52 protein-coding genes and 1 tRNA gene (2 of these 53 cut by a window edge) are annotated in these 56,350 nt (G+C 64.5%); 27 read left to right on the top strand and 26 right to left on the bottom strand.

The features are described 5' to 3' along the window. The 3 genes from cobN to cobW all read right to left on the bottom strand — a co-directional run. Positions 1-913 carry the 5' end (the start) of a cobaltochelatase subunit CobN gene (gene cobN / locus E0501_RS17470; RefSeq protein WP_137702681.1) on the bottom strand. 2,795 nt of this gene lie to the left of the window's left edge, so only the first 913 of its 3,708 coding nucleotides appear in the window; the start codon lies at positions 911-913; its stop codon lies beyond the left edge, outside the window. Positions 914-996: 83 nt separating this feature from the next. Further along, positions 997-1,449, bottom strand: coding sequence for a GNAT family N-acetyltransferase (locus tag E0501_RS17465; protein ID WP_137702680.1), 453 nt, complete (start codon positions 1,447-1,449; stop codon positions 997-999). Then, complete coding sequence (gene cobW, locus E0501_RS17460; protein ID WP_137702679.1) at positions 1,446-2,504, bottom strand: cobalamin biosynthesis protein CobW; 1,059 nt, start codon at positions 2,502-2,504, stop codon at positions 1,446-1,448. Before cobW ends, E0501_RS17465 begins: the two co-directional genes overlap by 4 nt. 244 nt (positions 2,505-2,748) lie before the next feature. Here cobW and smc point away from each other — a divergent pair, with 244 nt between their 5' ends. Together smc and E0501_RS17450 are read left to right on the top strand one after the other, a co-directional pair. Next, positions 2,749-6,204: a chromosome segregation protein SMC gene (gene smc / locus E0501_RS17455; RefSeq protein WP_137702678.1), complete on the top strand. Its 3,456-nt coding sequence runs from the start codon at positions 2,749-2,751 to the stop codon at positions 6,202-6,204. A gap of 156 nt (positions 6,205-6,360) precedes the next feature. Then, a complete protein-coding gene (locus tag E0501_RS17450; RefSeq protein ID WP_137702677.1) occupies positions 6,361-7,266 on the top strand; it encodes a LysR family transcriptional regulator in 906 nt (301 codons plus the stop codon). A gap of 97 nt (positions 7,267-7,363) precedes the next feature. Here E0501_RS17450 and E0501_RS17445 read toward each other — a convergent pair whose 3' ends face one another. The 6 genes from E0501_RS17445 to E0501_RS17420 all read right to left on the bottom strand — a co-directional run bounded on the left by E0501_RS17445 (position 7,364) and on the right by E0501_RS17420 (position 13,402). After that, positions 7,364-7,654 (bottom strand): 4a-hydroxytetrahydrobiopterin dehydratase, encoded by a 291-nt coding sequence (locus E0501_RS17445; protein WP_137702676.1) that lies wholly within the window; start codon positions 7,652-7,654, stop codon positions 7,364-7,366. Continuing rightward, a complete protein-coding gene (locus E0501_RS17440) occupies positions 7,651-8,841 on the bottom strand; it encodes a GNAT family N-acetyltransferase (RefSeq protein WP_137702675.1) in 1,191 nt (396 codons plus the stop codon). Before E0501_RS17440 ends, E0501_RS17445 begins: the two co-directional genes overlap by 4 nt. Positions 8,842-8,874: 33 nt before the next feature. Next, positions 8,875-9,645, bottom strand: coding sequence for a glycerophosphodiester phosphodiesterase family protein (locus E0501_RS17435; RefSeq protein WP_137702674.1), 771 nt, complete (start codon positions 9,643-9,645; stop codon positions 8,875-8,877). 5 nt (positions 9,646-9,650) lie between these two features. Further along, complete coding sequence (locus E0501_RS17430; RefSeq protein ID WP_137702673.1) at positions 9,651-10,115, bottom strand: RidA family protein; 465 nt, start codon at positions 10,113-10,115, stop codon at positions 9,651-9,653. A gap of 81 nt (positions 10,116-10,196) precedes the next feature. Continuing rightward, complete coding sequence (locus E0501_RS17425) at positions 10,197-11,663, bottom strand: HlyD family type I secretion periplasmic adaptor subunit (RefSeq protein ID WP_137702672.1); 1,467 nt, start codon at positions 11,661-11,663, stop codon at positions 10,197-10,199. Beyond that, positions 11,663-13,402, bottom strand: a complete 1,740-nt coding sequence (locus tag E0501_RS17420) for a type I secretion system permease/ATPase (protein WP_137702671.1) — start codon at positions 13,400-13,402, stop codon at positions 11,663-11,665. Before E0501_RS17420 ends, E0501_RS17425 begins: the two co-directional genes overlap by 1 nt. Positions 13,403-13,578: 176 nt before the next feature. On the opposite strand from E0501_RS17420, the gene E0501_RS17415 reads away from it, so the two are divergent. Both E0501_RS17415 and E0501_RS17410 read left to right on the top strand, forming a co-directional pair. Beyond that, positions 13,579-14,421, top strand: a complete 843-nt coding sequence (locus E0501_RS17415; RefSeq protein ID WP_235857893.1) for an MlaA family lipoprotein — start codon at positions 13,579-13,581, stop codon at positions 14,419-14,421. Between the two features lie 31 nt (positions 14,422-14,452). Further along, on the top strand, positions 14,453-15,019 hold the full coding sequence (locus E0501_RS17410) for an MlaC/ttg2D family ABC transporter substrate-binding protein (RefSeq protein WP_235857892.1): 567 nt from the start codon (positions 14,453-14,455) through the stop codon (positions 15,017-15,019). Between the two features lie 25 nt (positions 15,020-15,044). Here the strand turns inward: E0501_RS17410 and E0501_RS17405 are convergent, their stop codons facing one another. Beyond that, positions 15,045-17,210, bottom strand: a complete 2,166-nt coding sequence (locus E0501_RS17405) for a transglycosylase domain-containing protein (protein WP_137702668.1) — start codon at positions 17,208-17,210, stop codon at positions 15,045-15,047. 257 nt (positions 17,211-17,467) lie between these two features. On the opposite strand from E0501_RS17405, the gene E0501_RS17400 reads away from it, so the two are divergent. Further along, positions 17,468-17,806, top strand: coding sequence for a P-II family nitrogen regulator (locus E0501_RS17400; protein ID WP_137702667.1), 339 nt, complete (start codon positions 17,468-17,470; stop codon positions 17,804-17,806). A gap of 18 nt (positions 17,807-17,824) precedes the next feature. After that, positions 17,825-19,153, top strand: a complete 1,329-nt coding sequence (locus E0501_RS17395; protein ID WP_137702666.1) for an ammonium transporter — start codon at positions 17,825-17,827, stop codon at positions 19,151-19,153. A gap of 69 nt (positions 19,154-19,222) precedes the next feature. Here E0501_RS17395 and E0501_RS17390 read toward each other — a convergent pair whose 3' ends face one another. Next, complete coding sequence (locus E0501_RS17390; protein ID WP_137702665.1) at positions 19,223-19,609, bottom strand: rhodanese-like domain-containing protein; 387 nt, start codon at positions 19,607-19,609, stop codon at positions 19,223-19,225. On the opposite strand from E0501_RS17390, the gene E0501_RS21185 reads away from it, so the two are divergent. The 5 genes from E0501_RS21185 to E0501_RS17370 all read left to right on the top strand — a co-directional run bounded on the left by E0501_RS21185 (position 19,608) and on the right by E0501_RS17370 (position 24,035). Further along, a complete protein-coding gene (locus tag E0501_RS21185; RefSeq protein WP_161594651.1) occupies positions 19,608-19,763 on the top strand; it encodes a hypothetical protein in 156 nt (51 codons plus the stop codon). The two genes, E0501_RS17390 and E0501_RS21185, sit on opposite strands and share 2 nt — an antisense overlap. Further along, complete coding sequence (mutL, locus tag E0501_RS17385; protein ID WP_137702664.1) at positions 19,751-21,598, top strand: DNA mismatch repair endonuclease MutL; 1,848 nt, start codon at positions 19,751-19,753, stop codon at positions 21,596-21,598. Before E0501_RS21185 ends, mutL begins: the two co-directional genes overlap by 13 nt. Beyond that, positions 21,595-22,761: a DNA recombination protein RmuC gene (locus tag E0501_RS17380; protein ID WP_137702663.1), complete on the top strand. Its 1,167-nt coding sequence runs from the start codon at positions 21,595-21,597 to the stop codon at positions 22,759-22,761. Before mutL ends, E0501_RS17380 begins: the two co-directional genes overlap by 4 nt. A gap of 330 nt (positions 22,762-23,091) precedes the next feature. Beyond that, entirely contained in the window at positions 23,092-23,418 is a 327-nt protein-coding gene (locus tag E0501_RS17375; protein WP_137702870.1) for a DUF3775 domain-containing protein, read from the top strand. A 356-nt stretch (positions 23,419-23,774) separates the two neighbouring features. Further along, entirely contained in the window at positions 23,775-24,035 is a 261-nt protein-coding gene (locus E0501_RS17370; RefSeq protein WP_137702662.1) for a hypothetical protein, read from the top strand. Positions 24,036-24,093: 58 nt separating this feature from the next. On the opposite strand, the gene E0501_RS17365 is transcribed toward E0501_RS17370, so the two are convergent. From E0501_RS17365 to E0501_RS17355, 3 genes are read right to left on the bottom strand one after another with little or no spacing between them, the layout of a single operon-like run. Continuing rightward, the gene (locus E0501_RS17365; protein WP_137702661.1) at positions 24,094-25,221 is read right to left on the bottom strand and encodes a saccharopine dehydrogenase C-terminal domain-containing protein; all 1,128 of its coding nucleotides are present in this window, start codon (positions 25,219-25,221) and stop codon (positions 24,094-24,096) included. A gap of 2 nt (positions 25,222-25,223) precedes the next feature. After that, positions 25,224-26,279, bottom strand: a complete 1,056-nt coding sequence (locus E0501_RS17360; protein ID WP_137702660.1) for a saccharopine dehydrogenase — start codon at positions 26,277-26,279, stop codon at positions 25,224-25,226. A 22-nt stretch (positions 26,280-26,301) separates the two neighbouring features. Then, entirely contained in the window at positions 26,302-26,961 is a 660-nt protein-coding gene (locus E0501_RS17355; protein WP_137702659.1) for a histidine phosphatase family protein, read from the bottom strand. 205 nt (positions 26,962-27,166) lie between these two features. Between E0501_RS17355 and E0501_RS17350 the strand changes: the two genes are divergently transcribed. Both E0501_RS17350 and E0501_RS17345 read left to right on the top strand, forming a co-directional pair. Then, a complete protein-coding gene (locus tag E0501_RS17350; protein ID WP_137702658.1) occupies positions 27,167-28,090 on the top strand; it encodes an HNH endonuclease in 924 nt (307 codons plus the stop codon). 79 nt (positions 28,091-28,169) lie between these two features. After that, positions 28,170-29,372 carry a Zn-dependent hydrolase gene (locus E0501_RS17345; RefSeq protein WP_137702657.1) on the top strand — a complete coding sequence of 401 codons (1,203 nt, stop codon included), beginning with the start codon at positions 28,170-28,172 and terminating at the stop codon, positions 29,370-29,372. A 60-nt stretch (positions 29,373-29,432) separates the two neighbouring features. On the opposite strand, the gene E0501_RS17340 is transcribed toward E0501_RS17345, so the two are convergent. From E0501_RS17340 to E0501_RS17325, 4 genes are all read right to left on the bottom strand, one after another. Further along, positions 29,433-29,831, bottom strand: coding sequence for an MAPEG family protein (locus tag E0501_RS17340; RefSeq protein ID WP_137702656.1), 399 nt, complete (start codon positions 29,829-29,831; stop codon positions 29,433-29,435). Between the two features lie 162 nt (positions 29,832-29,993). Next, the gene (locus E0501_RS17335; RefSeq protein WP_137702655.1) at positions 29,994-30,698 is read right to left on the bottom strand and encodes a response regulator transcription factor; all 705 of its coding nucleotides are present in this window, start codon (positions 30,696-30,698) and stop codon (positions 29,994-29,996) included. Positions 30,699-30,764: 66 nt separating this feature from the next. Next, positions 30,765-32,687, bottom strand: coding sequence for a hybrid sensor histidine kinase/response regulator (locus E0501_RS17330; protein ID WP_137702654.1), 1,923 nt, complete (start codon positions 32,685-32,687; stop codon positions 30,765-30,767). 106 nt (positions 32,688-32,793) lie between these two features. Further along, entirely contained in the window at positions 32,794-33,003 is a 210-nt protein-coding gene (locus E0501_RS17325; RefSeq protein WP_137702653.1) for a hypothetical protein, read from the bottom strand. Positions 33,004-33,362: 359 nt separating this feature from the next. On the opposite strand from E0501_RS17325, the gene E0501_RS17320 reads away from it, so the two are divergent. From E0501_RS17320 to E0501_RS17290, 7 genes are all read left to right on the top strand, one after another. After that, positions 33,363-35,336, top strand: a complete 1,974-nt coding sequence (locus E0501_RS17320) for an AMP-binding protein (RefSeq protein ID WP_137702652.1) — start codon at positions 33,363-33,365, stop codon at positions 35,334-35,336. Then, on the top strand, positions 35,333-36,154 hold the full coding sequence (locus E0501_RS17315; RefSeq protein WP_137702651.1) for an ABC transporter ATP-binding protein: 822 nt from the start codon (positions 35,333-35,335) through the stop codon (positions 36,152-36,154). The genes E0501_RS17320 and E0501_RS17315 overlap by 4 nt, the downstream gene beginning before the upstream one ends. A gap of 13 nt (positions 36,155-36,167) precedes the next feature. Then, entirely contained in the window at positions 36,168-37,169 is a 1,002-nt protein-coding gene (locus E0501_RS17310; RefSeq protein ID WP_137702650.1) for a branched-chain amino acid ABC transporter permease, read from the top strand. Positions 37,170-37,171: 2 nt separating this feature from the next. After that, entirely contained in the window at positions 37,172-37,429 is a 258-nt protein-coding gene (locus E0501_RS17305) for a hypothetical protein (protein WP_137702649.1), read from the top strand. After that, a complete protein-coding gene (locus E0501_RS17300; protein ID WP_137702648.1) occupies positions 37,429-38,538 on the top strand; it encodes a branched-chain amino acid ABC transporter permease in 1,110 nt (369 codons plus the stop codon). The genes E0501_RS17305 and E0501_RS17300 overlap by 1 nt, the downstream gene beginning before the upstream one ends. Positions 38,539-38,616: 78 nt before the next feature. Then, positions 38,617-39,906 carry an ABC transporter substrate-binding protein gene (locus tag E0501_RS17295; protein WP_137702647.1) on the top strand — a complete coding sequence of 430 codons (1,290 nt, stop codon included), beginning with the start codon at positions 38,617-38,619 and terminating at the stop codon, positions 39,904-39,906. A gap of 73 nt (positions 39,907-39,979) precedes the next feature. Next, positions 39,980-40,807 carry an ABC transporter ATP-binding protein gene (locus E0501_RS17290; RefSeq protein WP_137702646.1) on the top strand — a complete coding sequence of 276 codons (828 nt, stop codon included), beginning with the start codon at positions 39,980-39,982 and terminating at the stop codon, positions 40,805-40,807. Between the two features lie 65 nt (positions 40,808-40,872). Here E0501_RS17290 and E0501_RS17285 read toward each other — a convergent pair whose 3' ends face one another. Further along, positions 40,873-41,700: a hypothetical protein gene (locus E0501_RS17285; protein WP_137702645.1), complete on the bottom strand. Its 828-nt coding sequence runs from the start codon at positions 41,698-41,700 to the stop codon at positions 40,873-40,875. Positions 41,701-41,828: 128 nt separating this feature from the next. Here E0501_RS17285 and E0501_RS17280 point away from each other — a divergent pair, with 128 nt between their 5' ends. After that, complete coding sequence (locus E0501_RS17280) at positions 41,829-43,001, top strand: phenylacetate--CoA ligase family protein (protein WP_137702644.1); 1,173 nt, start codon at positions 41,829-41,831, stop codon at positions 42,999-43,001. A 43-nt stretch (positions 43,002-43,044) separates the two neighbouring features. Further along, a complete protein-coding gene (locus E0501_RS17275) occupies positions 43,045-44,667 on the top strand; it encodes a peptidoglycan-binding protein (RefSeq protein WP_161594650.1) in 1,623 nt (540 codons plus the stop codon). Positions 44,668-44,679: 12 nt separating this feature from the next. Here the strand turns inward: E0501_RS17275 and E0501_RS17270 are convergent, their stop codons facing one another. From E0501_RS17270 to E0501_RS17260, 3 genes are all read right to left on the bottom strand, one after another. Continuing rightward, complete coding sequence (locus E0501_RS17270) at positions 44,680-46,476, bottom strand: PHA/PHB synthase family protein (RefSeq protein WP_137702642.1); 1,797 nt, start codon at positions 46,474-46,476, stop codon at positions 44,680-44,682. A 172-nt stretch (positions 46,477-46,648) separates the two neighbouring features. Continuing rightward, positions 46,649-46,774, bottom strand: coding sequence for a type B 50S ribosomal protein L36 (gene ykgO, locus E0501_RS17265; protein ID WP_008562923.1), 126 nt, complete (start codon positions 46,772-46,774; stop codon positions 46,649-46,651). Between the two features lie 83 nt (positions 46,775-46,857). Continuing rightward, a tRNA-Val gene (locus tag E0501_RS17260) sits at positions 46,858-46,932 on the bottom strand. A gap of 145 nt (positions 46,933-47,077) precedes the next feature. On the opposite strand from E0501_RS17260, the gene E0501_RS17255 reads away from it, so the two are divergent. Next, positions 47,078-47,938 carry an N-formylglutamate amidohydrolase gene (locus E0501_RS17255; protein ID WP_137702641.1) on the top strand — a complete coding sequence of 287 codons (861 nt, stop codon included), beginning with the start codon at positions 47,078-47,080 and terminating at the stop codon, positions 47,936-47,938. 427 nt (positions 47,939-48,365) lie between these two features. On the opposite strand, the gene E0501_RS17250 is transcribed toward E0501_RS17255, so the two are convergent. Beyond that, a complete protein-coding gene (locus tag E0501_RS17250; RefSeq protein WP_137702640.1) occupies positions 48,366-49,619 on the bottom strand; it encodes a DNA polymerase IV in 1,254 nt (417 codons plus the stop codon). A gap of 158 nt (positions 49,620-49,777) precedes the next feature. Here E0501_RS17250 and E0501_RS17245 point away from each other — a divergent pair, with 158 nt between their 5' ends. Both E0501_RS17245 and E0501_RS17240 read left to right on the top strand, forming a co-directional pair. Next, complete coding sequence (locus E0501_RS17245; protein ID WP_137702639.1) at positions 49,778-50,671, top strand: SPFH domain-containing protein; 894 nt, start codon at positions 49,778-49,780, stop codon at positions 50,669-50,671. Next, positions 50,671-50,958 (top strand): NfeD family protein, encoded by a 288-nt coding sequence (locus E0501_RS17240; RefSeq protein ID WP_328591481.1) that lies wholly within the window; start codon positions 50,671-50,673, stop codon positions 50,956-50,958. The genes E0501_RS17245 and E0501_RS17240 overlap by 1 nt, the downstream gene beginning before the upstream one ends. Here the strand turns inward: E0501_RS17240 and E0501_RS17235 are convergent. Further along, complete coding sequence (locus E0501_RS17235) at positions 50,945-51,712, bottom strand: acyl-CoA synthetase family protein (RefSeq protein ID WP_137702638.1); 768 nt, start codon at positions 51,710-51,712, stop codon at positions 50,945-50,947. The genes E0501_RS17240 and E0501_RS17235 overlap by 14 nt on opposite strands. A gap of 53 nt (positions 51,713-51,765) precedes the next feature. Then, positions 51,766-52,455 (bottom strand): orotidine-5'-phosphate decarboxylase, encoded by a 690-nt coding sequence (gene pyrF, locus E0501_RS17230; protein ID WP_137702637.1) that lies wholly within the window; start codon positions 52,453-52,455, stop codon positions 51,766-51,768. Positions 52,456-52,641: 186 nt separating this feature from the next. Between pyrF and E0501_RS17225 the strand changes: the two genes are divergently transcribed. Further along, on the top strand, positions 52,642-53,685 hold the full coding sequence (locus E0501_RS17225; protein ID WP_137702636.1) for an AI-2E family transporter: 1,044 nt from the start codon (positions 52,642-52,644) through the stop codon (positions 53,683-53,685). A gap of 10 nt (positions 53,686-53,695) precedes the next feature. Here E0501_RS17225 and E0501_RS17220 read toward each other — a convergent pair whose 3' ends face one another. Further along, the gene (locus tag E0501_RS17220) at positions 53,696-53,971 is read right to left on the bottom strand and encodes a hypothetical protein (protein WP_137702635.1); all 276 of its coding nucleotides are present in this window, start codon (positions 53,969-53,971) and stop codon (positions 53,696-53,698) included. A 241-nt stretch (positions 53,972-54,212) separates the two neighbouring features. On the opposite strand from E0501_RS17220, the gene clpB reads away from it, so the two are divergent. Further along, positions 54,213-56,350, top strand: the 5' portion of a protein-coding gene (gene clpB, locus E0501_RS17215; protein WP_137702634.1) for an ATP-dependent chaperone ClpB. It continues 481 nt past the right edge of the window; the window shows 2,138 of its 2,619 coding nt (coding positions 1-2,138); it begins with the start codon at positions 54,213-54,215; its stop codon lies off the right edge, out of view.

The following is a 56,350-nucleotide window of genomic DNA, read 5'->3' as shown; positions in this document are numbered from 1 at the left end:
CCTCTTCCGACGAGGCGGCGAGGACGGCCTGGAAGACCGGGGCGCCCTGCGCGGCGGGCATGGTGAGCGGGTTTTCGGGGCTGTCATCGCCGGTATGGGGCGAGCCTACGGCGAAAGAGGTGGCGTTGAGGATCACCGAGGGGGGCGCGGCGGTGAAGAGCGTCTCGAGCGTGGCCTGGCTGACCGGGTCCTTGAGCGAGGCGACGAAGACGGGCAGCGGGTTCAGGCCATGGCGCAGGAGCGCGCGGGTGAGCCGGTTGATCGGGTTGAGTCCGGCGCCCTGCACCAGCGCACGGTAGAAGATGACCGGCACCACTGGCGCACCATCGGTCCATGCTTCTTGAGCTGCGGCGAGATCGGCGACGCCGGCGCCGGGCCAGTAGACGCCGGCGCGCAGGAGCGGTGCGGCGGGGGCGGGTTTTTCGCCGCCGTCGAGCATGGCGCAGGCATAGGCGAGGAAATTGGCGCTGTTCTGCGGGCCGCCTTCGACGAGGTAGGCCCAGAGCGCATCGTAGTCCTCGTTGGAGACGGTGGAGAGGCCGCGCAATTCGGCATCGGGCTTGTCATCACCGGGCAGGAGGGCGAGCGGCACGCCGGCCTCATGACAGCGCGCGGCGTATTGTTCGGCGCCGTATTTCCAGTAGCCCACCCCGCCCAGCACACGCGCGATCGCCAGCCGGGACCGGGTGGCGCAATTGTCGAGATGCAGATCGACAGACATCGGGTGCGCCAGATGGGTGAGATTGGCAAGCCGCAGGGTGGGGGGCGCCGTCATCTCGGCGCGGGCTTCGGAGAGCGCGGCAAGCTCGGTATCGGCGGCGGAGATGAAGACCACGTCGGCGGGCGTCTGCCCGAGATCGACGGGGTCCTTGCCATCGTCGATGGCGCCGGGGGTGGCGGCGAGCAGGTGCATTTATCGCCGGCCGTGGTGCGGGCCGAGGCGGCGGGCGCCTCCGGCGGGAGTATTTGGGGCAAGATGAAGCATGGGACCGGCTTCTATCCCAAGGGTTTTTCCATGAACAGGGAATACGGGCTGTCGCCGTAATCGCCGAAGGGATCGCAGGCGGTGAAGCCGTGGCGGGCGTAGAGGCGGTGGGCGGCGTCGAGCCCGGTGCCGGTTTCGAGGCGCAGGATGGGCAAGGCGTTGGCGCGGGCCTCGTCCTCGATCTGGCGCAGGATGGCAGCGGCGGCGCCTTTGCCGCGAGCCTCGGGGTGGGTGAACATCGACTTCACCTCGCCATAGCCGTCCTGGATTGCGAGCGCGCCGGTGGCAAGGGTGGTGGCACCGTCGCGCGCGGTGAAGAAGCGGATGTTGGGCGTGGTAAGCGCGTCCAGCGAGAGGTAATGGTTGGCCTCGGACGGAAAGAGCGACTCCATCAGGGCGTGTGACGCTTCGAGCAGGGCGCGGGCGCCGGGAGCGTGAGGGTTTGAGGCTTCGACGATGATCATGCGCAGAGCGCGGCCTCGATCGCGGCACGGTCGAGACCGGCCTGACCGATCACCACGAGGCGGGTTTCGCGCGGCTGATCGCCGAAGGGCTGATCGAAATAGGTGTCGACGCGGGGGCCGACGGCCTGAAGCGTGAGCCGCATGGGTTTGCCGGAGACGGCGGCAAACCCCTTGAGCCGGAGAATGTCATGCGCGCGGATCGTGTCGGCGACCTGGGTGGCGAATGCCTGTGGATCGGCGATTTCTGGGCGGGTCACCACGAAGCTTTCGAAATCGTCATGGTCGTGATCGTGGTGGTGGTGATCGTCGTCATCGTCATCATGGTGGTGATGGTGGTGCACCTCGTGCCGGGCGTCGAGATCGGATTCGGCGCCGATGCCCTGCCCGAGGAGGACATCGACCGGCAGCGCGCCCATGCTGGCATGCACCACCTGCACACCATCGCGGGCGCCGGACTTGAGATCGCCGACAGTCTGGTCAAGCTCATCGCCGGTAAGCAGGTCGGATTTGTTCACCACGATCATGTCGGCGCAGGCGACCTGGTCCTGGAAAAGTTCCGACAGGGGTGTTTCATGGTCGAGGTTTTCATCCGCCGCGCGCTGGGCTTCGATCGCGGCGAGGTTGGCGGCGAAGCGGCCTTCGCGCACGGCCTTGCCATCGACCACGGTGACCACGCCATCGACGGTGACCCGGGTGGAAATACCTGGCCAGTTGAAGGCGCGCACCAGCGGTTGCGGCAGGGCGAGGCCGGAGGTTTCGATGACGATGTGATCTGGGGCGTTTTCACGGGCGAGCAGGGTTTCCATCGTCGGGATGAAATCATCGGCGACGGTGCAGCAGATGCAGCCGTTCGACAGTTCCATCACGTCCTCTTCGGAGCAGGTTTCATCGCCGCAGCCCTTGAGGATATCGCCATCGACCCCCAGATCGCCGAATTCGTTGATGATAAGCGCGATGCGGCGGCCGCCGGCGTTTTCCAGCATGTGGCGGATCAGGGTGGTTTTGCCGGCGCCGAGAAAGCCGGTGATGATGGTGGCGGGAATCTTACGGGCCATGGTCTGCGCGCTCCTTTGTCAGCCAGCCGGTATTTGGGTGAGGATGCGCCGAAGGGTCAAGGCGATTTGCGGCGGATAGGCGCCGAAATGCGCCTTGACCGAAACTTTCCCCACGGGCAGCCGCAATATTTTGTGGATAACTATGCCGAAATCCCCATATCGTGGGTTCCCGGCGTTGACTCGGGCCATGCTGGCCGCTCACAATCTCTCAAATCACGGGAATCAGACCGCAGGCAGGCCCCTTTTGCGTTTTTCCAAGCTCAGACTGACCGGCTTTAAAAGCTTCGTCGATCCGACCGACCTGATCATCGCTGACGGGTTAACGGGCGTGGTGGGGCCGAATGGTTGCGGCAAGTCGAACCTTTTGGAGGCGCTGCGCTGGGTCATGGGGGAAAACCGCCCGACCGCGATGCGGGGCGGCGGCATGGAAGACGTGATCTTTGCCGGGGCGGCGACGCGGCCGGCGCGGAACTTTGCCGAGGTGTCGCTGCTGATCGACAATTCCGAGCGGCTGGCGCCGGCGGGGTTCAACGACAGTGATGTTCTGGAGATCGTGCGGCGGATCACCCGCGACGTGGGCAGCGCCTACAAGACCAACGGCAAGGATGTGCGCGCGCGTGATGTGCAAATGCTGTTTGCCGATGCTTCGACCGGGGCGCACAGCCCGGCGCTGGTGCGGCAGGGGCAGATCAGCGAGCTGATCAATGCCAAGCCCAAGGCGCGGCGGCGTATCCTGGAAGAGGCAGCGGGGATTTCGGGCCTCTACCAGCGGCGGCATGAGGCCGAACTGAAGCTGAAGGGTGCCGAGAGCAACCTGACCCGCGTCGATGACGTGATCGAGCAGCTGGCCGGGCAGTTGCAGCAACTGGCGCGGCAGGCCCGGCAGGCGGCACGCTATCGCGCGATTGGCACGGAGTTGCGCCAGGCCGAGGGCATGCTGCTCTATCGCCGCTGGAAAGAGGCCGAGGAAGCGCGCGCGAAAGCCGACGAGGAACTGCGAGCCCGTACAAGTGCGGCGGCGCAGGCCGAGGCGGCGGCGCGCAGTGCGGCCAAGGCGCGTGCCGGGAAGGAAGATGCCCTTCCGCCCCTGCGCGAGGAAGAGGCGATTGCCGCGGCGGTGTTGCAGCGGCTGCAGGTGCAGCGCGACACGCTGAACGATCAGGAAGCCCGGGCGCTGGAAACGATCGAGACGCTGAAGGCGCGGATCGAGCAGCTGGGCGCGGATATGGAGCGCGAGGCGGGCCTGAACCGGGATGCCGGCGAAACCATCGAGCGGCTGGAATGGGAGGCGCGTGAGCTGGCTAAGGCGGGCGAAGGCCACGAGGCGCGGCTGGAGGCGGCGGCCGAGGAGGCGCGGGAAGCGGCGCGGGTGCTGCAATCGCGCGAATCTGACCTGTCGCAGCTGACCGAGGACGTGGCGCGGCTGGCGGCGCGGCACCAGTCGGCCAACCGGTTGCTGGAAGACAGCCGCAAGACGCTGGAGCGCAGCGAGGCGGAAGCGGCGAAGGCCAAGGCCAGCGCCGGGGAGGCGGGGGCGGCCCTGAAGAAGGCCGAGAGCGATTATGCCGAGGCGCAGGATGCCGAGGCCAAGGCGCAGGACCAGGCCAAGCGCGCCGACGACGTTCTGACCGAGGCCGAGGCGGCGCGGGCAGAGACGCAATCGCGCGAGGCCGATGCGCGTGCGGAGCGCAGCGAGGCCGAGGGCGAGGTGAACGCGTTGCGCGCCGAAGCGACGGCGCTGGCCAAGCTGGTGGAGCGGGACACCGCCGAGGGCGGGCAGATCCTGGACCGGCTGCAGGTGGAGCAGGGGTATGAGAAGGCGCTGGGCGCCGCGCTGGCCGACGATCTGCGCGCACCCGAGGTGGAAGAGGATGGCCCATCGGGCTGGGCGTTGCTGCCGGGGTATTCGCAGGCGCAGCTGTTGCCCGAGGGTGTCGATGCGCTGACCAATCATGTGAGCGTGCCCGAGGTGCTGGCCCGGCGGATGAGCCAGATCGGTCTTGTCGAGGCCGAAAACGGGCCGCGCCTGCAGCCGCAGTTGAAGCCGGGGCAGCGTCTGGTCACGCTGGAAGGGGACCTGTGGCGCTGGGACGGGTTCCGCGCCTGGGCCGAGGACGCGCCGAGCGCCGCGGCGCTGCGGCTGGAGCAGTTGAACCGGCTGGAGGCGCTGAAGCAGCAGATGGAGGCCGCCACGGCGCGCGCCGATGGCGCACGGGCTGCCCACGAGATGCTGCAGAAGCGCATGGCCGAGCTGAGCGAGGCCGACAGAAGGGCGCGTGAGGCGCGCCGCGCGGCCGACCGCCTGCTGACCGAAGCCGCCCGCGCGCTGAGCCGGGCCGAGGCCGACCGGAACCTGGCGGAGTCGCGGCTGGAATCGGCGGGGCTGGCGGTAAAACGCCACGAAGAAGAGGCGATGGGCGCGCGCAAGCAATTGGCCGAGGCCGAGAAGGGCGCAGCCGACCTGGGCGACCTGGATGCGGCGCGGTCGCAGGTGGAAGACGTCAAGATGACGGTCGAGGCCGCGCGTATCACGATGATGTCGCGCCGCTCGGCCCATGACGAGCTGCGCCGCGAGGGCGAGGCGCGGCTGAAACGCTCGCAGGAAGTGACCAAGGAGATCAGCGGCTGGAAGCATCGGCTGGACACTGCGGGCAAGCGGATCGCCGAGCTGGCCGAGCGCAAGGCGGCCTCGGAAGGGGAATTGAAAGAAGCTACGGCCGCGCCCGCCGAGATCGCCGCCAAGCGCGAGGAACTGTCGACCGAGATCGACAAGGCCGAGAAGCGGCGGGCGACGGCAGCTGACGCGCTGGCCGGCGGTGAGACGGCCCTGCGCGAAGCGGTGGCGGGCGAACGCGAGGCCGAGCGAGCGGCAAGCGAGGCGCGCGAGGCGCGCGCGCGTTCGGAGGCGCGGGCGGATGCGGCGCGTGAAACCGTGGCCTATGCCGCCGAGCGAATTTCCGAGGAGCAGGAAACCACGCCGGAAGAGCTTCTGGAGCGGTTGGAGACCGATCCTGAGAAGATGCCGGCCTCGGACGCGATCGAAGCGGATGTGAACCGGCTGAAGCGGCAGCGTGATGCGCTGGGCGCGGTGAACCTGCGCGCCGAGGAAGACGCACAGGAAGTTCAGACCGAGCATGACGAGCTGGTGAAGGAAAAGACCGACCTAGAAGAGGCGATCCGCACCCTGCGCAACGGTATCGCCAGCCTGAACCGCGAAGGGCGCGAACGCCTGCTGACCGCGTTCGAGCAGGTGAACGAGAACTTCTCGCTTCTGTTCAAGCACCTGTTTGGCGGGGGCGAAGCGAACCTAGTGCTGGTCGAGAGCGACGACCCGCTGGAAGCCGGTCTGGAGATCATGTGCCAGCCGCCGGGCAAGAAGCTGTCGACGCTGTCGCTGTTGTCGGGTGGGGAACAGACCCTGACTGCGCTGGCCCTGATTTTCGCGGTGTTCCTGGCCAACCCCGCGCCGATCTGTGTGCTGGACGAGGTCGACGCGCCGCTGGACGATGCCAACGTGACGCGGTTCTGCGACCTGCTGGACGAGATGACGCGGCGCACCGATACGCGGTTCCTGATCATTACGCACCACGCGGTGACGATGTCGCGGATGGACCGGCTCTTTGGGGTGACCATGCAGGAGCAGGGCGTGAGCCAGCTGGTCAGCGTGGACCTGAAGAAGGCCGAGCAGATGGTGGCCTGAGCCCACCTCCGCAGGGCACGAAACGCGTGTTTCCCTGTTTCGGCGCCATCAACGATCCCTGACAAATCCCCGATATTATCCCACCCGCGCCCGTATTCTGCCCAATTTCCCCGCGATAACCGATCCTGACAAAAAGGACACGCAGAGGGATCGAGTATGGACCGCCTGACGGAAATGGAGGCCTTTGCCACGGTTGTGGATCAAGGAGGCTTTACGGACGCCGCGAAGAAGATGGGGATTTCGAAATCTGCCGTCTCCAAGCACGTCTCCTCGCTTGAAGCACGCCTGGGTGCGCGGCTTCTGAACCGAACGACGCGCCGGGTGAGCCCGACCGAGATCGGACTGGCCTATTACGATCGTGCGCGCCGCGTTCTGAATGACGCGGGCGAGGCCGATGCGTTGGTGTCGTCGATGCAATCGGACCCGTCGGGCCTTTTGCGGATCAGCGTGGCAACCGATTTCGGCGTCAATCATCTGAGCCCGATCCTGGGCGATTTCCTGGCCGACTTCCCGGATATCACCGTGAACATGGTGCTGAACAACCGCTATGTGGAACTGATTTCCGAAGGCTTTGACATGGCGGTCCGTATTGGCGAGCTGGAAGACAGCACGCTGCGGGCGCGCAAGCTGACCGAGACAACCAAGCGGATGATCGCGAGCCCTGCCTATTTCGAGCGTTACGGCCGCCCCGAGAAGATCGACGATCTGAATGAGCACAAGCTGCTGCATTATTCCAACCAGTCGGCCGGGAACGTTTGGAAACTGACCGCGCCGTCGGGCGAGAAGCGCCAGGTGCGCACCGCCGGGTGGCTGAGCGTGAATGACGGCCAGAGCCTGCTGAACGCGGCGATCTCGGGTCTGGGCATCGCCTATCTTCCCAGCTTTCTTTATGCCGATGCGCTGCGGAAGGGGCTGGTCGAGGACGTGATCCCCGATCTGCCGGTCGAAACCCAAGGCATCTACGCGGTTTACCCGCCGGGCCGGTTTACCCAGCCCAAGGTGCGCGCCTTCATTGATTTCCTCGTGCACGCCTTCGGCGATAAGGGGCCGATCAACTGGTAAGGCGCCAGGCCCCCGAACGTCTTTTCCCCTAGGTTTACCCGATGGGTGAGCCCCGCAACCAGACTGGCCCCGGATCCGTTCCGGGGCCTTTTTTTCGTCAAAGGCTGTCCATCTTGCGCGCCAGCTTGGCATCCAATGTCGACAGGCCGCCGACGTCATGGGTTGTCAGCGTGACGGTAACGTGGTTGTAGACGTTCGACCACTCGGGGTGGTGGTTCCATTTCTCGGCCCAGAGCGCGGCGCGGGTCATCCAGGCAAAGGCCTCGGTGAAGTCCTTGAAGGTGAATTCCTTTTCAATGGCGTCACGGCCCTCGACCATGGTCCAGCCCGTTTTGAACAGCGGCTCGAGCAGGTTTTCGCGGGCGGTATCGGAGAGAAGTTCGCTCAATCGTGTTCCTCCTGGTTGGTTTTACGGAAGGGGCCATAGGCGGTCAGGATCTCGACCTCCTCGGCCACGGCTTCGCGTTCGGCTTCAAGATAGCGCGAAATCGCATCGCGGAAACCCGCATCGCGCACCCAACTGAGTGCATGGCAGGTATTGGGCAGGTATCCGCGCGCCAGCTTGTGTTCGCCCTGGGCGCCGGCCTCGACCCGGGAAAGACCATGTTCGATGGCAAAATCGATGGCCTGATAGTAGCACAGTTCGAAATGCAGGCAGGGATGATGTTCGACGCAGCCCCAGTAGCGGCCAAAAAGCACATCACGGCCGATGAAGTTGAGCGCGCCGGCGACATAGTGCCCATCGCGTTCGGCCAGCACCAGGAGCGCGTCATCGCGCAGGCTGTCATGGGCGCGGTCGAAGAAATCGCGGGTCAGGTAGGGCGTGCCCCATTTGCGCGCGCCGGTGTCTTGGTAAAAAGTCCAGAAGGCATCCCAGTGCTGCGGTTCGATGGCATCGCCCGTCAGCGCGATGATCCGCCCGCCAAAGTCCTGCGCGGTCGCGCGTTCCTTGCGGATGTTCTTGCGCTTGCGCGACGACAGGGATGCAAGGAAGGCGTTGAAATCGGCATAGCCGTGGTTTTCCCAGTGAAACTGCTGCGTGGTGCGGTGCAGAAGGCCCATCCGTTTGCCCGCTTCTGCCTCGGCCTCGGTGCAGAAGGTGATGTGCAGCGAGCTGAGATCGTTGTCGTCGACCAACTGCACGGCGCCCTGGACCAGCGCGGCCTGGCCTGTTTCCTCGAATCCCGGGCGGGTGAGAAGGCGGCGGCCGGTGGCCGGTGTGAAAGGCACGGCGATCTGCAGTTTCGGATAGTAGTGCCCGCCGGCGCGTTCATAGGCATGGGCGAAATTGTGGTCGAAGATGTATTCGCCCTGGCTGTGCGACTTGGCGTAGAGCGGCGCGCAAGCGATGGCCTGATCGTCCATATAGGCCACAAGATAGCGCGGCTCCCAACCGGTTCGGGGGCCGACTGAGCTGCTGTCTTCGAGCGCCTTGAGAAAGCGGTAGCTGGTGAAAGGATCGGCCGGGGGGCCGCCATCCGCGGCCTCGGGACAGGCGCAGGCATCCCACTCGGCCGCGTCGATCTGGCCGAGGGTGGTGAGAGCGTGGATCTCGATGCTGGTTTCGCCGTCCATGATGAAGGAATATCGGGGCCTTCCCCGGCCCGTTCAAGCGGGAAGCGGGGCGAGGTACTGTTCGAAGGTGATATTGTCGACGATCCTGCGCGCCTCGGCCTCGATTTCGGGCGAGGTGACGGTCCAGCACAGGATGGCGGCCCCTGCGGCGCGCAGTTCGGACAGGCGCGGATTGTGCAGGTCGGCCACGTCATGAGACACGAACGAGGCGCCGACGCGGTCGTAATCGGGGATGGCCGCCAGGTGATCGCAGGTGGTCTGGGGCAGAAGCGGCCAATCGCCGGGATCATAGGCGCAGGTGGTCAGCCCACGGGGCACATCGGGCGCCAACTGCGCCATTGCGGCCACCGCATGCGGGTTGAAGGACATCACCGCCACAGGCCCGCGATAGCCCGAAAGCGCCTGCGCGGTGGCGTATTCCAGCGGGCCGACATCGCGGCCCATAGCGCCATCCTGATCCTTGAGTTCGATCAGCAGGGGCGCGCGGCCAGCGACGAGATCGAGCATCTCGGGCAGCGTTGGGATGCCTTCGCCATCCCCATGCAACAGGGGGATTTGCGCCAGTTGATCGGCGCTGTGCATGCGCACCGGGCCGGATTGCCCGGTGAGGCGGGCAAGCGCGTAGTCGTGAAAGACCATCGCCTGCCCGTCGCTGGAGAGTTGCAGGTCAAGCTCGATGCCATATCCCGCCTCGATCGCGGCGCGAAACCCCGCGCGCGAGTTCTCCGGGCGCCTGTCGGACGTGTCGTGCAGTCCGCGATGCGCGAAGGGCACGCGGCGGAACACCGGGTCGAGCGGGACCATTGACCTTAGCTGATCTGGAAGATCGCTTCAATCTCGACGGCGACGCCAAAGGGCAGCGCGCCGGCCGAGACGGCCGAGCGGGAATGCCGGCCGGCATCGCCGAGGGCTTCGACCAGGAAGTCCGAACAGCCGTTCACGACCTTGGGCTGATCGCCGAAATCGCCAGTGGAGTTGACGAACCCGGTGAGCTTCACGACGCGTTTGAGGCGGTCGAGATCGCCGCCGCAGGCGGCCTTGGCCTGGGCCAGCAGCATGATGCCGCAGAGCTTGGCCGCGGCGGCGCCGGCTTCGACATCCATGTCATCGCCCAGCTTGCCCTTGACCAGCCCGTTTTCGTCCATCGAGACTTGGCCCGACACGAAGACGAGATCGCCCACCTGGACGAAAGGCACGTAGTTCGCGGCGGGGGCGGCGGCGTCGGGCAGCGTGACGCCCAGTTCGGCGAGGCGGGATTCGATTTTCGAGCTCATCGCGGGTCTCCTTGTGGCTTCGAGTCGCGGTGACGCTAGTGCAAAGCGGCCCGAAATGGAAAGCCCATTCCAGGCGCCGTGTCAGCTTTCGCGGAAGGCCTTGGAAAAATAAACCGTGAAGGGCCGCAGCAGATAGGCAATCGGGGTGCGATCATCGGTGCGGATGAACGCCTCGACCGGCATGCCAGGCACGAGCGAGGTGCCCTCGGGCAGGCGTTCACGCTGGTTCTCATCGAGCACGATTTCTGTTCGATAGTAGGTCAGCCCGGTCCTATCGTCCGAAAACGCGTCGGGCGAAACGAGCGCGACATGGCCCACCAGTTCGGGGGTTTCACGTTGATCGAACGCCGAGAACCGCAGGCTGACTTCCTGGCCGACATAGACCATGTCGATATGGATCGGCTCGACCTGGGCGGTAATCACGAGCGGACGATCCTGCGGGACGATGAAGAGCACCGGATCGGCCGGACGGATCACAGAGCGCGGCGAGAACACGGTCAGCCCGTAGACCACGCCGGAGACCGGTGCGGTGATATCGAGGCGGGTCATGCGTTCGATGATTGCGCGGCGCTCTTCGCGCAGTTCCAGCTCGCGGAAGCGCAGATCGCGCAGCTGCGAGATGGACTCTTCGCGGCGACGGGTATCGAGCTTGAGCACCTCGATCTCGATCTCGGTGATGCGCTCTTCGGCCTGCGCCTTGCGGGATTTCAAATCGCCGACCTGGCCGGCAAGCCGCGCTTGTTCGCGCTGGAGGTTCAGGACGCGCGACGCCTGGGCCAGGCCCTTTTCGAACAGGTCCTGCTGGTTCGCGAGTTCCTGCTCGATCAGGGCAAGCTGGGTTTCCAGCGCGGCGGACTGCGCCACGATGCCCTCGATCTGGTCGTCGAGCTGGGCGCTGCGCCGGCCAAGTTGTTCGATCTCCTTGTCGATCGAGGCCTGCCGGGCGGCATAAAGGCGGGTATGCCCGTCCATCAGTTCGCGCACATCGGCGTTGCTGTTCGACACCTCGATCAATTCGGGATCGAAGGTTATCTTCTCGGCGCCGTCGCGTTCGGCTTCGAGCCGCCCGCGGCGGGCCATGATTTCGAAAAGCTGGCTTTCGAGGATGGTTTTCTGCGATGCGAGTTCGACCGGGTCGAGCCGGATGAGGACCTGTCCGACAGTGACGGTGTCGCCTTCATCGACCAGAACCTCGGCGACAACCCCGCCGTCCGGGTGCTGGACCACCTGGCGATTGCGATCCACTTCGATCCGACCGCTGGCGATGACCGCGCCGGCGATTTCGCTGAACACGGCCCAGGAGCCGAACCCGCCCACGAGGATCAGCAGGCCCAGGAACCCGATAAACAGCGGCAGGCGCGCCGACCAGGGTTTGGATTTTTTCGGCGCGTCGACCTTCTTCAGCAGCGGAGCAGCGGGCGTGCCGGGTTTGGCCTTTTCCGCGGGCACCTTGACCGGTTCGATCTTGGCAAGGGGTTTCTTGCCGTCTCCTTTGGCGGGCGGTTGGCCGGCTTCGGCCTCGGGTGTCTTGTCGTCGTCGGCGGCCATCAGCGGACCCCTCCGGGAGATTGGGATTTCTGGATTTGCTCAGCGTTCTGGACCATTTTCGAGAGCACCTCGTCGCGCGGTCCGAAGGCGGCGCGGGCGCCGCTGTCAAGCATCAGCAGCAGTTCGCATTCCTGGATGGCTGCCGGGCGGTGCGCCATGATGATGACGGATTTGCCCTCGCCTTTCATCGCGCGGATTGCCTTGTTCAGCGCCATCGAACCTTCGTTGTCGAGGTTCGAGTTGGGTTCGTCCAGAACGATGATAACCGGGCTGTCATACATCGCGCGCGCCAGGCCGATCCTCTGGATTTGCCCGCCCGACAGACGTCCGCTGGCTGCGGTCACCGGCGTGTCATACCCGTTGGGCAGTTGCAGGATCATTTCATGCGCGTCGGCCTTCTTGGCCGCGGCCACGACCTTTTCGGCATCGGGTTTGCCGGAAAGCTTGGCAATGTTTTCGGCGATCGTGCCATCGAAAAGCTGCACGCGCTGAGGCAGGTAGCCGATGTGGCGGCCAAGCACCTCGGGCTCGTACTGATCGAGGGAGGCGCCGTCGAGTCGGATCTTGCCGCCTGCGGGACGCCAGACCCCGGTGAGTGCGCGGGCGAGTGTGGACTTGCCGGCACCGGACGGGCCGATCACGCCCAGCGCCTTGCCGGGTTCCAGGCGGAAGCTGACCATGCGCAGCGAGGCCTGCGCCTGCCCCGGGGGCACGACGGTAAGCTGTTGCACGTCCAGCAGCGCACGGGGCTGGGGCAGCGCGGTCTTGGGCTGTTCGGCGGGTACTTCGCCCAGAAGCAGGGCCAGGTTCGCCCAACCGCGGCGCGCGCGGTCGAAAAGCGGCCACTGGCCGATGGCCATCTCAATCGGGGCAAGGGCGCGACCCAGCAGGATGGAGCCCGCGATCATGGCGCCGGGCGTCAGTTCGTTCTGCAGCACGAGATAGGCGCCGACGCCGAGCATGGCCGATTGCAGGAACAGCCGGAATGTCTTGGTCGCCGAAGAGAAGCTGCCGCCGAGATCAGCCGAGGACACCTGGTAGGACAGCGCCTGTTGGCGGCTTTGCTGCCAGCGGTCGAACGCGGCCTGGCGCATGCCCATGGACTGAACCATCTCGGCCTCGGTCCTGAGTTGCTCGGCCATAACCTCGGCCTGCATCGTCGCCTGGGTGGCCTGGCCCAGCGGGCGGCGCGAGACTTTCTGGTTGATGATGGTCACGACGATCAGAATACCACCGCCGCACAACGCCAAGTAGCCGAGCCATGGGTGGAACAGGAAAATCGCCATGATGAAGAAGGGTGTCCACGGGATATCGAAGACCGACATCAACGCGGGAGACGTCATCAGGCGCTGGATCGATTCGAGATCACGCAGGCCCGACGCGGTTTCGTTGGTGCCGCGCAGCGCGGTCTTGCGGATCACCGCATCGAAAACCCGCCGATCCAGCCGCGACTGAAACCGCGCGCCGACGCGGCCCATGATGCGGCCGCGCGCGAAATCGAGAATGCCCATCATGCCGTAAAGAAAGGCGACAAGAAGCGACAGCGCGATCAGCGTTGCCACCGAGCGCGAGCCCAAGACACGGTCATAAACCTGAAGCATGTAGAGCGGGCCGGTGAGCATCAGCAGGTTGACGAAGAAGCTGAAGAGACCGACCGCCCAGTAGAGGCTACGGCTTTCCCGGCGGGCCGCGCGCAGTTCTTCCCTGCCCGCGGCGAGTTGTGCTTGGTTCGTGGGCATCATTTTGCTTGGGTCCAACCGTATCGTTTCGTTTTTCTATTTCGCGTACTAGAATGCTGGCTGCAAGGCCCTGTCTCCATTCTGCCACAAAACCGAACGAAGCCCTGTGGCGGTCTGGGCAATAAAATTCTATCAATTAGATAGCCAATACGCAGATCGTTATGGAAATTCCATTGTTGTTTTCGAACGAAAAATCCGGCTTCGGCTTGAAAGCGCAGGCGCGCAACGCGTTGGCGATTGCGGTCGTAGGGCTGAGTTTCACCCTGTCGGCCTGCAGTGTTCCGGGGCCTGGCGAAGCGCCCGGCGGCATTTACGATCCCTACGAGGAAACGAACCGCAACAATCACGAACTGAACCGCGCGCTGGATCGCAGCCTGGTCCGGCCCGCGGGCAAGGGATACACCCAGTTTGTTCCGGATCCGATCGAAGACAGCGTGTCCAGTTTCGCGTCGAACCTCAGCCTGCCGGGCACGGTGGTGAACAACCTGTTGCAGGGGGACCTGGGCGGGGCATTCCAGAACACGTTCCGCTTCGCCTTTAACACCGTCTTCGGATTCGGCGGATTGGCGGACCCGGCCAGTGAATTCGGGATCGACGAGGTGGAAACCGATTTCGGCGAAACGCTGTATGTCTGGGGGGTGCCCGAGGGCGCCTATGTCGAGTTGCCCGTGCTGGGCCCATCGACCGAGCGTGACGCGGTTGGCAGGGTTGTGGACGTGTTCACCAACCCATTGTCCTATGTTCTGCCGAGTCCCGAAAAATACTATGGAACCGGTGCCGCCCTGGCGTCGAAGCTGGGCGACCGGGGCCGCTATTCCGACACGATTGATACCATTCTCTATGAAAGTGCCGATAGTTACGCACAGGCCCGCATGATTTATTTGCAGAACCGTCGGTTCAAACTGGGCAGTGACGATTCAAGTGCCTATGTCGATCCTTATGATGACCCCTATGGTGACCCTTATGCCGATCCTTACGCAGACCCCTATGCCGACCCCTACGCAGACCAGACGGAGTAACCTGAGCCGACGCGGTCTTGTCGGCGGTTTCATGTCCGGGGTGGCGCTGGCCGCAATGACGCCCGCGCCTGCCTTTGCCCTGACGGCCGACGGGGCCAAACGGCTGGTTGACGCCATCGTTGCCGATATTAACCGCGTGATTGCGGCGCCGACATCGGAGGCCCAGAAAATCCGCGAGTTCGAAAAGATCTTCGTGCGCTATTCGGATGTGCCGACGATTGCACGCTACGCGCTGGGGGTCGATGCCCGCCGCGCGACCAGGGCCCAGATGAACGCCTTTACCAAGGCCTTCCAGGTTTATGTGAGCCGCAAATACGGCAAACGATTCCGCGAGTTCATCGGCGGCAGGATCGAGGTGCAGAAGGCCCGCAAGGTCAAGAATTTCTACGAGGTCAGGACCATCGCGCATCTGCGCGGGGAATCGCCCTTCGAGGTGACGTTCCTGGTCAGCGACCGATCCGGGCGCGACAAGTTCTTCAACATCTTCATCGAAGGTGTGAACATGCTGCTGACCGAGCGCACCGAGATCGGCGCGATGCTGGACAAGCGTCGGGGTAATATCGACGCGCTGATCAGCGACCTCAAGAGCATCAGCTGAGCATTTCGGCGCAGGTAGTGCGCTGTTAGCGGTTGTCTGCGCCGAACAGCCCCCGCAATACGTTTTCGACGGCGCGATTGGTGCGCCGCGATTGGTCGCCGGTCGTGCGGCCGGTGGTGTTCGGGCGGCTGGCCGGTTGTGCCGGGGCCTGCATGGGCAGGGCGCGGGATGGCAGGCCTTCATGCACGCGCACCATTGTTTCGTGCCAGATTTCGGCTGGCAGGCCCGATCCTGTAACGCCGCTGAGCGGTGTGTTGTCATCGTATCCCATCCAGACACCGGCCACGTAATCAGCTGTGAAGCCCAGGAACCACGCATCGCGCGCCGACTGGGAGGTGCCGGTTTTGCCGGCGGTCTGGCGATCTGGCAGGGCAGCGCGACGGCCCGTGCCTTCGGTAACCACCTTGTTCATCATCCAGATCAGTTGTCGTGCGGTTTCTTCGCGGATCACGCGTTCGCGGATGCCGGAGGAGGCCGAGAAGATCGGCTCGCTCTGGCCGAGCAGGTTGAGTTGCGTCATGCCGTAGGGGCCGACGGCGCTGCCGCCGTTGAGAATGCCGGCATAGGCACCTGTCATTTCCAGCAGCGAGGCCTCGGATGCGCCGAGCGCAAGCGCAGGGCCCTGGGCGAGGTCGGACTCGATGCCGAATTGCGAGGCGACGGTGCGCACCACGTCGAGGCCCGCGCTTTGCGCCAGTTTCACGGCCGGGATGTTGAGGGACTGTTTCAGCGCCTCGGTCAGCGTGACCGGGCCGTGGAATTTCTTGTCATAGTTCTGGGGACACCATTCGCCAGACCCGGGGATGTTCACGCAATAGGGCGCGTCCTCGATCACGTCGAGCGGCGAGCGGCCCAGGTCGAGCGCCGCGGCATAGACGAAGGGCTTGAACGACGAACCGGTCTGGCGTTTGGCCATGGTCGCGCGGTTGAATTCGCCTGACACCCGGGTTTTGCGCCCGCCGACCATGGCGCGCACGGCACCGTCGGCGGACATGACCACGATGGCGGCTTGCGCTTCGGAGCCTTCGCGCACCTTGGTTTCGAAGATGGTGCGCATCGCTTCTTCGGCCGCGGCCTGGATGCGCTGATCGAGCGTGGTGCGGATGATCACGTCTTCGGTGGTGTCGCGGGTAAAGAACTCGGGGCCGGTCTGCATCACCCAGTCGGCGAAGTAGCCGCCGGCCTTTTTCTGGGCGGCAGCCGACAGCTGGGCGGGGTTGCTGACGGCAAGGGCGTGCTCGGTATCGCCGAGATAGCCCTGTTCGTGCATCAGCTTGAGCACGGTTTCGGCACGCGCCTGGCTGCGTTCGAGGTTGTTGGTGGGAGCGTAGCGCGTGGGTGCTACCAGAAGCCCGGCCAGCATCGCCGCCTCGGGCGGGGTGACCTGGGCCGCGGATTTGCCGAAATAGCGTTGAGCGGCGGCTTCGAACCCGCGCGCACCGGCGCCCAGGAAGGCGCGGTTGAGATACACGGTGAGAATTTCATCCTTGGTGTATTTCGTCTCCATCGCCAGGGCAAAGATCGCTTCCTTGATCTTGCGCCAGAGTGAGCCCTCGCGGCAGTCGGCCTCATACGCGGCTTCGTTTTTCCATTGCTTTGGATCATAGGGCACGCCAAGGCACAGCAGCTTGGCCGTCTGCTGGGTGATGGTCGAGCCGCCATGCCCGGACAGAGGGCCACGGCCTTCACGCAGGTTGATGCGGATGGCCGAGGCGACGCCGCGGGGGCTAACGCCGAAGTGGCGGTAGAAACGTTTGTCCTCGGTTGCGACGACGGCGTTTTTCAGGTGCGGGCTGACCGTATCGGTGGTCACGACGCCGCCGAATTGATCGCCGCGCCAGGCAAAGACATCGCCGCGTGCATCCAAAAGCGTCACGGAACCGCGCGCGCGGCCATCGAAGAGTTCATCCACCGGCGGGAGGGTGAGCGTGACGTAACCCACTGCCAACGCGATGATGACAGCCGTAATCGCGCCGACACGCCAGCCGAAGCTCCAGAGCAGGCGGAACATCCAGCCGAATACGCCGAGAAACAGAGCCACGATGGGGTTGCGCCGGCGCGCGGCCTTGCGCGGCCGGGACTTGGCCTTGGGTTTCGATTTGGCCTTGGCCTTGGATTTCTTGCTGGCGGTCTTGGACGAATACCGCTTGTCAGCCACCAATGGCGGCTTTCTGCGCCGTGAATCACTCATCTTTTGCCCTGCCCGGTGCCTGTTCGTTGCGGCCACAATACAGCCGCGATTGCCAAAAGTAGAGAGGGACATGCGCGGCCCTCACTTTTTGAAATGCCTAAAAATTAGTCATTTAGAATGGAATGCACATTTATTAGTCGCGTAGGTTGGATTCAGCGCGGAAAACCCGGGCGTTTTCCTTCCGGCCACGGCGTCAGCAGGTTTTTCTGCACGTGCAACATGGCCGGGCAACCGGCGACATCACAAGGGGAATCGAGGTGAAACTCATCATTGCAACGATCAAGCCGTTCAAGCTCGAGGAGGTGCGCGAGGCGCTCACCGAAATCGGCGTGCGCGGCATGATGGTAACCGAGATCAAGGGGTTCGGCTCGCAATCGGGCCATACGGAGATCTATCGCGGCGCCGAGTATGCCGTGAATTTCGTGCCCAAGATCAAGCTGGAAATCGTGGTGAATTCGGCGATGGCCGACCAGGTCATCGAGACCATCACCAAAACCGCCCACACCGGCAAGATCGGTGACGGCAAGATTTTCGCGCTGGATGTGCAGCAGGCTGTCCGCGTGCGCACGGGCGAAACCAACGAAGACGCAATCTGAAGCGTGGGGAAGAAAGACATGAAAACGAATACTCTTACCAAACTTGGCCTTGCGGCGGCGCTGATCGCGCTTCCGGGGCTGGCCGGCGCGCAGGAGGCGGACGTGACGCCCCCGAACGGCGAAATCGGCTATATCTTCACCACGTTCATGTTCCTCGTCACCGGCTTCCTGGTGATGTGGATGGCTGCGGGCTTTACCATGCTCGAAGCGGGGCTGGTGCGGCAGAAGAACGTGACCATGCAGCTCACGAAGAACATTGCGCTCTTCTCGCTTGCGGCGCTCATGTACTACCTGATCGGTTACAACCTGATGTATCCCGGCGATGGCTGGAGCATCGACGGCGTCCTGGGGGCGTTTTCGCCCGCGGCGATGGAGCCCGTGGGCCTGGCCGATACGGAAACTGATCTGACCTATGCAAGCGTGGGTTCGGACTTCTACTTCCAGCTGATGTTCTGCGCCACAACGGCCTCGATCGTGTCGGGCACGCTGGCCGAACGGATCAAGCTTTGGCCGTTCCTGATCTTCGTGATCATCCTGACTGGTCTGATCTATCCGATCCAAGCCTCGTGGAAATGGGGCGGTGGTTTCCTTGATGCAGGTGGTTTCCTTGATTTCGCCGGTTCGACCGTCGTGCACTCGGTGGGTGGCTGGGCGGCCCTGGCTGGTGCGCTGATCCTTGGCCCGCGTCTGGGCAAATACAAGGACGGCCGCGTGCATCCGATGCTGGGTTCGAATCTGCCGCTGGCGACGCTGGGTACGTTCATCCTGTGGCTGGGTTGGTTCGGTTTCAACGGTGGTTCGCAGCTTTACATGGACACCGCCGGTAACGTGGCCGACATCAGCCGCATCTTCGCTAACACCAACACCGCAGCCGCCGGTGGCGCTATTGCCGCGCTGATCCTGACGCAGGTGATCTACAAGAAGGTCGACCTGACGATGGTTCTGAACGGTGCGCTGGCTGGCCTCGTGTCGATCACGGCCGAGCCGCTGACCCCGGGTCTGGGCTTTGCAACGCTGATCGGTGCCGTGGGCGGTGTGATCGTGGTCTTTGCGGTGCCGTTCCTGGACAAGCTGAAGATCGACGACGTCGTCGGCGCTATCCCGGTGCACCTGTTCGCCGGTATCTGGGGCACCATCGCCGTGGTTCTGACCAACCCCGACGCAAGTCTCGTCCAGCAGATCTACTCGATCGTCGTGGTCGGCATCTTCGTCTTCGTGGTCTCGGCCGTGGTGTGGTTCATCCTGAAGGCCATCATGGGTATCCGGGTCTCGGAAGAGGAAGAGATCAACGGTCTCGACCAGGCAGAGCTTGGCATGGAGGCCTATCCCGAATTTGCCAAAGGCTGAGCACCTCCTCCCGCTCAGTTTTGACAAACCGGCCCGGGCGTTCGCGCCCGGGCCTTTTGCTGTTCCGGCTCAGTCGGCCTTGGGCAAAACCTCTTGCGGGGCACCGGTGGCCATGTTGGTGCCGATATAGGGCAGTTTCGCTTTCTTCCAGCCGGCCATGCCGCCTTCGATATGGGCGATCCGGTCGAACCCTGCCTCGATGCAGGCGCGGGCCACTTTTTCCGAGCGCACGCCCGAGCCGCAATGAAACACGATCCGCTTGTCGCTCTGGCCGGGCAGTTTGTCGGCGCGGAAGAAGGACATCGGCAACAGAAGCGCGCCGTCGATATGTTCGAACATGTATTCCTGCGGCGTGCGCACGTCGATCAGGACGATCTCGTTCTTCTTGAGGGCTTCCTGGGCCTCTTCGGGTGTCCAGGTTTCGAACGTGGCGGTGCCGACGGCTTCGGTTTTCATGGCGCGTTTCCTTTCGCTGGGTTGGTCGATCCTGCCGCGCTACCTAGGCCGCGGCGACAAAACTTTCAAGAAACGGAATATTTTTGCCGGCGTGTTGGCGGAACTGGTCGAATCGCGGCGGGGCATGCTAAGTGTTGTGGCATGCCCGAGCTGAGCCCCCAGATAAGCGAAAACCGCCCCGTCATCCGCCAGTTGGATGATTCGGCGATCAACCGGATCGCGGCAGGCGAGGTGGTGGAGCGGCCGGCCAGCGCGGTGAAGGAGCTGGTCGAGAACGCCATTGATGCCGGGGCGACGCGGATCACGGTTGACTATGCCGATGGGGGCAAGACCCTGATCCGGGTCAGCGATGACGGCTGTGGCATGACGGCGGCGGACCTGCCGCTGGCGCTGAGCCGGCATGCGACGTCGAAGATCGACGGGTCGGACCTGCTGGATATTCACACATTCGGGTTTCGTGGCGAGGCGCTGCCGAGCCTGGGCGCGGTCGGGCGGTTGAGCATCACGACGCGGGTGCGCGGCGAGGATGCCGCGCAGGTCGAGGTGTCGGGCGGGTGTATGAGTGCGGTGAAACCGGCGGCCCTGAACGCAGGTACGGTGGTGGAATTGCGCGACATCTTTCACGCGACGCCGGCGCGGCTCAAGTTCATGCGCAGCGACCGGGCCGAGGCGCAGGCTATTGGCGACGTGGTCAAGCGGCTGGCGATGGCCGAGCCCTATGTCGGGTTCACCCTGCGCGACGTGTCCGGCGGGGGCGACGGACGCGTGGTGTTCCGGGCGGACGCGAAAACGGGGGATCTGTTCGATGCGCTGCATGGGCGGCTGGCGCAGGTGCTGGGACGCGACTTCGCCGAGAACGCATTGCGAATCGATGCCGAGCGCGAGGGGCTGCGGCTGTCGGGCTATGCCGCGCTGCCGACCTATTCGCGCGGGTCGAGCGTGGCGCAATACCTGTTCGTCAACACGCGGCCGGTAAAGGACAAGATGCTGTACGGTGCGTTGCGCGCGGCCTATTTCGATTTCCTGAGCCGCGACCGCCACCCGGCCGCGGCGCTGTTCATCGACTGCGACCCGCACCTTGTGGACGTGAATGTGCACCCGGCGAAATCTGAGGTGCGTTTCCGCGAGCCGGGTGTGGCGCGCGGGCTGATCGTCAGCGGGTTGCGCCATGCGCTGGCTGAAGCGGGGCACCGGGCCTCGACCACGGTGGCGGGCGCGACGCTGGGCGCGATGCGGCCCGAGCCGGTGAGCGATCAGGCGCGTATTTACCAGATGGACCGCCCTTCAAGGCCCGCGCTGTCGATGGCCTACCAGGCGCAGGCGCCGCAGATGGAGGCGCCGGGATTTGCCGAGGCGGCCAGTGCACGGGTGGAGCCGGTGATCGACGACGACGCGGCGCCGATGGAGGCTTTGCCGCTGGGCGCGGCGCGGGCGCAGGTACACGAGAACTATGTCATCGCGCAGACCGAAACTGGCATCGTGATCGTCGATCAGCACGCAGCGCATGAGCGGCTGGTTTACGAGAAACTGAAGCGCCAGATGGCGGAAAGCGGTGTCGCGGCGCAGGCGCTGCTGATCCCCGAAATCGTCGAGATGAGCGAGGGGGATTGTGCCCGGCTCATGGAGATTTCCGAGGATTTGCAACGGCTTGGATTGACGATCGAGCCTTTTGGCGGCGGCGCGGTGGCGGTGCGTGAAACACCGGCGATCCTGGGCGAGGTGAACGCCAAGGCGATGCTGGGCGATATCCTGGACGAGCTGGACGACCTGGGCGAAAGCATCGCCGTGCAGGCGAAGATCGAGGCGATCCTAAGCAGGGTCGCCTGCCACGGGTCGATTCGGTCCGGCCGGAGGATGCGCGCCGAGGAAATGAACGCATTGCTGCGCGAAATGGAGGCAACGCCGCATTCGGGCCAGTGCAATCACGGGCGGCCGACCTATGTGGAACTCAAGCTCAAGGACATCGAGAGGCTGTTTGGCCGGACATGATCGAGATTAACGGCCATATCCTAACAGAAGTTGAACTGGCCGCGCTGGCCGGTGGGCTGGTGCTGTTGCTCATGCTGATCCTGCTGATTTTCGCGCTGCGCGCGGCGGGGCGGACGGCGCGGGCGACCGAGCCGCTGGTGCACCAGATGGGCGCGCTGGGCCAGCGGGTGCAATCGCTGTCGGACGGGCAGCAACAGCTGGCCGGCGGGCTGAGCCATGTGAGCGAGGCGCAGGCCAAGGCGCAGGCGCAGATGCTGCAGCTGATGGAAAAGCGGTTGGCCGATGTATCGGGCAAGATGCAGGAGAACCTGCAGGGCAGCGCGCAGCGCACGGCGAAGAGCCTGGGCGAATTGCAGCAGCGGTTGCAGGCGATCGACAAGGCACAGGAGAACATCACCAAGTTGTCGGGCGATGTTCTGAGCCTGCAGGACATCCTGTCGAACAAGCAGACACGCGGCGCCTTTGGCGAGATCCAGCTGCACGATATCGTGTCGAAGGCGCTGCCCAAGGACAGCTATACGCTGCAGGCGACGCTGTCGAACGGGAAGCGGGCGGACCTGCTGATACACCTGCCCAACCCGCCAGGGCCGATCGTGGTGGATTCGAAATTTCCGCTGGAGGCCTATGAGGCGTTGAGGCGCGCCTCGACCCAGGGGGAGCTGAACGAGGCGGCGCGGGGCATGCGCACTGCGGTGCGCGCGCATATCAAAGCGATTTCAGAGCGTTATATCCTGGAAGGCGAAACCGCCGACGGCGCGCTGATGTTCCTGCCGAGCGAAGCGGTCTATGCCGAGCTGCACGCCAATTTCCCCGAACTGGTGCGCGAAGGGTTTGCTGCGCGGGTCTGGATCGTGAGCCCCACGACCTGCATGGCGACGCTGAACACGATGCGGGCGATCCTGAAGGATGCCCGCATGCGAGAACAGGCCGGCGCGATCCGTAAGATGCTGCGGCAGTTGCACCGGGACGTGGAGCTGGTGGTGGAGCGGGTGGACAAGCTCAACACCCATTTCCACCAGGCGCGGGGCGACCTGGAAGGCATCAGCGTGGCCGCCGAGAGGGCGGGCAAACGCGCGGCGAAACTGGACAATTTCGATTTCGAGGAACTGTCCGCCGACGAGCCCGGCGTGGTGCGGCTGACCGGGCCCGAGGCGAAACCTTAACGCCGGCGCGCGGTGCGAAACCGGGGGGTGACATCCGGCTGCAGCCCGGCTGACATGCGTATGACATTCGCGACCGTATGGTGTTAACGCGCGTTAGGTTAATCGAACGTGCGCTGGCAGGACCGCCGCCCCCTCGGCGGACCGCCCACCCACCCGCCCCGGTCCGCCGAGGGGGCGGGCCGCCTTCGGCGAGAGTATTTGTGCCAAGAAAGACCGGCGGGGAGACGCGATGCGGCCGGCCGCGTGTTTGCGCCAGATCAAGGACGGGGGATTGCGCGGCGGGAATGTTTGACCGACAATGGCGGCATGCGCGGACAGGAGGGTGAGCCGATGCTGGATATTTCCGTTTACAAGATCGCCCAGGTGATCCTGATGGCGCGCGAGCTGAATCGCGCCGAGGGTGAATTGCGCGGCTTCATCGACCGGCTGACCGAGGAAGAGCAGGCAAGCCTGGTCGCGGTCATGTGGATCGGGCGCGAAAGTTTCGCGGCCGACGAGCTGGAAGAGGCGAAGGCGACCGCGCTGGCCGAGGCGACGACGCCGACGGCGGATTACCTGATCGGTACGCCGCACCTGTCGGATCACCTGGAAAACGGGCTGGACGAGCTGGGCCTGTCGGCGGTCGACGACGAAGACGACCTGGTGCGTGGCGGCTGAACCCTGAAATCAAATTCACGAAAGCCGCGCGGAGGCCCGGGCCAGGCGCGGTTTCCGCATGCTTGTGCATGCCGCTCCGATCACGTTTCGCATCACGCCGGTAAAACGGCGGCGTGAGCCGTGAGTGATGTTTCAGCTGCGATCATTCTGCAACTATTTAAATATCTGAAAATTAATTAAGAATTGGCTTTTTCGCGGCCCAAGGGCGGGTTTTGCGATGCTGCTCGCGGGTGCGCACGCGGCGGTGAGTGAGCGTGTTTTGAAAGCGTGCGGGGCAAGGCACATCTTGGGTGCAGATCGAACGCAACCCCGGCGTTCGGCAGAACCGAAGACGAAACACATGAAAGGAAAGACCCATGAAAACCGCATTTGCAGCTTTTGGCACCGCACTCGTCCTGGCGACCTCGGCTTCGGCCATGGTGGGCCCCTATGAGCGCGCGATTAACGACAAGGCCGCCATGGGGCAGCTGGGCTCAGGTATGCTGGAAACGGTTGAGGTGCGCACCCAGCCGGCGAGCCCCAACGCGGATTGGCGCGCGAGTGGCGAGAAAACGGTGACGGTGTTTGACGCCGACAACACGACGTCGGCCAACAAGCCGGGCCCCTACAGCCGCTGAACCGGACCCTCGGAAACAGGAAAAAAGACCCGGGGCGCGCGCGCGCCCCGGGGTTTTCTTATGCCTGGTCGACGATTTGCAGGTGCTGGGCGAGGTGGTCGATTTCGCCCAGCCAGCGATCGACCAGTTTGGGATCGGACGGCGCGGCGGTGACGCCGGCATGGATTTCGCGGTTCATCACCGATTCGATCGCGAGCGAGACCGGGATCGACACGAGCCGCGCCATGGCGGTGCCGCGCGCATCGCCCCAGGCATCCATCACGTAGGTCTTGTGCCAGACGGTCTTGCCGTCTTTCGCGGCTTCGAGATCGACGCAGAGCACGACGCGGTCGGGCTCGTCCTCGTCATAGGCGTTTTCGGCGAGCAGCTTGTCGGCGATTTCCTGGAGGCGTTCATCGGTGGCGGTGCCGACCTCGTCGAAGATGTCGGCCCAGGCATCGGCCCAGCCGTTGAGGCGCAGCGTGCCGCGCACGAAATCCTTGATCTTCCAGTCCTCGCCGAAGCCGTATTCCCCGATGAAGGGCAGGCTGTCGCGGTTGGGATAGACCTCGAACGCTTCGGGCGTGGGCAGCGGGGCGTCATAGCGCGAGAGCGCGTCCCAGGGTTTTTCCACGTTGAGCTCGGTGAAGTGGCGGATCGAGCGCGAGGGCGAGCGCAGCGCCTTCAGCACGCCCACGGGCGCCCAGGAAAACTTGTAGCGGAAGGCGTTGGCGTGTTTCGGCACGCCGCCGCAATAGGACGTGAAAGAGATGTCGTTGCCGGGCGCGTAGGCATCCGAGGCGCGGTATTCGGCCACGAGCTTGTGCGCCATCAGGTGGTCGATGCCGGGATCTAGGCCGACCTCGTTCACGAAGCAGAGGCCGGCATCGCGGGCGGCCTGATCGAGCGCGCGCATTTCGGGTGAGATATACGAAGACGAGACGAAATGCGCGCCGTGCGCGAGGCACATTTTCGCGATCGGCACGTGCCAGTCGCCGGGCAGCATGGAGACGACGATATCGCCCTTCTGCGTGGCCTCGGCCAGCGCGTCGAGATCGAAGGCGCGGATATCGGTGGCGATGTCACCCACGGTTTCGCGTGCCTTTTCGACCGTCCGGTTCCAGACGGTGACGGGGTGGCCTGCCTCGATCAGGCGCCGAAGGCCGGGGATGGAGGAGAGGCCGGTGCCGCACCAGTGGATCGTCATGTTCACACCTCTTTCAGATGGGTTTCGAATTCCGCGCGGGCGCGTTGCCAGACGCCGGCGCCAAGGTTGGAGAGTTGCAGGAGCGTTGGCAAGAGCTGGGCTGCATAATCCTCGGAGCTTTCCTTGGGCAGCATCGAGGGCAGGTTGTCGATGGCCATCACGTCGAGCGGAGGGGCGTCATGCGCACGGGTGACCGGTGCGTCCCACGAGGTGGCGGCCGAGTAGACCGGCACTGGGTTGTAATCGCTGTCGGGATCGCAGGCGATGTCGCCGATGGCGGTGAGCCTGCGATCAGCTGTCAGCGCCGATTTCGGCACGAAAACGGGCGTGCCGGGCCGGGCAAGGATGCAGTTGAAGAAGAGATCATGGGCGAGGATTTCGGGGAAGGGGCCGCCGTGGGCGGTTTCGGCCATGTCCCACTTGGTGACGCTGATGCCCATCGCCGCGCAGAGGTCGGCCGCGCCGGTGCCGACCCGGCCCAGGGCGCCGATGACGATGGCATCGGGGCGGGCCTTGCCGGTTGCATCGAGGCGCGCGGCGAGATCGTCGAGCAGGGCGTCCTTGTCGGCATAGGCATGGACCGGGCCGCAGATTCCGCCCTGTTGCTGTGCCGCCCAGGCCATGCAGGTGACGGCGGCGCCGGCGAATCCTGCCCAGTAGCCGAAGGCGGCGACACGGCGGCCGGTATCGTCGGTGAGGTATTCCAGGTCATAGAGCGTGCCGCCGCCCTGCTTGAACCGCTTGAGCAGCGCCTTGCCGGAGAACTGGCCCTTGAAGGCGTGGCCGAACATGATGTGGCGATGCGGCAGCGGGGTGCCGTCCTCGGGCAGTTCCTTGAGGCCGAAGATGATCGCGTCGGCCGGAGCCTGCGGCCAGGAATTCTCGGCCGCGATCTCGACGCCCGCGTCGATATAGCCCTGCATCGGAATGGCGCGGGTGCGGCTTTCTTCGATGGTGACGCGGATGCCGGCATCGAGCAGCGCCCGGGCGCCCTCGGGGGTGAGGCCGACGCGGTCTTCGTTGGGGCGCTGTTCGGCGCGGACCCAGAGATGTGTCATGGGCTTGGTTCCTTCCGGCGGGTCAGAGATGGGTTTGGGCGTACTGGCGCTCGCGGTGCTCAAGGTGGGGGATGGCGTTGAAATGCGCAAGCGTCGGGTAGCCGTGCAGCACGTGCAGACGGTGGACCGAGCTGTTCATGATGGTGAGCGCGATATGCGCCCAGGCCTGCACATCAAGCCCCAGGATGCGGCGCACGATGGTGGCGATGACGCCCCCCGAGGTGACCAGGAGCGCGCGGCCGTGCGAGGCGGCGATTTCGTCGATCAGGGTGTCGATGCGGGCGGTGAAATCGGCATAGCTTTCGGGGGCGTCGGCGATTTCATCGCGCTCCCAGGCGCCGAAGACCTGCGGCAGGTGCGTGACATAGCCTTTGCGGGTGGTGGGCAGGGGCAGGCCGTGCTGCTCCTGCATCAGGCGGGCCATGGTGAAATAGCTGAGTTCATTGAGGCGCGGATCGGTAACGAGGGGGGCATGGGCCTCGGCGCCCATGGAACGGGCGGTTTCGATCTGGCGGCGCAGGGTGCCGGCATAGACGCGGGAGAAACGCTCGCCCGTGGTCTGGAAATGCTCGCCCAGCCAGCGGGCCTGCTGGTGGCCGAGATCTGAGAGCTTGTCATATCCGGTTTCGTCGCGGGCCTGCGAGTTGGCCTGTCCGTGGCGCACGAGGGTGATGTGGGGCATGGGCGTCTTGATCCGTAACTGTCGCGCCCTGCTTTAGGCCAGCTTGGCCCGGGTTGAAAGGGTGGCGCGCCAGGGACGCGGTGTTTCGCGCCGCGGGGCCGGGTGGGGGCCAGCCCCCACACCCCCGGGATATTTGGAGCAAGATGAAGGGTGCAGGTGCGGGGCAACTCTTGATCGTTGCGGCCAATACGCGTTTCATTCCCCAATGGCGAATGCGGTTTTCATCCAGAACCCGGCTTCGATTTACAAGGATATGCCGGGCGTGGCGTATCATTTCCCGAAGCGATACCTGGGCTTTGTCGAGGAATGCGTGGGCGACTGGGTGGTGTTTTACGAAGGCAAGGCCAGTGCGTTGGGCTATGTCGCGGTGCAAAAGCTGTCTTCGGTGACGCCGGACCCCGACCTGGCCGACCATTTCTTTGCCTGGCTGGACCAGGGAACCCTGTGGCAGTTCGAACGGGTCGTCGAGCGCAATGATCCGATGGGGGTGGCCTATGAGCGGTCGCTGCGTGGACAGGGTGGGCGCGCGATATCGGGTGGCGCCAGCGTGTCGGCCGTGCGCAGGTTGAGCTTTGCCGAGTTCACGTCGATCGTGTCCGCGGGGCTGCGGCCGCTGGAGGGCCCTGACGCCCTGCCGCGCGATGCGGGGGCGGACGTGGCCGGGACTGACGGCTTTGCCGAAGAGGCGGCGGGCTTTGCGCATCCGGAGCTTGTCGACCTGCGCGAGCGCGTGCTGATGTCGCGGGCCGTGCGGGACGAGTCATTCGCGCGGCAGGTCAAGGCGGCCTACAAGGGGCGGTGTGCGATTTCCGGGCTGGACCTTCGAAATGGCGGAGGCCGGGCCGAGGTGCAGGCCGCGCATATCCGACCGGTAAGTGCGCAGGGGCCCGATATCGTGATCAACGGGCTGGCCCTGTCGGGCACACTGCACTGGATGTTCGACCGGGGGCTTATCGGTGTCGGACCGCATCACGAGATACTGGTATCGGAAAACAAGGTGTCTTCGGAGGTGCGCCAGAGGCTGATTTCGCCGACGGGCAAACTGCACCTGCCCGAGAACCCGCGGCATCATCCGCACCCAGCCTATTTGAAATACCACCGCGAAAACATCTATGGGCAGGTGGCCTGACCAGGTGACTTTATTTATCATGATAAATTGACCGCCGACGCCCGGCGGCGTATGCGTTGCGCAAAAGGAGGGCCCTGACATGATTCCCGTGAACCCCGAGAGATTCCTGGCCGAGTTGCACGAGTTGCGCCGTTTCGGGGCGAGCGGCATTGGCAAGGGCGTGGTGCGGCCGGCCTATTCGGAGGCGGATATTGCCGCGCGGCAGTGGCTGGCGGGCCGCATGGAGGCGGCGGGGCTGCGACCGCATTTCGATCCCGTCGGCAGCCTCTTTGGGCTGGCCGAGGGGCCATCATTGCTGATGGGATCGCATACGGACAGCCAGCCCGAGGGCGGGTGGCTGGATGGTGCGCTGGGCGTGATGGCGGCGCTGGAGGTGGCGCGGGCCAGCCGAGAGGCGGGCGGGCCGCCGGTCTCGGTGGTGTCGTTCGAGGATGAGGAAGGGCGTTTTGGCGTGACCACGGGCAGCACCGTGTGGTCCGGCAAGCTGAGCCTGGAGGTGGCGGACGAGTTGACCGACCGGGAGGGTGAGACATTCGCCGAGGCGCGGGCGCGCATGGCCCACCTGGCCGGCGATTTCGTGGACCCAAAGCAGTTCACCGGGTTCATCGAGATGCATATCGAGCAGGGCCCGTGGCTGGACCAGGCGGGCGAGGCCGTGGGCGTGGTGGAGAGCATCGTGGGCATCCGCGACATGCGCATCACGCTGGAGGGCCAGCAGAACCACGCGGGCACCACGCCGATGCACCTGCGCCGCGATGCGTTCCAGGGGCTTGCCGAATTCAACAGCTTGATCAACGAGCGGTTCCGCAACGTGGTGACGCCGAGCACCGTCTGGACCATCGGCCACGTCAGCCTGCATCCCGATGCGCATTCGATCGTGCCGGGGCGGGCGGTGTTCAGCATGCAGTGGCGCGACGGCGAGGCCGACCGCCTGGCGCGGATGGAGGAGATCATCCGCGAGACGGCCGCCGAGGTGGCCGATCGGCGCGGGCTGGAGCTGAGCTATGGTCCGATGCTGGGGCTGGAGCCGGTGGCGATGGATGCGCGGCTGCGCGGGGCGCTGGAGGCGGCGGCCGAGGAGGTGGCGCCGGGCAACTGGCGCAGCATGCCGTCGGGCGCGTTGCATGACGCGACCAACGTGGCGGTGCACATGCCGGTGGCGATGCTGTTTGTGCCGTCGATCGACGGGATCAGCCACGCGTTCGAGGAAGACACGGACGAGCGCGACCTTGTGGCGGGTCTGAAGGTTCTGGCCGGTGCGGTCGAGCGGCTGCAAAGCTGACCGCACCGGCAGCGTCCGGCCCGGGGAGCGGTGGGCCGGACCTTGGGAGACCCGGGACGCCTAGATCACGCCCAGGAGCCTGAGCGCGAGCGCCACGGTGGATGCGACCGCCAGCGTGAAGACCAGCGTGCGCAGCACCGGGATGCCGAGGCAGTAGATCACGTAATGGGCGATCATGGCGTAGAACCATGTCATCGCCAGCAGGCCCGGATAGGTATCGTCGGGCGCAAGGAGCATGGCCATGACCGCGAGCGGGGCGAAGGCCGTGAAAGCCTCGACCGCGACCTTGTGGGCGCGCATCGCGCGCTGGGCCCAGCCGCTTTGAGGCGTTGCGTTGGGATCGTAATTGGCCATCGCGCCGAAGAGGCCGCGCACCATGATCCGATCGAGAATGTAGGGAAGCCACGCCACCGCCAGCCATAGCGCGGCGAGGATGGTATAGGTTTCGAGTTGGGTCACGCGTCGGTCCCTCCCTGTGCCAGGTAGCGGTTCTGACGCCGCGCCCGCGGAAAGGTTGGGCCTTTCTCGTTGACCGGAAGAATACCTCAAATTTTACGAATCCGCTACATTTATGTGCAAAGCGGGGTGTGGCGCCTAGATATAGATTGTCCGACGCCCGGGTCAGCCCCAGCTGACATCGCCTAGGAAGATGTAGCCGGCGCCGTATATGGTTTTGATCAGGCGGGGGTTTTTCGGGTCTTCGCGCAGCTTGGTACGCAGGCGCGAAATGCGCACGTCCATTGCGCGGTCGAAGCTTTCTCCGGCAGCCCCGCCGAGGCTTTCCTGCATCATCGCGCGGGAGATCAGCCGCTTGGGCCGTTCGAGAAAGAGGCGCAGCACCTCGCCCTCGGCATGGGAGAAGGGGGTTTCGGCGCCGTCGCTGTCGGTGAGGATGTAGCGATCGAAATACGCGGTCCAGCCGTTGAAGCGGGCGGTATCGCCGGTTTGCGCGGTGGGGCCCGGTTTGCGCAGGCGGGCGCGGATGCGGGCGACGACCTCGGCCGGGTCGAAGGGTTTGATGATATAGTCATCGGCCCCCAGTTCGAGTCCGGTGACGCGGTCCTGCACCTGGGCGCGGCCGGAGATGATGATGACGATGGCGCCCTGTTCGAGCGCCAGGCGATGCACGAGTGACAGGCCATCGCGGTCGGGCAGCGACAGGTCGACGAGGCAGACATCGGGCGTGGTGGTCTTCAGCGCGGCCTCGAACTCGGTCGCGCGGGCAAAGCCCATGGTGCGGAAGCCCGCCTCTTCGAGCGCGTCCGACAGCATGGTGCGGATCGCGGGTTCGTCGTCGAGGATGGTGACGAGGGGGGCGTCTGTCATGGTCTGGTGTCCTCGCGCAGGCCGGGCAAGCGAGGGGCGCTGCCCCTCGCGCTCCCCGGGATATTTTCAGCAAGATGAAGTGGCAAGGGCCTGGTTGGAAAGAAAGCCGGTCAGAGCCTGGTCGGAGAAGGGCTTGGCCAGAACCGGCGCGCGGGAGAGCGCGGCCTGGTGCAGCGGGTGGGAGGCGGGCAGGGATGTCATCAGGAAGCAGGGCGGGTGCGGGTCGGGCAGGCGGTCGATGAGATCGACGCCCGTGGCGTCGCCTTCGAGCGAGATGTCGCTGAGGATGAGCGAAATGTCGGGGATCTGGGCGGCGAGCGCGAGGGCTTCGTCGACCGAGGCGGCCTCGATCACGGTGTGGCCGGCGCCGGTGAGCATGTCGCGCACCGAGGCGCGCAGGTCGGGGCTGTCCTCGACCAGGAGCACGAGGCCGGGCGCCATCGCGGCGGGGGCCGGCCGGAGCGGCAGGCGCAGGGCGACCTGTCCACCGGTGTCGCAGTTCGACAGCGTTGCCCGGCCGCCGGCGAGTTTCGTCATGTCGTAGACCATGGCGAGGCCGAGGCCCGAGCCTTCGCCGCCCTTGGTGGTGAAGAAGGGCTCGAACCCGTGGGCAAGGGCATCGGCGCTGAACCCGGGGCCGGTATCGCACACCGAGAATTCGGCCCAGGTGTTCTGGACCGTGCGGGCGGTAAGGGTAATGCGCCCGCCGGCCGCGCCGCAGGCATCTCGGGCGTTGAGCACGAGGTTCAGAAGGCTGTCCTGCAGCATGCCGGCATCGAGCATGATCGCCTCATGGGCGATGAGGTTGTTGATTTCGAGCGTGATGCCGGCCGGCAGGGTGGAGCCGGCGAGCGTTTCGAAGTCGCGCAGGAAGGCGGGCAGGTCGGTGGGGCGGGGGTTCACTTCGCGCGCGCCGGTGACATCGGCGATGCGATTGAGAAGAGAGCCGCCACGGCGCGCGGCCGATAGCGTGGCGGCGATCAGCTCGTCGGCGACATCGGGCAGATCCATGCGCTGCAGCCGCGACTGCATGCCGAGGATGATTGTCAGGAGGTTGGAGAAATCATGCGCCAGCCCCGAGGTGAGTTGCGCCGCCATTTCGCGGCGGCGGGTCTGCTGGAGCGCGGCGCGGGTCTGGGTTTCCTCGGTGATGTCCATTGACAGGATGTAGACGCCGCCAGTGCTTTCGTCCGGGGTGAGCGCCACGCGGATGCGGCGAGAGGACGGGTCATGGTTGAATTCGAATACCGCGGGCTGACCGGCGAAGGCGCGGTCGAGCTGGGGGCCGATGACCGACCAGGGCTGCGGGCCGAGCACATCGGCGGCGTGTTTGCCGATGATGTCGGTCTGGCTGCCGGGCATCACAGAGGTCAGCCGCCTGTTGGAATAGGTATAGCGCCGGTCGGAGCCGACATGAGCGATATGCGCGGGCATCATCTCGGCGGTCAGTCGGGTGCGCGCCTCGGCCTCGGTGATCTGGCGCTTGGCCTCTTCGAGCGCGGTGACGGTGGCGGCGAGTTCGCGGTTGGCGGCGGAGAGTTCCTCGGCATGGGAAAGGAGCTGATCAGACAGCTCTTCGGAGCGGGCGCGCAGGAGCTGCTCGGCGCGTTTGGGGGCGGTGATGTCGGTATAGACCGCGACCCAGCCGCCTTCGGGCAGGGGGGAGCCTTCGACCGAGATCCAGCGGCCATTGGCGCGCGGGCGTTCCATGTAATGCGGCTCGAAGGCGCGGGCCTGTTCGACCCGGGTGGCGACGAAGCGGTCGATATCGTCGATCGGCCCGTATTCGCCACGGGTGGCGAGATAGCGGATGGTTTCCGAGAAGGAGGCGCCGGGCGTGGTGAGCTGCGCGGGCAGTTCGAACATGTCGCGGAACTGCGCATTCGACACGACAAGGCGCAACTCGCGGTCATAGATCGAGAGCGCCTGCTGAATGAGGTTCAGCCCGGCCATGGTCATGGCGTGGGTGTCGGTACTGCGCTCCTGCATGGGGCCTCCTGGGCAGGGAGGTAGCGCAAAGGGGCCATTGTGGGAAGGGCCCGCGTGATGCGCGAAGGCGCGTCACCCGGTCATGCGGTCGGCATGTGGCGCGCGGTTAGTGGCACCGATCGGGATAGGTTTTGCAATACGCGACATTGCCCGCGGCCCCGACGAGTGCGCCGGCAGCGACGCCGCCGCTGAGCACGACCGCCGCGCCAACCCCGGCCCCCGCGCCGAGCACCGATTGTTCGGGCAGGTTCTGCCCGCATGCGGCCAGGGCGAACAAGGTGAGAGTCGCGATGGTCCTGGTGAGTCTGCCTTTCATGGTCGCCTGCCCTTTCCTGAATGTTGCGGAAAATCTGCCTGGAACCTTGAGTATCAGCGCCGGGCGGGAAATCAAGCCGGCACGGACCGGTTCCTTCGGTGTATTGACGCATGAAAGGGATGAACCAGAGCGCCTGCCGGCCGGTATGGCGTGGAGACGAATGCCCCTCCCGGGGGTATGCCGGAATGGGGGCTTCGGTGGGGTTTCCGGCGCCTGGCCGCTGTTACAATTCGTTAGATTCCGGAAATCTTGGAGAAAAAGTTGACGGCGAGCGTCAGACGCGCACCCTAGAGGCCCGGGAGAATCACCCGTGGTAATGGGGACCACCCGCGGGGGAGCGGGGAGAGGGAGGACACGAATTGGCACAACCGTCTGAGACGGCCGGTGGGCTTGAGTCCATTCCGGCGCTTTTGCTGCGGAACGCGAAGCAGTTCGGCGACAAGGCCGCCTATCGCGAGAAGGAATTCGGCATCTGGCAGAGCTGGACCTGGGCCGAGACCGAGAAAGAGATCGAGGCGCTGGCGCTGGGGCTGATCAACCTGGGCGTCAACGAAGGTGATTTCATCGCCATCATCGGCCGCAACCGGCCGCATTTCTACTGGTCGATGGTCGCCGCGCAGAGCGTGGGCGCGATCCCGGTGCCCCTCTACCAGGACAGTGCGGCCGAAGAGATGGCCTATGTGCTGGAGCATTGCGGCGCGCGTTTCGCCATCGTCGAGGACCAGGAGCAGGTCGACAAGGTGATCGAGATCCAGGAGCGCCTGCACCAGTTCGAGCACATGATCTACATCGATCCGCGCGGCCTGCGGAAATACGACCACCATGCGCTGCATGAATTCAGCCATGTGCAGGATCAGGGCCGGGCGGCCCGCGACGAGTGGATCGAGGACCTGAAAGCGCGCCGCGCGAAGCTGACCTATGAGAGCCAGTGCGTGATGCTCTACACCTCCGGCACCACCGGCAAGCCCAAGGGCGTGGTGCTGTCGAACCGCAACATCATCGTTTCGGCCAAGAACTCGGCCGAGTTCGACCACCTGGGGCCGGGCGACGAGGTGCTGGCCTATCTGCCGATGGCCTGGGTGGGCGATTTCATCTTCTCGATCGGGCAGGCCTACTGGACGGGGTTCTGCGTGAACTGCCCCGAGTCCGCGGACACGATGATGACCGACCTGCGCGAGATCGGGCCGACCTATTACTTTGCCCCGCCGCGCGTGTTCGAGACCCAGCTGACCAACGTGATGATCCGGATGGAAGATGCCGGCAAGTTCAAGAAGCGGATGTTCGACCGCGCCATGGCGCATGCCAAGAAGGTGGGCCCGAATATCCTGGACGGCAAGCCGGTGGGTTTCATGGACCGGCTGAAGTACAAGTTCTACGACCTGATGATCTATGGCCCGCTGAAGAATACGCTGGGCCTGAGCCGGGTGCGCGTGGGCTATACCGCCGGCGAGGCGATCGGGCCGGAGATTTTCGATTTTTACCGGTCGCTGGGCATCAACCTGAAGCAGCTTTACGGCCAGACCGAGGCGTCGGTGTTCATCACCGTGCAGCCCGATGGCGAGGTGCGCGCGGATACCGTGGGCGTGCCGGCCCCGGAGGTCGAGATCAGGATCAACGACGAAGGCCGCATCTATTATCGCAGCCCGGGCACGTTCGTGGAGTATTACAAGAACCCCGAAAGCACCGCCGACACGAAGGATGCCGAAGGCTGGGTCGATACCGGCGATGCGGGTTTCTTCGAGGAAGGCACGGGCCACCTGCGGATCATCGACCGGGCCAAGGACGTGGGCAAGATGGCCGATGGCAGCATGTTCGCGCCCAAATATGTCGAGAACAAGCTGAAGTTCTATCCCGATATCCTGGAAGCCGTGCTGTTTGGCGCGGGCAAGGAATATTGCGTGGCCTTCATCAACATCGACCTGACGGCGGTGGGCAACTGGGCCGAGCGCAACAATATCGGCTATGCCTCCTACCAGGAGCTGGCCGGGCATCCGAAGGTTCTGGACAACATCCAGTCCCATGTCGAGGCTGTGAACCGCTCGGTGGCGGACGATCCGATGCTGTCAGGCTGCCAGATCCACCGCTTCGTGATCCTGCACAAGGAGCTGGATGCCGATGATGGCGAGATGACGCGGACCCGCAAGGTGCGCCGTGCCTTCGTGGCCGACAAGTTCAACGACATTGTCGAGGCGCTTTACAACGGGTCCGATAAGGTGAGCACCGAGACGGAAGTGACATATGAAGACGGGCGCAAGGGCGCGATCAAGGCGACGCTGGAGATCCGCGACGCCAAGGTGGTTCCTGTAACGACGCACAAGGTGGCAGCAGAATGAGCGTGAACGACAACGAACCCTATGTCACCGCCGACGGCCGAAAAATCGGCGGCGTGCTGATGGAGATGAAGAACATCACGCTGCGCTTTGGCGGTGTGAAGGCGATCACCGATATCAGCTTCGACATCCGCGAGGGCGAAATTCGCGCGATCATCGGGCCGAACGGCGCCGGCAAATCCAGTATGCTGAACGTGATCTCGGGCTTCTACATCCCGCAGGAGGGCGAGGTCTGGTACAAGGGCGCGCCGCGGCCGCAGATGAAACCCTACGAGGTGGCGCAGCAGGGCATTGCCCGGACGTTCCAGAACATCGCGCTGTTCGAGGGCATGACGGTGCTGGACAACGTGATGACCGGCCGCCTGAACCACATGAAGACCGGCCTGCTGGCCCAGGCGATCTGGAAAGGTAAGGCGCAGGCGGAAGAGGTGGAAAACCGCGAGGTCGCAGAAAAGATCATCGACTTCCTGGAGATCCAGCACATCCGCAAGACGCCGGTGGCGCGCCTGCCCTATGGTCTGAAAAAGCGGGTCGAGCTGGCCCGCGCGCTGGCCGCGCAGCCGAGCCTTCTGCTGCTTGACGAGCCGATGGCCGGCATGAACGTGGAGGAGAAGGAGGACATGAGCCGCTTCATCCTCGATGTGAACGACGAATTCGGCACGACCATCGCCTTGATCGAGCACGACATGGGCGTGGTGATGGACCTGAGCGACCGTGTTGTGGTGATGGACTATGGCAAGAAGATCGGTGACGGCACCCCTGACGAGGTGCGCAACAACCAGAATGTGATCGACGCCTATCTTGGCGTGGCGCACGACTGAGGGGGGAAAAGGCATGTCAGCAGCATTTCTCAATACGCTGGAAGTGATGGCCAACGGCCTGATGGCCGGGGTGCTTTATGCCCTTGTCGCGCTGGGCTTCGTGTTGATCTACAAAGCGTCGGGCATCTTCAACTATGCGCAGGGCGTCATGGCGCTTTTCGCGGCGATGACGCTGGTGGGCGCGATGGAGGGGCGGGTGCCGTTTTCGCACCTGATCAACGCCGTCTTCGGCACCGAGGTGCACCATTTCGGATGGCACCTGCCGGCGCTTCTGGGCATCGCTCTGACCATCGCGGTGATGGTGTTCTTCGCCTGGGTGGTGCAGCGGGTGATCTTCAAGCACCTTGTCGGTCAGGAGCCGATCATCCTGTTCATGGCCACCATTGGCCTGGCCTATTTCATGGAAGGCTTCGGCGAGACCATGTGGGGCTCGGACATCAAGACGCTGGATGTGGGCCTGCCGCAGGGCGGATCGTTTGCCATCGAGGATTTCACCGCGACATGGGCCGCCGAGGGCGAGCGCTATTACGGGATGTATATCGACAACCTCGACATGGTGGCGACGGTTGTCGCCATCCTGCTGGTGAGCGCGCTGGTGCTGTTTTCACAATACACCAAGCAGGGCCGCGCGATGCGCGCTGTGGCCGACGATCACCAGGCCGCGTTGTCGGTTGGCATCAACCTGAACTTCATCTGGGTTCTGGTGTGGTCGCTCGCGGGGTTCGTGGCGCTGGTTGCGGGCATCATGTGGGGCTCGAAATCGGGTGTGCAGTTCTCGCTGTCGCTGATTGCGCTGAAGGCGCTGCCGGTGCTGATGCTGGGCGGGTTCACCTCGATCCCCGGCGCGATCGTGGGCGGGCTGATCATCGGCGTGGGCGAGAAGCTCTTTGAATTCGCCATTGGCCCCTATGTGGGCGGCGCGACAGAGAACTGGTTCGCCTATGTTCTGGCGCTGATCTTCCTTGTCTTCCGGCCGCAGGGCCTGTTCGGCGAGAAGATCATCGAGAGGGTGTAGGCATGACCAAACTGCTTGCCATCCTCAACGTGATCGCCTGGGCCGGGTTCTGGGCCTTCGGCTATATCGCGCTGACAACGCATTCGCACAACACCAAGGACATGATGACCGCCGCCATTCTTGCCGCGCTTGGCGGGGCGGTGGGCATGTGGGCCTATCTGCGCCTGGTGCGCTACAGCGAAGCGACGGGATATGCCAAGCCGGCAAACCGCGTGGAAAAAACACATCTTGAAGAAGACGAAAACGGGGAGAGCGCCTGATGCTGTATCGTGAGGCCGGGGATTTCAAGACATCCTACACCGATGACGGGCAGACCTTCCCGATCAAGTTCGACCGGATCGGTTACTACGTCGCGCTGATCGTGGCGTTCGCGATCGTGCCCTTCGTGATCAACGACTACTGGGTGAACGCGATCTTCCTGCCGTTCCTGATCTATGCCATTGCGGCGATCGGGCTGAACGTGCTGGTGGGCTATTGCGGCCAGGTTTCGCTGGGCACCGGGGGGTTCATGGCGGTGGGCGCCTATGCCTGCTACAAGTTCATGACCGGGATCGATATCTGGATCGGGGGCGTTCAGTATGCCCTGCCGCCGATCAACATCTTCTTCTCGGTCATCCTGGCGGGGTTCGTGACGGCGATTGTCGGCGTTCTGTTTGGGCTGCCGTCGCTGCGCATCAAGGGCTTCTACCTGGCCGTGGCGACGCTGGCGGCGCAGTTCTTCCTGGTGTGGCTCTTCAACAAGTGGTCCTGGACCTACAACTACTCGGCTTCGGGCCAGATCAGCGCACCGGAGCGCGGTATGTTCGGCGTGCCCGTCACCGGGCCCAATACCGAGGCCTGGGCGACCTACCTGTTCTGCCTGGTGTTCGTCGTGGTTCTGGCGCTGATTGCGCGGAACCTGACGCGCGGCAGCGTTGGGCGCAAATGGATGGCGATCCGCGACATGGACATCGCCGCCGAGATCATCGGGGTGGATCCGCTGAAGGCCAAGCTGAGCGCGTTTGCCGTCAGCTCGTTCTATGTGGGTATCGCGGGCGCACTTTTCTTCAGCGTTTACCTGGGTGCCGTGGAAGTCGGGGAAGCCTTTGGCATCCAGAAATCGTTCCTCGTGCTCTTCATGGTGATCATTGGCGGCCTGGGCTCGATCTTCGGATCGTTCGCGGGCGCGGCCTTCCTGGTCCTTCTGCCGGTGCTTCTGAAAAACGTGCTGGTCAGCGGCCTGGGCTGGCCTACCGACCTGGCCGCGCACCTGGAATTCATGATTGTCGGCGCTCTGATTGTCACCTTCCTGATCCTCGAGCCGCACGGGCTGGCCCAGCTGTGGCGCGTGATCAAGGAGAAACTTCGTCTTTGGCCCTTCCCGCACTGAGGCGGGCGGGCCACAGCCCAATTCGGGGGGGAGAAACCCCGGACAACATCGGAATCAACCAATGGGAGGAGAAACCCGATGAAAATGAAACTGGCCACACTGGCCCTGGGCGCGGTCATGGCCGCGGGCCCGGCGCTGGCAGACCTGACCTTTTCTTCGCTGAGCTATCGCACCGGGCCCTATGCCGCGAACGGCATTCCCTTTGCGGACGGCTATGCCGACTATTTCACGCTGCTGAACGAGCGTGACGGCGGCATCGGCGGCGAGAAGGTGAACCTGGTCGAATGCGAAACCGGCTACAACACCGAGAAGGGTGTTGAATGCTACGAGTCCACGAAAGGCACCGGCGCGCTGGTTTATCAGCCGCTGTCGACCGGCATCACCTACCAGCTGATCCCGAAAGCCACCGCGGACGGCATCCCCGTCCACTCGATGGGTTATGGCCGGACCTCGGCCAAGAACGGCTCGGTGTTCCGCAACATCTTCAACTATCCCGCCAACTACTGGGATGGTGCGTCGATTGCCATCAAGCACCTGCTGGATCTGAACGGCGGTGATATCTCGGGCAAGAGAGTCGCGCTGGTCTATCACAACTCGGCCTACGGCAAGGAGCCCATTCGCACGCTGGAAGAGCTGGCGAAGAAGCACGGTTATGAACTGAGCCTGCTGCCGGTCGACCACCCCGGCCAGGAGCAGAAATCGCAGTGGCTGCAAATCCGCCGCGAGCGTCCTGACTATGTCCTGATGTGGGGCTGGGGCGTGATGAACCAGGTCGCGATCCAGGAAGCCGTGAACATCCGTTACCCAATGGAGAACTTCATCGGCATCTGGTGGTCGGGCTCGGAGAACGACGTGAAGCCGGCGGGTGAAGGCGCGCATGGCTATAAGGCGCTGACCTTCCACAACGTGGGTTCGGATTACCCGATCTTCGACGACATCAAGACGCATGTCGTGGACAAGGGCCTGGCCGCTGGCGCGGGTGACCAGATCGGCACCGTGCTCTACAACCGTGGTCTTTACGCCGCGATGCTGGCGGCCGAAGCCGCCAAGACGGCACAAGAGCTCCACGGCACCGCGACCATCACGCCGGCGCAGATGCGCGACGGTATGGAAGCGCTGTCGATCACCGAAGAAAAGATGGCAGCCCTGGGCATGCCGAACTTCGGTCCGAGCTTCACCGTGACCTGCACCAACCACGGTGGTGACGGCTATGGCGCCGTGGCCCAGTGGGACGCAAAAGCCGGTTCCTGGAGCCTGATCACCGACTACATGCAGTCGGACCAGGACGTTCTGGGCCCGCTGATCAAAGAGGACTCGGAAGCATACGCGGCCGAGAACAAGATCGAAGAGCAGAAGTTCTGCCCGTAAGGCAGTTCAAGGCCCGGCCCGCCAAAACCGGCGGGCCGGGCACCCAAACCAAGTTTCAAGCGAGAGACACCCCATGCTGGATGCCGGTGAAACCCCCCAGGAAACCGTTCTTGAGGTCAACAATATCGAGGTGATCTACAATCACGTGATCCTCGTTCTGAAGGGCGTGTCGCTCAAGGTGCCCAAGGGCGGCATCACGGCCCTGCTGGGCGGGAACGGCGCGGGCAAGACCACGACGCTCAAGGCGATTTCGAACCTGCTTCATTCGGAGCGCGGCGAGGTGACCAAGGGCAATATCCAGTATCGCGGCGAACGCGTGCAGGACCTGGACCCGGCCGACCTGGTGAAGCGTGGCGTGATCCAGGTGATGGAAGGCCGCCACTGTTTCGAGCACCTGACGGTCGAGGAAAACCTGCTGACCGGCGCGTATACGCGTGCGGCTTCAAAGGGCGATGTCGATGCCGACCTGAACATGGTCTACGATTATTTCCCGCGCCTGAAAGAGCGCCGCCGCAGCCAGGCGGGCTACACCTCGGGCGGGGAGCAGCAGATGATCGCCATTGGCCGCGCACTGATGAGCCGGCCCGAGACGATCCTACTGGACGAGCCGAGCATGGGCCTGGCGCCGCAGCTGGTCGAGCAGATTTTCGGCATCGTCAAATCGCTGAACGAGGAGGAAGGCTATACCTTCCTTCTGGCTGAACAGAACACCAACGTGGCGCTGCGCTTTGCACATTACGGGTACATCCTGGAAAACGGGCGCGTGGTGATGGACGGGCCCGCGAAAGAACTGCGCGAGAACCCGGATGTGAAGGAATTCTACCTGGGCATGTCGGACGAGGGGCGCAAATCGTTCCGCGACGTGCGCAGCTATCGCCGCCGGAAACGCTGGCTGAGCTGATGTTCCCGACAGCTGAAATACCCAATACCGGGCCGTTTTTCGCGGCCCGTCCGGGAGGGGCTGGCCTAGCCCATCTCGGTGAGGAGGGCGGCTTTCATCTCGGCGATGCGGGCGAGCGCCTCGTCCCGGGTGTTGCGGATGTTGGGCTCGAACCCCTGGCTTTGGGCGCGCAGGCGGATGTCTTCTTCGGTTTCGGAACCGGGTGCGAAGCGGACGGTGCCGAGCGAGGCGGCCTTGTTCAGCCGCTTGCCGCGATAGGCGTAGCGGACCCAGGCACCCGGCAGGATCTGGCAGCCTTCGAGATCGACGAGAAAGAACCACTTGCGGTCGCTCTCGATGATGCGCTCTTCGATGTAGTCGTAGAAATCATCGACGTCGCGGGCGTGGTGGAAGGTGAAATGCGAGAAGTCCACATGCATGATCGGCCCGTCGGGATCGAAGGAAATACGGCGGACGAAATCGGCCAGCGTGTAATTCGGATCATGCACGATCCGGGCGCGGCGGCTGGACGGGAGTTCGGCCAGGCGGGCGAGCGCGGCATCGCGATCGGCGAAAAGGTTGGGGTCGAAGCGTTCGGTGTTGGCGTCGCGCTGGATCTGGGCGCGGGTTGCCTCGGACGCGTCGAAGCGGACCGAGCCCATGGAATGCGCGAGGTTGAGCGCCTTGCCCCGGCGCGAGAACGCGACCCAGGCCGAACTGTCGATCACGCAGCCGGAGTAGTTGACGAGGAAGAACCACTGGGTTTCGCCAGTGGCGGCGATACGTTCCTCGATCCGGTCGTAGAAGGCATTGACGGTTTGCGAACTGTCGAAGGTGAAGCCCGAGAAATCTGCCTCCATGATCTGAAGATCGTCGTGGAAGGTGATGCGGGTGTCGAATGGGGTGTTTGGCATGATGACTCCTCCGTTTTCCAACACCTGGAAAACGGCGCCGGCTACTCGTCCTGTGGGGGGGATATCACCCGGGGTGACGCTACGGCAACTTGGCATACTGTCGCATACAATTTGATGGAGGTCCGGCCATGAGCGGCTTTTACGATGATCTTGAGACACGGTCGGCGGATCAGCGCGCGGCAGAGCAGTTGGCGGCGCTGAACGCGCAGCTGGCGAAACACGACATGCCGCCGCTGAGCGATCTGGCCGATCTGGCAAAGCTGCCGGTGCTGCGCAAATCCGACCTGTCGAGCCGCCAGAAAGCCACGCCGCCCTTCGGTGCACTGCCGGTGACGAACGTGGCGCATTACTTCCAGAGCCCTGGCCCGATCTATGAACCGGGCGGAATCAGCCATGACTGGTGGCGCTCGGGGCGGGCGATGTATGCGGCGGGCATCCGGGCCGAGGATATCGTGCAGAACTGTTTTTCCTATCACCTGACGCCGGCGGGCATGATGTTCGAAAGCGGCGCAAGGGCGATCGGTTGTGCCGTCGTGCCGGCGGGCACCGGACAGACCGAGCTGCAGGCGCAGGCGGCGCATGACATTGGCGTAACCGCCTATACCGGCACGCCCGATTACCTGAAAATCATCCTGGACAAGGCCGACGAGATGGGCCTGAAGTTGGGCATCACCAAGGCCGCGGTGGGCGGCGGGGCGCTCTTTCCGTCGCTGCGGCAGGAATATGCCGACCGGGGGATCTTCTGCCTGCAGGGCTATGGCACGGCCGATCTGGGCAGCGTGGCCTATGAATCCGAGGCGATGGAAGGGATGATCGTCGATGAAGGCGTGATCGTCGAGATCGTGACCCCCGGCACCGGTGACCCGGTCGCGCCGGGCGAGGTGGGCGAGGTTCTGGTGACCACGCTGAACCCGGATTACCCGCTGATCCGCTTTGCCACCGGCGATCTGAGCGCGGTGATGAAAGGCGCAAGCCCCTGTGGCCGCACGAATATGCGGATCAAGGGCTGGATGGGCCGGGCCGACCAGACGACCAAGATCAAGGGCATGTTCGTGCGCCCCGAACAGGTGGCGGCGCTGGTGGCCAAGCATGACGAGATCATCAAGGCGCGCGTCGTTGCCGGGCGTGAGGGCGAGATGGACACGATGACCGTGCAGATCGAGGCCGAGGGCGGAGACGCCGATGCCTTCGCCAAATCGGCGAGCGAGGTTCTGAAGCTGAAGGGCAAGATCGAGGTCCTGACCAAGGGCAGCCTTCCCAACGACGGCAAAGTGATCGAAGATACCCGCAGCTACGATTGAGGCCGGGGTGCCTGCCCCGGCATGGTTCCGGGGAGGTATGATCATGAAAACGACGCTGATGGCGGTGGTTCTGGCCGCGGGCGGAATGCTGAGCGGGCCGGCCTGGGCGGATGACCTGGCGCTGGTCCTGGCCAATGGCCGCCAGGACGAGGCTGGGCCCGCAGCCGCCGAGGGGCTGGCGGCCGACCTGCGGTCGCGCGGATTTACCGTTTTCCAAAGCATGAATGGCGACGCCCGCGAGGTGCAGGCGCTGGCCGTGCAGTTGCGCGCGATGGCAGAGGCGCGCCCGGATGCCGACAGGATCGTGATCGCCGTGACGGGCCAGTTCGGGCACACGGGCCGCGAGGCGTGGTTGATGGCCGAAGCCACACCGCCGCCCGGGGCGGTTGAGGTGGGCATGGCTGGCATTCCGGTGTCGCCGCTGGTTGACCTGGCGCGGCTGGCGCCCGGGCAGGCCCTGGTGCTGATCGGCACGCCCGGGGAGGCGGCGCCGGTTGGCGCGGGGCTGAGCCGGGGGCCGGGCCGGGTGCGCGCACCGCAGGGCGTGACGGTTCTGACCGGCCCGATGGGAGAGCTGCGCCGGATCCTGCGCGATCGGCTGATCGACGAGGGAATGAGCCTGCGTGATGCCCTGGGTGGGCTGCCAGAGGGCGTTGAGGCGGACGGTTTCACCTCGGCCGCCGTGCGCTTTTCCGAGGCGGCGGAGCCGGGCGGCACCGCGATCGCGGGCGAGAATGCCTATTGGCAGGCGGTCGAGGATATCGGCACGGCCGAAGCGCTGCGCGCCTATGTCGACCGCTATCCCTTTGGCCGGTTCGCGCCGCAGGCACGCGCCCGGCTGGCGGCGCTGGAACAGGATCCGCTGGCCCGGGTGAAGCAGATCGAGGAAGAGCTGAACCTGAGCCGCAACACCAAGCGGCAGGTACAACGCAACCTGTCGCTGCTGGGGTTCGATCCGCGGGGGATCGACGGGCTTTTCGGGCGCGGATCGCGCGCGGCGATCGCGGCATGGCAGACGGCCGAGGGACTGGATGCCAACGGATACCTGACCGCCGAGCAGGTGCAGCGCCTGCAGCGACAGGCCGACGTGCGCGCCGCCGAACTGGAGCGCGAGGCCCAGTTGCGCCGCGAGGCCGAGGAGCGCGCCGATCGGGAAATGTGGGCCCAGATCCGCCGAAACGAGGCTGGCCTGCGCCGGTATTTGCGCGCCTATCCCGACGGTGTGTTCGCCGAAGAGGCGGAGCGACGGCTGCAAGCCATCCTGGACGAGAAGCGCGGGGCATCGGAGGCGCGCGAGCGCGCAGCCTGGGATACGGCGCGCCAGGCGGACACGGCGGACGCCTACCGTGCGTTCCTGGCGCAGCATCCCGGTGGCGCCTTTGCCGATGCGGCCCGCGCGCGACTGGCTGAACTGGAAGAGGAGCAGAACAAGCAGGCCCAGATCGAGGCCTGGAAACGCGAAGAGACCCGCGTTGTGCCAAATGCGGGCGCGCGGATGATCGTCGAGCGGATGCTGGCCGCACAGAACCTCGACGTCGGAAAGATCGACGGCGCGTTCGATCGCCAGACCCGACGCGCGCTGCGACAGTTCCAGCGCGCGCGCAACCTTCCGGTCACCGGGTTCGTCAGCCAGCAGACGATGGTCTTGCTGATGCTGAAGCGCTGATCGCCGCGTCGCCTAGCGTATGAAAACGTAGGTGCCCGGCGCGGGCCCGAGCGGCGGATAGCCGGCGTCAGGCGCGCCCATCGGCGGCGGCTCGATCTGGCCGTCGCTGCCGTGCTCTGCCAGCCAGGCGGCCCAGGCGGGCCACCAGCTTCCCTCTACCGGATCGTGCCGTGCAAACCATGCATCGGGATCCATGTAGAGTTCGCCGGAGGCGTGGTGGCCGATCCGGTAATGCCGGCCCTTATGCCCCGGTTCGGAGACGACGCCGCCATTGTGCCCGCCCGAGGTGAGCACGAATTCAAAATCTGCGTCGGTGAAAAGCCGGGTCTTGTAAACGGACCGCCAGGGCGCGATGTGATCGGTTTCGGTGCCGACGACGAAGATCGGTGCGGAAATATCCTTGAGCGCGATCACCCGGCCTTCGACGGCGAAACGCCCCGCGGTCAGGCGGTTTTCCATAAAAAGCCCGCGCAGATATTCCGAATGCATCTGCGCTGGCATGCGCGTGGCATCGGCATTCCAGGTGCCGATGTCGGTTTGCTGTTCCTCGATCCCCAGCAGGTAGCGCCGCACCGCGCGGGTCCAGATCAGATCTTCGGAGCGCAGGGCGCGGAAAGCGCCGACCATCTGTTTGCGGTCAAGATAGCCCTGGTCGCACATCAGGTCTTCGAGCAGCGATACCTGGCTTTCGTCGAGAAAGAGGAGCAATTCGCCCGCCTGGCTGAAATCGGTCTGCGCGGCCAGGAGCGTGAGCGAGGCGAGCCTGTCGTCGCCATCGCGCGCCATCGTGGCGGCGGCGATCGACAGGATCGTGCCGCCGAGGCAATAGCCGCAGGCGTGGATCTTTTCGTTGCCGGTGATGGTGCTGACCGCATCAACCGCCGCCATCACCCCGTTCTGGCGGTAATCATCCAGCGTGACATTGCGCAACTCGGTGCCCGGGTTGACCCAGGAGATGCAGAAAACGGTGTGACCCTGCCCGACAAGGTAGTTGATCAGCGAGTTTTGCGGGCTGAGATCGAGGATATAGTATTTCATGATCCAGGCCGGCACGATCAGCACGGGTTCGGCCTGCACCGTTTCGGTCTGCGGAGTGTATTGGATCAGCTCGAACAGCTCGTTGCGAAAGACGACATTGCCTTGTGTCGCGGCGATGTCCTTGCCGACGGTGAAATCGCTTTCGGGTGTCAGATCTTCCTGCGCAATCACCTTGAGGAAGTCATTGAACGCAAGAGTTGCCCCGTGGCCGAGGTTCTGCCCGGACGATTTCATCGTTTCCGCGATGACCTCGGGGTTGGTCAGCGGAAAGTTCGACGGTGACGCGACATCCAGAATCTGGCGCATCATGAAACGCACACGTTCGGCATCCTGTGTGCGCAGGCCGGGAATATCGTCGGTGGCATGGTTCCACCAGTCCTGGGTTGCCAGAAAGGCCTGCTGCCAGAACCGGAACGGCGGGTGAGCCCATCCGGGATGGGTAAACCGGTGATCGTTCGAGCCGGGTTGAAACGGGCGTTCATTGGTGTCGGGCAACAGCATGTCGGCGGCCAGTTTCCATGCCGCCTCAACCGCGCGCTCGGCAAGTTCCAGCTGGCGGCCCGGCGCGCGCGACAGGTGCATCGCCCAGTCGCTCCAGGCGCCGGCGGCGGCCTGCGGCGACAAACCACCCGTCATCCGCGCGAGGTTGGCGCGCAACGCATGATCCAGCCCGTCATGCGGGTGGATCCGGCCGTCGCCGGTATCGCGATCAACGGGCACGGCGGGTTTCGCCTGTCCCGGATCAAGCTGTTTGCGCGGATGTGACGTCATGGTGGTATGTCCTTGTCCTGCTGCCGTTCTGTCAGGATGCGCCGATTCTGGCCGGCAGCGATGTCAATTCAATGACATGGCGCAAGATCGGCATGCCGGCGCTGAAAACAAGGTCGCGAAACGAAAAAACCGCCCGGAAACCGGGCGGTTCGATAGAGTATTCGGCGCGGGTTCAGCCCTGGCGGGCTTTGAAACGGCGCTGAGTCTTGTTGATGACGTAGACGCGGCCTTTGCGGCGCACGACGCGGCAATCGCGGTGGCGGTTCTTGAGCGAACGCAGCGAGTTCTTGACCTTCATCGGTCTCTCCTATCTGTCGCGGCGCGGGCCTTGCGCCTTGTTTCTGTCCGGGCGCCTCGGCCGGGCCGAAGCGGTGAATGCGATGGTGGGCGGTACTGGGATCGAACCAGTGACCCCTACGATGTCAACGTAGTGCTCTACCGCTGAGCTAACCGCCCGTGAGACCGATACGAGCCCGGCCCCAATAAAACGGGCGCGGGAAAATCCGCGCCGGTCTGGGGGCTTATAAAAGGAGTCGCACGGGGGATCAAGGGCTTTTGGTCAGCCCCGAATTTGCGTAATGATGATGCATCAGGAGACGCCATGCCGAAGGTTGCCTACGATCTCGTCCACCCCGAGCACCGCTGCACCAGCGTGGTGTTCGCCTCGCCCCATTCCGGGCGGGATTACCCGTGGACGTTCCTGCGCCGCACGGTGCTGGACCAGCACGCGATCCGCACCTCCGAGGATGCCTTCGTCGACCAGATTTTCGACTGCGCGCCGCAATTCGGTGCCCCGTTCCTGCGCGCGGGCGCGCCGCGCGCCTTCGTCGATCTCAACCGCGGCGCGGATGAGCTCGACCCCGCGCTGATCGAGGGCGTGGCCAAGGCCGGGCACAATCCGCGCGTGGCGTCGGGGCTTGGCGTGATCCCGCGCGTGGTGGCCAATGGCAAGGCGATCTACAGTGGCAAGCTGCCGCTTGCGGAGGCGAAGCGTCGGATCGACACCTACTGGCGCCCCTACCACGAAATGCTGCAACGCCAGTTGAACGAGGCGCGCGCGCTTTTCGGCGAGGCGATCCTGATCGATTGCCATTCGATGCCGCACGAGGCGCTGGACACGATCACGCGGGGCGTGAAGAAGCGGCCCGAGGTGGTGATCGGAGACCGTTTCGGCGCCTCGGCGCGGGCCGATGTGGTCGAACGGGTCGAGGCGGCCTTTGCCTCGGCCGGGCTGTCGGTGGTCAGAAATGCCCCGTTTGCAGGGGCTTACATCACCCAGACCTATGGCCGTCCGTCGCGCAACCAGCATGCCGTGCAGATCGAGATCGACCGCTCGCTTTACATGAACGAGCAGATGATCCGCCCGAACGGCAACTTCAACGCCTTTCGCCGGCTGATGCGGCAGGTCGTGGCCGAGATTGCCGTTATCGGCCAGGCCGAGGACCGCCTGGCCGCGGAGTGATGTCCAAGGCGGACGCCACGGTTAACGCTGCCGCGACGCAGCGAAGGCGCGGGGGTGATCAGCGGCTGCCGTCCGGCTGACATCCGTGCACCGCCGCAGCGCGGCAAATCTTCACGTGTTCCCGGGTTAACCCACCGTGCGCTCCCCTTCCTGCCCGCCCCCCGGGCCCGCCGCCCACCCACCCGCCCCGGCAGGCCCGGGGGGCTTGGTGTGCGACTTCGGCGCGCGCGCCGGACGAGCTGGTGAATTTGAGTATTTATGCCAAGAAAGAGCAGATCGGATGCTCTTTCTTGGTCCAAATACTCATTGGCCCGACCTGGCGGCAGGCCAGGCGTTTTGGGGGAAGATCTCCGGCGATGGGCTTGCGGGGCCGAGGCGTCAGCCGAGGCCCCGCCCCGCCGCGACACGTGGAACGCGGCACAGTCCCTCAGCGCAGCGCGCGGCCCTTGACGATCGCCTCGGGGCCGAATCTGGCGCGGATGGCGTCACTGGCGCGTTCGGCGCCGGAGCGCCGGGCGGCTTGCGGGTCGAGCAGGTCTGCGGAGCGGTCGGCCTGATCCTCGGGGATCAGTTCGGAGATGCCGACGCCGATCAGCCGGTAGGGACCTTGCTGGCCGATAGCATCGAACAGGGCGCGCGCGGTTCGATAGATCGAATCGGCCAGCTGCGTGGCGTCGCGCAGCGATTGCCGGCGGGTGAGCTGGGTGTGGTTGGCGCGCTTGAGCTTCAGCGTCACGACCCGGCCCGCCAGGCCACGCGCCTTGGCCCGGTCCGACACGTTTTCAGCCAGCCGCCAGATATGGCCGTCGAGCAGGTCGGGATCCGACGTATCCTCGTGGAAGGTGGTTTCGTTGGAGATGGATTTCACAGGCGCGTTGGCCGACACGCGGCGGTGGTCCTCGCCACGGGCGAGGTGCCAGAGTCGGTCGCCCATCGAGCCGAACCGCGCGTGCAGGTCGGCCTTCTCCCAGCGCAGCAGATCGGAAAAGCGGTGGATGCCGGCCTTTTCCAGCTGAGCCTGCATCGCCTGGCCCACACCCCAGATCATCCGCACGGGTTTGTCATGCAGGAAGCTGGCGGTTTCGGCTTCACCGATCACCGAAAATCCCATCGGCTTGTCGAGGTCCGAGGCGATTTTGGCGAGGAACTTGTTGTGGCTGAGGCCGATCGAGCCGGTCAGTCCCAGTTCGTCCTTCATGCGCCTGACGAGCCGGGCCAGCATCACCGCGGGTGGGCGCCCATGCAGCCGCGCGGTGCCCGAGAGGTCCATGAAAGCCTCATCGAGCGAGAGCGGTTCGACGTCGGGGGTAAGCTCGTCCATCATCGCGCGGATCTGTTTCGACACCTCGGCGTAGGGTTTCATCCGGGGCGGCAGCACCACCGCATCGGGGCAGAGTTTCAGCGCCTGGAACATCGGCATGGCCGAGCGTACGCCGCGGATGCGGGCGATGTAACAGGCCGTCGAGACCACGCCGCGCCGCCCGCCGCCGATGATCAGCGGTTTCGAGGCAAGCGAGGGGTCTTCGCGCTTTTCCACGCTGGCGTAGAAGGCATCGCAGTCCATATGCGCGATCGAGAGCGAGAAGAGCTCGGGGTGCGAGACCACGCGCGGCGAGCCGCAGTCGGGGCAGCGGGCGCCTTCGGCGAAGTCATGCAGGCAGGATCGGCACAATGCGGGCATGGGCGCAATTTACGCCGATCCGGGGCGCTTGGACAGGGGGCGCGAGCGGGGGCGACGTGGTAAAAATGCCATGAAAACGCCTGTCATGACGCGTTTTTCTTCCTTTTTTACCTGTCACACCCAATATGAAAGCAAGGGGTGCAAGTAGAGGACGAGTTATGACTCCCGATCAGATGGTGGCCGAAGCGGCCAGCGGAAATGTCGTATTGCTGCTGCTGGCAGCGCTTATCATTATTTCGATTTTCCTGGGCGTGCGGATTGTGCCGCAGTCGGAAAAGCACGTGGTCGAGCGGTTCGGCCGGCTGCACGCGGTTCTGGGCCCGGGGATCAACTTTATCGTGCCGTTCCTGGACCGGGTGCGCCACAAGATTTCCATTCTCGAGCGCCAGTTGCCCAATGCCAGCCAGGACGCGATCACGGCTGACAACGTGCTGGTGCAGGTCGAGACATCGGTGTTCTATCGCATCCTTGAGCCGGAAAAGACGGTGTACCGCATTCGTGACGTGGACGGCGCGATTGCCACCACCGTGGCGGGGATCGTGCGGGCCGAGATCGGCAAGATGGAACTGGACGAGGTGCAATCGAACCGGTCCGCGTTGATCGCGGCGATCAAGGCGAGCGTCGAGGACGCGGTTGAAAACTGGGGCATCGAGGTGACCCGCGCCGAGATCCTGGACGTCAACCTGGACCAGGCCACGCGGGAGGCGATGCTGCAGCAGCTGAATGCCGAACGCGCCCGGCGCGCCCATGTGACCGAGGCCGAGGGCAAGCGCCGTGCGGTCGAGCTTCAGGCCGATGCCGAGCTTTATGCCGCGCAGAAGGCCGCCGAGGCCCGCCGCGTGCAGGCCGACGCCGAAGCCTATGCCACCGGTGTGGTGGCGCAGGCAATCCAGGATAACGGTCTGGAGGCCGCGCAATACCAGGTGGCGCTGAAACAGGTCGAGGCGCTGACCAAGGTGGGCGAGGGCACGGGCAAGCAGACGATCATCCTGCCTGCGAATGCGATCGACGCCTTCACCGATGCGTTCAAGATGCTGAAAGGGGTGAAGTGATGATGTGGGATGTCTGGTGGGCCTGGGTGGCCGCGGGAATTTGCCTGGCCATCCTGGAGGTTTTCGTGCCGGGATTCGTGTTCCTGGGCTTTGCCGTGGGCGCGGTGGTGGTTGGCATCCTGCTGGCGCTGGGCGGCGCGATTGCCGCCTGGCTGACCAGCTCGGTCTCGATGATGGCGCTGATGTTCGCGATCTTTTCGCTGGTGGCGTGGCTAGTGCTGCGCAAGGTGATGGGCGTGCGCAAGGGCCAGATCCGGCACTGGGAGACCGACATCAACGAGGATTGATGTCGGGGCTGTTGTTGACGCCGTAGAGAAAGACGGTCGGGCGGCCGCGTAGCGCTTCGCCCTTGACCAGCCAGCTGAGTCCGAAGGCCCAGACCGAGATGGATTCGGCCCAGAAGGTGAAGTGCCAGGCCGCATCCCAGGCCTGGCCGATATCGCGCAACAGCATTTTGAACACCAGAAGAGCCGCGACCATCGCGAAGATCACCCAGCCGCAGACGCGATAAAGCGCGTTGCGGCGCAGTTTGTCGGGTGGCGGGGACGGGTCATCGGTTCGGGTGAAAAGCCAGATCGACATGACCGCGAGGCTGGACAGAAATATGCCGGCCGAGCCGAAATGCAGAGTGCTTTGCGCCATATCCGAGCCGATCAACCGGTCGGCGAGCGCAGGTGGGCGGTAGCAATCGGCAGCGCAGAGCGTCGGGATCAGAGCGACGCCGAGCGCGGTGGCGCCGGCTATGGTGGAGACGAGCCAGTCGGACAGGATTTCGTCCTCTTCCGGATCATGCCCGTGATAGGCGACGAGAAAGACACCTACGCCCGAGAGCGCCAGAACGAAGACGTCACGCAGGCCGGTGAAGAAGAACTCGGAAATCGATTCCTGCATCGGGATGCCGAAGAACCAAACGCCGATCAGGAGCAGGAAGGGCAGGCAGAAGCCGATGAGGCCGATTGCCTTGCGCAGGCGGTGCAGGGCGGCTTCGAACTGGCTGGCAGTGTGTTCAAGTCGGTCGCGGGACATCTCTTGCGGTTTCATCGGCCGTCCTCCTCGCCCTCAGGGTGAGGCATGGCGATGAGTCTGGCAAGACCTCAGGGTAGTTCGTCCAGCACCGCGCGGGCGGCGGCGGCGGGATCGTCGGCCTGCCAGATCGGCCTGCCGACGACGATATGGTCAGCGCCGTCGGCGATGGCCTGTGCCGGGGTGGCGACACGTTTCTGATCACCCAGCGCAGCGCCGGCGGGGCGGACGCCGGGGGTGACGATGAGTTTTCCGGCCGACGACGGCAGGGCGCGGATCAGGGCGGCCTCTTGCGGGGAGGCGATGACGCCGTCGGCGCCGGCCTCGAACGCCTTTTCGGCGCGTTCCAGCACGAGATCCTTGATATCGCCGGGTTTCATCAGCCCGTCATCGAGATCGGCGCGGTCGAGCGAGGTGAGGATGGTGACGGCGAGGATTTTCAGATCCTTGCCCGAGGCGCCGGCCTTGGCGGCGCGCACCACATGCGGATCGCCATGCACGGTGAGGAAATCGAGATCGAACTGGGCGATCCCGCGCACCGCGTTTTCCACCGTTGCGCCGATGTCGAACAGCTTCATGTCGAGGAAGATGCGCTTGCCCTGTTCGTCCTTGAGCTCGCGCGCGAGCGCGAGGCCGCCGGTGGTGAGCATGCCGAGCCCGATCTTGTAGAAGGATACTGCGTCGCCCAGCCGTTCGGCCAGTTGCAGCCCTTCGAGCGCGTTGGGCACGTCGAGGGCGACGATCAGGCGGTCATCGGACATGGGGAAACCTCGCTGGCTGAGTTTGGGCGGTTTTGGCAGGGTCGGTTCAACTTGACAAGCCAGATGAGCGCCGGAACTGCTCACAAGTCCGGCAGGCTGCCGGTTTCCTGGGGCAAATCGGGGCGCCGGGATTGCATCGCGCAGCCCGAGCGGGTTTCATGCCATTCGGACAGACGGACCCGCGCGATGAGCTTGCAGTTCAGAACCATCACCTATGCCACCGCCCTTGCGATCATGCTGGGGTGGCTTCTGTGGATCGGGCGACCGGTGCTGGTGCCCGTGATCGGGGCCGTCATTTCGGTTTACATCCTGTCGACGGCGGCAACGGCGATGCGCCGGGTGCCGCTTCTGGGGCGGTTGCCGGACTGGGTGCGCCGCGGTATCGCGCTATTGCTTTTTGCGCTGGGGCTGTCGCTGCTTTTTATCCTGGTCATCAATAACCTGGCGCAGGTGGCCACGGCGCTGACGCGATACGAGGCAAACCTGAACGCGCTTGCAACCCAGCTTGCCGACCTGATGGGCGTTACCGATGAGCCGACATGGGCCAACCTGCAGAACATCGTTTTCGGCGAGGTGCATGTCCGTGACTGGATCGCTCCGGCGTTGCTTCAGCTGCGGGCGTTTGGGGTCATGCTGTTCCTGATCGTGCTTTATTCGGCCTTCTTCATGGCCGAGCGCGGCGTGATGGCGCAGAAGCTGGTCATGGCACTGGGCGGCGCGGAAAAAGGCAGCCGCGCGATGGAGATCCTGGAGCGGATCAACGAGAGGATCGGTGGATATCTTTTCGTCAAGACGGTGGTGAATGCCATTCTTGGGATCATTTCCTTTGGCATCCTGCTGGTTCTGGGGATCGAGTTCGCGCTGTTCTGGGCGGTTCTGATCGCCTTTCTGAACTACATTCCCTATATCGGCTCGCTGGTCGCGGTGGTCTTTCCGGTGCTGTTGAGCCTGGCGCAGTTCGGGTCGTTGTGGATGGCCGGCGTCGTGCTGTTCGCGCTGACGGCGGCGCAGGTGTTCGTGGCGGGATTTGTCGAGCCGCGGATGATGGGGCAGGCCTTCAACCTCAGCCCCTTGGTGGTGCTGTTGGCGCTGGCGAGTTGGAGTACCTTGTGGGGGCTGGCCGGAGCGATCCTGGCGGTGCCGCTGACGGCAAGTGCCGTGATCGTGCTGGCGGAAATGCGGGCGACCCGCCCGCTTGCCATCATGCTATCGGCGCGCGGGCGGGTCTGATCTCGACCGGTCAGGCCGCGAGCGGCGGCATGTCCTGCGGCGCTGGGACCCGGGAGACCAGCGGGCGCAGATGCATACGCAGGCCGGGCTTGCCGGATTTGTGCGCTGCCTCGGCCTTTTCGGTCAGGCCGCGGATGACCATCCTGTAATCGGCATGAACGGGGGCCGCGACATAGGCGGGGTAACGATAGCTCAGTCCGCCGTCATGGATGGTGACCAGCGCTTCGAACCCTTCGCGTTCGGGATTGTAGCGGATGTCCGCGATGCGGAGTTTCTCGTGTCCCATGGTTTTCGCTCCTTTCCTTGATGGCGCTTCGCCGCGCCTGTGGAAAACCTGTGGAGAACTTGGGGTGCGGATGTAACGGTTTTAAGGGGGAGTCACGGAATGGTGTGATCATGTGCGAAAATCCGCACATCGCGCCTTGAAGCCCCGTTTCCGGCGCCCCATTTATTTCGGGAGGTTCCCAAAACGACGCATGCCGAAGCCGGGTGCGCAAGGTGGGAAAGCTTGGAAAAGGAGAATTGCCATGAACTTGGACAAGTTCACCGAGCGGTCGCGCGGATTCATTCAGGCTGCACAGACGATCGCCATGCGGGAAGACCACCAGCGGCTCTTGCCCGAACACCTTCTGAAAGCATTGATGGACGACGATCAGGGGCTGGCCAGCAACCTGATCAAGCGCGCGGGCGGAGCGCCCGAACGCGTGGTCGAGGCTGTCGATCTGGCGCTGGGCAAGATTGCCAAGGTGAGCGGCGACGCCGGACAGGTTTACATGGACAGCGCCACGGCGAAGGTGCTGGGCGAGGCGGAAAACCTGGCCAAGAAGGCCGGCGACAGTTTCGTGCCGGTCGAGCGCATGCTGATGGCGCTTTGCATGGTCAAATCGAAGGCCAAGGACGCGCTGGACGCCGGCGCGGTGAACGCGCAGGCGCTGAACGCCGCGATCAACGACATCCGCAAGGGCCGCACCGCCGACACGGCGAGCGCCGAGGAAGGTTATGACGCGCTGAAAAAATACGCGCGCGACCTGACCGAGGCCGCCGAGGAAGGCAAGATCGACCCGATCATCGGGCGCGACGAGGAAATCCGCCGCGCGATGCAGGTGCTGAGCCGCCGGACCAAGAACAACCCTGTCCTGATCGGTGAGCCGGGCGTTGGCAAGACCGCGATTGCCGAGGGCATGGCCCTGCGCATCGTCAATGGCGACGTGCCCGAAAGCCTGAAGAACAAGAAGCTTCTGGCGCTGGACATGGGCGCGCTGATCGCGGGCGCGAAATACCGTGGCGAGTTCGAAGAGCGGCTGAAAGCGGTTCTGAACGAAGTGACGGGCGCTGCGGGTGAAATCATCCTCTTCATCGACGAGATGCACACGCTGGTGGGCGCGGGCAAGACGGATGGCGCGATGGATGCCGCCAACCTGATCAAGCCAGCGCTGGCGCGTGGCGAATTGCACTGCATCGGCGCGACGACGCTGGATGAATATCGCAAGTACGTCGAGAAGGACGCGGCCCTGGCCCGCCGGTTCCAGCCGGTGATGATCGAGGAGCCGACCGTCGAGGATACGATCTCGATCCTGCGGGGCATCAAGGAGAAATACGAGCTGCACCACGGGGTGCGGATTTCCGACAGCGCGCTGGTGGCAGCCGCGCAGCTGAGCCATCGCTATATCACCGACCGGTTCCTGCCGGACAAGGCGATTGACCTTGTCGACGAGGCGGCGAGCCGCCTGCGGATGGAGGTGGATTCGAAGCCCGAAGAGCTGGATCAGCTGGATCGCAATATCCTGCAGATGCAGATTGAGGCCGAGGCGTTGAAGAAGGAAGATGACGCGGCCTCGAAAGACCGGCTGGAGAAGCTGGAGAAGGAACTGGCCGACCTGCAGGACAAGTCCGCCCAGATGACCGCGAAATGGCAGGCCGAGCGTGACAAGCTGGCCAGTGCCCGCGACCTGAAGGAGCAGCTGGACCGGGCGCGTGCCGAGCTGGACATCGCCAAGCGCGAAGGCAACCTGGCGAAGGCCGGCGAGCTGAGCTATGGCGTCATTCCGCAGCTGGAAAAACAGCTGGAGGATGCCGAGAAGGCCGAGGACGAAGGCGTGATGGTGGAAGAGGCCGTGCGCCCCGACCAGATCGCCAGCGTCGTCGAGCGCTGGACGGGCATTCCGGCCGGCAAGATGCTGGAAGGTGAGCGCGAGAAACTGCTGGGCATGGAGGAGAACCTGCATAAGCGGGTGATCGGCCAGAACGCGGCGGTGACCGCGGTGGCCAATGCCGTGCGCCGGGCGCGCGCGGGCCTCAATGACGAGAACCGCCCGCTTGGCTCGTTCCTGTTCCTCGGCCCGACCGGTGTGGGCAAGACCGAGCTGACCAAGGCCGTGGCCGAGTTCCTTTTCGACGACGACAACGCGATGGTACGTATCGACATGTCGGAGTTCATGGAGAAACACTCGGTCGCCCGCCTGATCGGTGCGCCTCCGGGCTATGTCGGCTATGACGAGGGCGGCGTTCTGACCGAAGCGGTCCGGCGCCGGCCCTACCAGGTGGTGCTGTTCGACGAGGTCGAGAAGGCGCACCCGGAAGTGTTCAACGTGCTGTTGCAGGTTCTGGACGATGGGGTGCTGACTGACGGGCAGGGCCGCAGGGTGGACTTCAAGCAGACGCTGAT

This window comes from Marimonas lutisalis, assembly GCF_005434965.1.
In the GTDB taxonomy this organism is placed as follows: Bacteria; Pseudomonadota; Alphaproteobacteria; order Rhodobacterales; family Rhodobacteraceae; genus Marimonas_A; species Marimonas_A lutisalis.
Note: the sequence above shows the minus strand (reverse complement) of the source record. Positions and strands in the feature narration are given on the sequence as shown.

Bases quoted from the DNA above. Each gene is read 5' to 3' on its own strand.
- E0501_RS17465 (WP_137702680.1), bottom strand. From the start codon at position 1,449: ATGATCATCGTCGAAGCCTCAAACCCTCACGCTCCCGGCGCCCGCGCC.
- cobW (WP_137702679.1), bottom strand. From the start codon at position 2,504: ATGGCCCGTAAGATTCCCGCCACCATCATCACCGGCTTTCTCGGCGCC.
- E0501_RS17450 (WP_137702677.1), top strand. From the start codon at position 6,361: ATGGACCGCCTGACGGAAATGGAGGCCTTTGCCACGGTTGTGGATCAA.
- E0501_RS17440 (WP_137702675.1), bottom strand. From the start codon at position 8,841: ATGGACGGCGAAACCAGCATCGAGATCCACGCTCTCACCACCCTCGGC.
- E0501_RS17435 (WP_137702674.1), bottom strand. From the start codon at position 9,645: ATGGTCCCGCTCGACCCGGTGTTCCGCCGCGTGCCCTTCGCGCATCGC.
- E0501_RS17430 (WP_137702673.1), bottom strand. From the start codon at position 10,115: ATGAGCTCGAAAATCGAATCCCGCCTCGCCGAACTGGGCGTCACGCTG.
- E0501_RS17425 (WP_137702672.1), bottom strand. From the start codon at position 11,663: ATGGCCGCCGACGACGACAAGACACCCGAGGCCGAAGCCGGCCAACCG.
- E0501_RS17420 (WP_137702671.1), bottom strand. From the start codon at position 13,402: ATGCCCACGAACCAAGCACAACTCGCCGCGGGCAGGGAAGAACTGCGC.
- E0501_RS17410 (WP_235857892.1), top strand. From the start codon at position 14,453: ATGTCCGGGGTGGCGCTGGCCGCAATGACGCCCGCGCCTGCCTTTGCC.
- E0501_RS17405 (WP_137702668.1), bottom strand. From the start codon at position 17,210: ATGAGTGATTCACGGCGCAGAAAGCCGCCATTGGTGGCTGACAAGCGG.
- E0501_RS17395 (WP_137702666.1), top strand. From the start codon at position 17,825: ATGAAAACGAATACTCTTACCAAACTTGGCCTTGCGGCGGCGCTGATC.
- E0501_RS21185 (WP_161594651.1), top strand. From the start codon at position 19,608: ATGGCGCGTTTCCTTTCGCTGGGTTGGTCGATCCTGCCGCGCTACCTA.
- E0501_RS17390 (WP_137702665.1), bottom strand. From the start codon at position 19,609: ATGAAAACCGAAGCCGTCGGCACCGCCACGTTCGAAACCTGGACACCC.
- mutL (WP_137702664.1), top strand. From the start codon at position 19,751: ATGCCCGAGCTGAGCCCCCAGATAAGCGAAAACCGCCCCGTCATCCGC.
- E0501_RS17380 (WP_137702663.1), top strand. From the start codon at position 21,595: ATGATCGAGATTAACGGCCATATCCTAACAGAAGTTGAACTGGCCGCG.
- E0501_RS17375 (WP_137702870.1), top strand. From the start codon at position 23,092: ATGCTGGATATTTCCGTTTACAAGATCGCCCAGGTGATCCTGATGGCG.
- E0501_RS17370 (WP_137702662.1), top strand. From the start codon at position 23,775: ATGAAAACCGCATTTGCAGCTTTTGGCACCGCACTCGTCCTGGCGACC.
- E0501_RS17365 (WP_137702661.1), bottom strand. From the start codon at position 25,221: ATGACGATCCACTGGTGCGGCACCGGCCTCTCCTCCATCCCCGGCCTT.
- E0501_RS17360 (WP_137702660.1), bottom strand. From the start codon at position 26,279: ATGACACATCTCTGGGTCCGCGCCGAACAGCGCCCCAACGAAGACCGC.
- E0501_RS17355 (WP_137702659.1), bottom strand. From the start codon at position 26,961: ATGCCCCACATCACCCTCGTGCGCCACGGACAGGCCAACTCGCAGGCC.
- E0501_RS17350 (WP_137702658.1), top strand. From the start codon at position 27,167: ATGGCGAATGCGGTTTTCATCCAGAACCCGGCTTCGATTTACAAGGAT.
- E0501_RS17345 (WP_137702657.1), top strand. From the start codon at position 28,170: ATGATTCCCGTGAACCCCGAGAGATTCCTGGCCGAGTTGCACGAGTTG.
- E0501_RS17335 (WP_137702655.1), bottom strand. From the start codon at position 30,698: ATGACAGACGCCCCCCTCGTCACCATCCTCGACGACGAACCCGCGATC.
- E0501_RS17330 (WP_137702654.1), bottom strand. From the start codon at position 32,687: ATGCAGGAGCGCAGTACCGACACCCACGCCATGACCATGGCCGGGCTG.
- E0501_RS17325 (WP_137702653.1), bottom strand. From the start codon at position 33,003: ATGAAAGGCAGACTCACCAGGACCATCGCGACTCTCACCTTGTTCGCC.
- E0501_RS17315 (WP_137702651.1), top strand. From the start codon at position 35,333: ATGAGCGTGAACGACAACGAACCCTATGTCACCGCCGACGGCCGAAAA.
- E0501_RS17310 (WP_137702650.1), top strand. From the start codon at position 36,168: ATGTCAGCAGCATTTCTCAATACGCTGGAAGTGATGGCCAACGGCCTG.
- E0501_RS17305 (WP_137702649.1), top strand. From the start codon at position 37,172: ATGACCAAACTGCTTGCCATCCTCAACGTGATCGCCTGGGCCGGGTTC.
- E0501_RS17300 (WP_137702648.1), top strand. From the start codon at position 37,429: ATGCTGTATCGTGAGGCCGGGGATTTCAAGACATCCTACACCGATGAC.
- E0501_RS17295 (WP_137702647.1), top strand. From the start codon at position 38,617: ATGAAAATGAAACTGGCCACACTGGCCCTGGGCGCGGTCATGGCCGCG.
- E0501_RS17290 (WP_137702646.1), top strand. From the start codon at position 39,980: ATGCTGGATGCCGGTGAAACCCCCCAGGAAACCGTTCTTGAGGTCAAC.
- E0501_RS17285 (WP_137702645.1), bottom strand. From the start codon at position 41,700: ATGCCAAACACCCCATTCGACACCCGCATCACCTTCCACGACGATCTT.
- E0501_RS17280 (WP_137702644.1), top strand. From the start codon at position 41,829: ATGAGCGGCTTTTACGATGATCTTGAGACACGGTCGGCGGATCAGCGC.
- E0501_RS17275 (WP_161594650.1), top strand. From the start codon at position 43,045: ATGAAAACGACGCTGATGGCGGTGGTTCTGGCCGCGGGCGGAATGCTG.
- E0501_RS17270 (WP_137702642.1), bottom strand. From the start codon at position 46,476: ATGACGTCACATCCGCGCAAACAGCTTGATCCGGGACAGGCGAAACCC.
- ykgO (WP_008562923.1), bottom strand. From the start codon at position 46,774: ATGAAGGTCAAGAACTCGCTGCGTTCGCTCAAGAACCGCCACCGCGAT.
- E0501_RS17255 (WP_137702641.1), top strand. From the start codon at position 47,078: ATGCCGAAGGTTGCCTACGATCTCGTCCACCCCGAGCACCGCTGCACC.
- E0501_RS17250 (WP_137702640.1), bottom strand. From the start codon at position 49,619: ATGCCCGCATTGTGCCGATCCTGCCTGCATGACTTCGCCGAAGGCGCC.
- E0501_RS17245 (WP_137702639.1), top strand. From the start codon at position 49,778: ATGACTCCCGATCAGATGGTGGCCGAAGCGGCCAGCGGAAATGTCGTA.
- E0501_RS17240 (WP_328591481.1), top strand. From the start codon at position 50,671: ATGATGTGGGATGTCTGGTGGGCCTGGGTGGCCGCGGGAATTTGCCTG.
- E0501_RS17235 (WP_137702638.1), bottom strand. From the start codon at position 51,712: ATGAAACCGCAAGAGATGTCCCGCGACCGACTTGAACACACTGCCAGC.
- pyrF (WP_137702637.1), bottom strand. From the start codon at position 52,455: ATGTCCGATGACCGCCTGATCGTCGCCCTCGACGTGCCCAACGCGCTC.
- E0501_RS17225 (WP_137702636.1), top strand. From the start codon at position 52,642: ATGAGCTTGCAGTTCAGAACCATCACCTATGCCACCGCCCTTGCGATC.
- E0501_RS17220 (WP_137702635.1), bottom strand. From the start codon at position 53,971: ATGGGACACGAGAAACTCCGCATCGCGGACATCCGCTACAATCCCGAA.